Source organism: Chryseobacterium sp. S90 (genome assembly GCF_047444895.1).
Lineage (GTDB): Bacteria > Bacteroidota > Bacteroidia > Flavobacteriales > Weeksellaceae > Chryseobacterium.
The window spans coordinates 1-54,453 of record NZ_JBLGCX010000004.1 but is presented as its reverse complement, the minus strand read 5'-3'; the positions used below and the strand labels follow the sequence as shown (position 1 = coordinate 54,453).

Sequence of the window (54,453 nt, the reverse complement as noted above, 5' to 3'; positions counted from 1 at the left end):
TATAGTTGTGCCGTTAGCTAATTTTGTTCCATAAAATTAAAAACCATAAAAATGAAAACTTCCTTTTTTACTAAGACTTTAAGTTTGCTCTGTGCAGCATTTATTCTAACACTCTGTTTATTAAGCTGCACCCGCTGCTCTGAATCTCCTCAAGAACCCGTTAGTAACAGTTATAAAAAGAAACTGATCAGCTATCGTGAAGGCCGGGTTCTTTTTGATGAATACACCAGAACCAATCATGAAATTCTCATGAAGTACAGAAACGGAGAACCAGACTCCCGGTGGTACTGGTTTTCACTGGAAGACATGGAAGGATATATTAAGTATGTAAAAGAAAATGCAAAAAAACAGAAATTAAAAAATCCGGGAATCAGGATCTATATGGGAAAATATCCTATAAATCATCCTAAAAACAGAATGGCAAAACCGGAATATGCAGGTTATCAGACTATATTTTTAGTTCCTACTGCCCAAAAAAGAGAAAGAACCAATGCAATGTCCAGATCAGCCACCACTGAGGAAAATACAGATGTACCATCCATAGAATCTATGAACATGACCAATCTGGCGCCTCCTCCAAAAACCTTGTCAGGAACAATGCCTTAAAAACACAAAATTATGAACTGGAATATTGAAACAGGGAAACAGATATCGATGATCCTATCCATCATAGTCATGCTTTTAATGGTCATAAAATATAGAAAAACCGGAAAGGAAAATTTATTTTTTATTGTTGGATATCTGTTGTTTTCCCTGATCGATATTTTTTGTTATTTCTACTTCGACCTGACCAGGCTGCCTACGGACATATTTTATGTAATTGGTTTTTTGATGATTGTATTCTTTTTGTACTTATTTTATTATTACCAATTATTATATGTTCCGGTGCTCAAAAAGATACAGACCGTCATTCTGGCTCTTTTTGTCCTTAATATTGCTGTAATGTTTTATACAGAAGATGATCTGCTCCATCATTTTTCTTTTAATATGCTGTATGTAGATATTCTTTTGTTGTTATTTTCAATTATTTTGTTCCTGTACCAAACCTTTAACTCTGATAAAATACTGGAAATCAAAAACTATTTACCATTCTGGATATCAGTGGCTTTACTGATCTTTTTTATTGGAAGTATTCCGATACTCTTTTTCAGAACTACTGTTTCGGAGACTATATATTTCTTCATTTTATTTATGCTGAATCTGATCAGTAACGGTATACTCATCTTAGGTTTAATTTGGAACAAACAGGAGAAAATCAGATAAAACTTCTTAGATATGGAAGAGAATAATTTGGTCATCATCTTTACAATTACCTTATTTATCGTTGTTTTGACAATGATCTTCATCTATGCTGTTTTCATCAAGAAAAAGACAACATTGCTGATAGAACAAAAGGAAAAAGATCTGCGTTTTGAAAAGGAGCTTGCCACTTCTCAGGTAGAAATGAAGGAACAGACCCTGAATTATATCGGGCAGGAATTACATGATGATCTGGGACAAAAACTTTCTGTTGTACGTCTTCGTCAAAATCAGCTGATTACCAAATTAAAAAACAACGAAAAAGAGGACCTGATTGAGCTCAATGAACTGTTGGGAGAATGTATACAGGATATAAGAAACCTGTCTAAAACATTAATTACTGAACAGATCATTCATTTCGGACTGGCAGAATCTGTTGAAAGAGAAGTTCATAGGATCAAAAAACTGAAATTATTAAAAATAGAATTCATTACTCAGAAACAGGACATTGATATTTCCCCAAAACATGGGTTGATTCTCTTCAGAATTATCCAGGAAAGCATCAACAATATTCTAAAACACTCCAAAGCCAAAAATGTTACCATACAAATGGAAGATGACTGTGAAAAATTACACATCAGCATTTCCGATAACGGAAAAGGCTTTGATACAAGCATTATTCAGGATGGCTCAGGATTAAAAAACATGGAACTGAGAGCAAAACTGATTCATGCCGAACTTTCTATACATTCAGAATTAAATAAAGGAACACAAACTCTGATAACCTATCATAAAAATTTATTATGAAAACTATTCCCATAGCGATCGTTGATGATCATACTTTAATTTCCAAAGCCTTGGAAAATATGATCACAGAAAACACTCAATATCGGGTCATTATGAATCATCCCAACGGAGAAGAATTTATTGCAGGTGTGGAAAAAGCTTCTGAATTACCCGCCGTAGTCCTGATGGATGTTAATATGCCTTATAAAAATGGTATAGAAACTACAGAATGGCTTACCGAACATTACCCCGATATCAAAGTCATTGCCCTTACCATGGATGATGATGAAAAAGTTCTTATCAGAATGCTTAAGGCAGGTGCTAAAGGGTATTTACTGAAAGATATGCAGCCTTCTATCCTTTTCCAGGCCATAGAAACTGTATTTGAAAAAGGGAGTTTCTATACTGATTTTGTTGCCCAGAAATTATTGAAAGTAAAAACAGAAGAAATGAAAAACGCTTCTCTTCTTTCTGAACTGAAAGACAGAGAGAAAGAGTTTATAAAGTGGGCTTGCAGTGAACTTACCTATAAAGAGATTGCCGACAAAATGTGCCTGAGTCCGAAAACTATAGATGGCTACAGAGATTCGGTTTTTGTAAAACTGGATATAAAAAACAGAGCAGGTCTGGTACTTTTTGCCTTAAAACATGATCTTTGTTGATTGAATATTCTCATTTTTAATCTTATTTCTTATACTATAAAATAAACATCTTTACATTCTATTTACGTATCCGGCAGCTTTTCAAGCTGCCGGATTTTTCATTCATAACAACCTCACAAACAGACAAAAAGGTGTTTTACCTTTTTCAAAATACGGTTTTCTCCTCTGTTTTCGTCCTGCAGAATAAAGGAATTTTGTCATAAAAAAAAACAGAAAGGCAGAACCCGAAAAGCCGAAACAGAGTAGGGAATATTTTTAAAACTAATACAATGAAAAAAGCACTTATCGTAGGTATTAATGATTATGCACCCATCGGATACGGAGGTCCGGATCTTAATGGCTGTGTAAATGATGCAAGAGATATGGCAAATACATTGGTTATTTGTGGTTTTAGCCCGGCAAAGATTAAAATCCTGACCAATCAGAATGCCACAAGAGCGAATATATTAAACTATCTGAAATCCATGATCAGCACAAGTGTAAAAGGAGATTCTCTTGTTTTTTATTATTCGGGACACGGAACCAGAGTGGCTAATATCGGATCGGATCTGGAACTGGATGGTCTGGACGAAGCTATTTGTCCACATGATTATGCCAATAACGGTGTTATTCGCGATGATGATTTTAAAACAGTTCTCAGCAAACTGAAAGCGGGAGTCAATATGGAAGTGATCTTCGACTGCTGTTATTCCGGAACAGGAACCCGAAAAATGGATCTGGGACTGGAAGCGGATCTTCTCAACGAAACCGCCCGTTATATTCCACCAATGCTGGAAGATGAATTTTACCTGACGTATGCCAGTGAAATGGAAACTTCTAAAAGTTCAAAAAAATCAACTGTTCTTACTAAAGCTCTTGTTCCTGTGGCCGGAATGAATCATACTTTATGGGCTGCAGCTAAAGACAATCAGGTTTCTATGGAAGGGAATATCAGCGGGCAGATACGGGGATATTTCACCTATCATTTCTGCAAAATATTACGTGCAACCAATGGGAATATTGTTAGAAAAACACTTGATAAACAGGTTGCTATTGCATTGGCAGCTATGGGAGCAGCGCAAATCAATCAGACAGAAAGCATCACTGCAGAATTTTCACAAAAAATATTCACTTAATCATATCATTATTAGAGGCGGAATCCGAAAAGCCATTAAAAGAGTAGGAAAACACTAGATTAAAAATAATAATCATGTCAAAAATCGAAAACAACAACCCAATGACAGCAGAAGAAGTTTTAAGACTTAGAACTGTTAAAGCAAAATCAACTGAAAAACCAGAAGCAGTTGAAAAATTATTTAAGCAGGCTCCCGCTATGGAAACCATCAACGGAAGAACTTTTCCGAAAGGGATGAAAACAATAGGAATGCCTATGGATGAAAAAACAGCGGAAATCCGAGCTCTGGAAACTGATCATTTCTATCCTACCCATGCTGATTTTGAATACAATCCAAAACTTGAACCGAAAAGAGACCGTAAACCAAAATTCATTGACAGAGATTCTTTCCTGACGCCGGAAAATGCAAGAACTATTTTTGGAGCAGATCAGAGAAAAGTATATAATTCTACCGCCTATCCATGGAGATGTGTTGGCAGAGTGGAAAGTTCTTTAGGCTCAGGAAGCGGTGTAATGATCGGACCAAGACACCTTCTTACCTGTTCTCACATTGTTGACTGGCAACCTAATAACACTACAGGATGGCTGAAGTTTACACCTATGTATTACAACGGAAGCGCTCCTTACGGAACGGCCTGGGGAACATTGACTTATTACAAATATAAAGTGGCAGGCCCATCTATTGATTCAACAGAGATACAATACGATTATGTAGTGATTGTATTAGACAGACCTATCGGAAACAGCACAGGCTGGTTAGGATCAAAATCATATTCTGATTCATGGGATGGAGGAGCTTACTGGACTCACGCAGGATACCCGGGAGACCTTACAGGGACACAAAGACCAACGTACCAAACAGGTATCGCACTGGATGGAGATTTCTGGAGTGCCGATGACAACGAAAGCATGAGCCATAAAGCAGATATCTGGCCTGGACAAAGCGGAGGTCCTTTTTGGGGATATTGGGACGGCTCTCCGTATGCTGTAGCTACTCAAAGCGCGCATAATCCAAGTGATAATTTTGCAAGTGGCGGCTCAGATTTAGTTAATCTGGTCATCAGAGCGAGAAATGAACATCCTTAATTTATTTTTTTTAGTTTAAATCTATAGCCTGCCTTTTGGGGTGGGCTTTTTTATTTATGATTAAATACGTCTAAAAGGATATGACTAATTCTAATAATTGTTTTTATCCTAAATTTCTTCCAATTTTAAAGCATTTTTAAGTAATCAGCCTTAGTATTCTCAATATTTTAATACATTTGTTTAAAACATACTTCAGATGAATTTCGAACAGATCAACTTACACCTTGAAGCTTATAAAGAACATGATCAGATTCTGGATGCAGCAAAATATCTGATCCATTCTTTTGATCTGGAGCATGAAAACTTTGCAGGGTTTGGCTTCAGAGAAGAACTTTCTCCTACCTCGATGCTTCTTACCGCAGAAGGTGAATTGGGAGGACCGCAAACAGTCATGATCCCACGAAATTTATTTGATTTTGACCTGAACCTTGTCCTTAATATGGTGGCTCATGAAATGCTTCATGTAAGACAGAAAGCCCCTGGGCATGTAATTGAAGACAAAAATGAAAGAGAATTCCAGGCCTATTATGAAATGCTTTTTCATAAAGTCTTTCCACAGATTCCCGAGGTTTCGGATTTCCATAAAAAATTCTTTGGGGGAAAAGCCTTGGAATATTACAGAAGAATGGGTGAAGGTTCAGAACTACAACAAAAATATGCAGAACAGAAAACAGAAGTAGAACATTTAATCAACGAATTACCATGACAATAAAACCAGATATCACCTGGGCTGATTTTGAAAAAATAGATATCAGATGTGGGACTATCCTTTCAGTAAATGATTTTGAAAAGGCCAGAAACCCATCTTATCAGCTGGAAATAGACTTTGGAGATTTAGGAATCAGAAAATCCTCTGCACAAATAACCTCTCTTTATGAAAAAGATGAACTTATCGGAAAGCAGATCTTAGCGGTAGTCAATTTCCCTAAAAAACAGATCGCCAACTTCTTCAGTGAGTGCCTGGTATTGGGATTATATGGTGAAGACAAAAAAGATGTCACTCTTTTAGCCCCTTCATTACCTACAAAAAATGGAATGCAGGTAGGATAGACAGCAAATAAAACACATATGATACAAAACATCCCTTTAGAAAGAGTTTTATTCCTTGATATTGAGACCGTTCCACAGGCAGAATCCTGGGACAACTTATCTGAAACAGAGCAATATCTGTGGGATAAAAAGACCAAATTTCAAAGAAAAGAAGACATCTCCGCAGAAGAGTTTTATGACAGGGCCGGTATTATGGCCGAGTTTGGAAAAATCATCTGTATCTCCATCGGAATGCTTGAAAAGAATGAAACTCTTAAAATAAAAAGCTTTTCCGGGCACGATGAAAAGAAAATGCTTCAGGAATTTGGCGAAATCTTCAACAGTCCAAGGCTTCACAATGTTATTCTCTGTGCTCATAATGGAAAGGAATTTGATTTCCCATGGATTGCCAGACGATATCTTATCAACGGGATCCTTCCGCCGGCTCCGTTTCAGATGTTTGGAAAGAAACCCTGGGAGGTTCCTCACATAGATACGATGGAACTGTGGAAGTTTGGGGATTATAAAAGTTTTGTATCACTGGAATTACTGGCTCATGTCTTTGGAATTCCCACCCCGAAAGATGATATTGACGGCTCAATGGTTTCATCAATTTACTACATAGAAAAAGACTTGCAGAGAATTGTAGACTATTGTGAAAAAGATGTCTTAACTTTGGCAAATATTTTCCGGCGCATGCGTCAGGAAGATTTGTTGAAAAGGAATATCAATCTAGATTAAAAAATGAAATTTACAGACGATCAAATTGCTGACATTGGTGAGGAAATCATTGGTGTACTGAAAACCGTATATGACCCCGAAATTCCGGTAGATATTTACGAATTAGGACTGATTTACGATGTTCAGATCTCCGATGATGCTGACGTAAAAATTATAATGACCCTTACTACTCCCAATTGCCCTGTTGCAGAAACTCTTCCTCAGGAAGTAAAGGATAAAGTGGCTGAAGTAGAACATGTTAATAGTGTAGATTTAGAACTTACCTTCGAACCGAGCTGGAATAAGGACATGATGAGTGAAGAGGCGAAGTTTGAATTAGGAATGCTATAACTCAGGAAATAATGGCAAAGAAAATTGGAGCGATAGTTCTTGCTTTTCTCGGTATTTATATGCTCTATTTAGGAGCTCAGATGAAAGCACAGCCTCCTTTTATCACAGGAATCGGTTTCATCATTATTTCTCTGTTTCACTTGAGTAAAAAATAAGTACAACATAACATGTACCCATAAAAAAGGATGTCTTATCGGACATCCTTTTTTATTTTCTATAACTATAATTCTTTTGCTATTTCTTTTCCTTCTCTCCTGCTCCATTCGCTCCAAGAGCCTACATACAGATCCGGCATCGGGAACCCTGCATAATCCAGCGCTAAGATCGTATGACATGCAGTAACACCTGAACCACAGTGAATGATCAGATGCTCAGGTTTCCCCTCTAATAACTGGCTGTATTTTTCTTTTAAAATTTCCGGACTCAGGAAATTTCCGTTCTCGTCAAGATTTTCAGAAAAAGGAATATTGATTGCTCCCGGAATATGCCCGGCAACAAGATCAATCGGTTCAGATTCACCTTTATAACGATAGGCATCTCTTACATCAACAACAGTTGAAGAATCGTTTTTAAGTTCATTTTCAACAACTTCCAAACTGGGAACTGGAAGAAGCCATCGATCCTTTTTTATTAAAGAAGCTTTATCAAATATCTCTTCTCCTGAAGAAAATTCCAGTTCGTTTTTTTCTGCAGCCTGCATTCCACCATCAAGAACCTGAACTTTTTTTAATCCGAAAGATCTTAACATCCACCAGGCTCTTGCCGCTGCATTTGAAGCATTTTTATCATCATACACAATGATGTGAGAGTTTTCAGCGATTCCAAAACCTGAAAGTGTCTCAGCAAACTTTTCTACGGAAGGAAGCGGATGTCTGCCACCCAAAGCTGCATTCTCTCCTATTTCAGCCAAATCTTTATCCAGATCAATGAATCTTGCTCCTTTAATATGTTTTTCAAAGTAATTCTGCTTTACATCTTTTCCGGTTCTTGCATCAAGAATGACAAGATTTTCTGTCGGAAGGTTTTTTAAATCGGATGGAGAGATAATTGGAGACATTTTGTTGATTTTGGGTTTAAGATTAATATGTTTTGGCTGAAGCCAATTGTATTTTAATATAGTAAAGCGGGCTAAAGCCTGCTCCTATTAATATGTTTTTCTCACATATTTTGAAATTTGAGCAGACCTCTTTTTCTCTGTGAGATTTATTCTTAAAAATGAAAAATATCCTTTGCTTTATTGTAAGAGCTTTCAAAGTTCAGGAGATTCAGCTTATGTTCTGCTTTTTCAACGCTCATAAAATTGATCACCTGTTCAGTTGGCATATTTCCTACAAGATCATCTTTAGCCATAGGGCATCCTCCGATACCTTTGATGGCACTGTCAAATCTTCTGCAACCTTTATCATAAGCCGCTTTTAATTTTGAATAAGAATCTTCATAACGGTTATGAAAGTGTCCTCCGAAGTTAATTTCAGGGTATTTTGAAGGTATTTTTTCAAACAAAAGAGCAATCGTTTCGGGAGTTGCCACTCCGGTAGTATCTGACAATAAAATATCTTTCACTCCGATATCTGAAAATCTCTGTGCCCACTGGTCAACATCTTCCCACTTCCACATTTCACCATATGGATTTCCAAAAGCCATAGAGAAATAGATATTAAGTTGTTTCCCTTCACTTTTTACCAGTTCAAGCATTTTAATGATTTCATCAAAAGCTTCCTCCTGACTTTTATTGGTATTTCTGTGCTGAAAAGTTTCGGAAATAGAAAACGGAAAACCAAGAATATCCACTGACTGGTGTTTCAATGCTTTTTCAGCACCTCTGTAATTGCCGATAATTGCGGAAACTTTAGTTTTGGAGCGTGATTTGTCTATATTTTCGGCTACCTCATCAGAATCAGCCATCTGTGGAATTGCTTTCGGAGAAACAAAACTCAGACAATCCAATACATCAAAGCCAACATCCATCAAGGAGTTGATATAATCTATTTTTTTATCGGTAGGGATAAATTCTCCCCATCCCTGCATGGCATCTCTAGGACATTCGGTAAGAAACATTGTTACTTTTTGATTTTCTCAAATATAATAAAACTAAACTACTTAGTATACTGTACATACAAAGCTAACATTATTTTGATTTTCAAAGTTTTATCTCTGATTAATAATTTCAATAACTGATATTAAATCGCAAATAACGTATTCTCAGCATCAAATTTGCTAACTTTGTTAAAATTTATGATTATCTGATGAGTACAATAGAATTCAACCCATTGTGGAAAGAAAAATTACTGAACCGTTTTCTTAGCTATGTAAAAATATATTCAACCAGCGATGCAGAGAGCGAAACAACACCTTCTACTCCTCGCCAGTGGGATATTGCCAATTACATTACTGAAGAGCTGAAAACCATCGGTCTGGAAAATGTTTCAATTGATGAGCATGGTTATATTATGGGATATGTTCCTTCTAACCTTGAAAATGATGACAGACCTACCATCGGATTTATTTCACACTATGATACTTCACCGGACTTCAGTGGAGAAAATGTAAAGCCTCAGGTTTGGGAAAATTATGACGGAAATGATCTTCTTTTGAACCAGACTACGGGATTCACATTATCCCCTTCAAGATTTGAAAGTTTAAAAAAATATATTGGACAGACGTTAATTACTACTGACGGTAATACGCTTCTTGGTGCTGATGATAAAGCGGGTTGTGCAGAGATTGTAACGGCAGCGGAATACCTTATCGCTCACCCTGAGATCAAACACGGAAGAATTGCTATCGGATTTACTCCGGATGAAGAGATCGGAAGAGGAGCACATAAATTTGATGTAGCTAAATTTGGCGCAGAATGGGCTTACACCATGGACGGTGGAGAAGTTGGAGAATTGGAGTATGAAAACTTTAATGCGGCGGGAGCTGTGGTAAAAATCCACGGATTGAGCGTTCACCCGGGTTATGCTTACGGAAAAATGATCAATGCAGCGCTTTTAGCGGCTGAGTTTGCTCAAATGCTTCCGGCTAACGAAACGCCTTCAACAACAAAAGGTTTTGACGGATTCTACCATTTAATGGATATCACGGCAGATATTTCTGAGGCTAAACTTCAATACATTATCCGTGATCATGATGCAGATAAATTTGAAGCCAGAAAGAAATTCATGGAAGGGAAAATCGCTGAATTCAATCAAAAGCATGGTGAAGGAACTGCTGAAGTGGAGATCAAAGAGCAATACAGAAACATGAAGCAGCAGTTTGAAGGCAAAATGCATATTGTAGATCTTGCCGCAAAAGCAATGACTGAAGCTGGTATTGAACCTAAGATTAAAGCAATCAGAGGTGGAACGGATGGTGCTCAGCTTTCTTATATGGGACTTCCATGCCCGAATATTTTCGCAGGAGGAATCAACTTCCACGGACCATACGAATATGTAGCTCTGGAAAGTATGGAAAAAGCAACTGAAGTAATTATTAATATTGTAAAAGCTTAATAAATCATGAAAAAGGTCTTAGCATCAGCATTCATTTTCACTTTTATTTTCGGCAGTGCCCAGATTTCTGAATTTCAAAGGGCAGATTCACGCTATGAAAGAAAGAAAACGGCTCTGTATAACAAATATCCTAAGCCTAATGATTTAAGAACGAAGAAAGAATGGCTTTTGACAGAAGATAAGATAGCGGCTTACAAAGATGCTTTGGATAAAGCTTCTCTTGAAGATCAGAAAATGATCGCTGCAGATCCTCCGTCAAAAGTAAAAGTCACTAAAGAAGCTGAATATGATAAAGGCAAAGCAGGCTTTCAAAAATTATTATATGAAGCTGTGGAACTTGATTTTTTAAACTTTTCTCCGGATACCTACAAAGCAACAATCACTTTTGTTGTTGATTCTAAAGGAAATGCTCTGGATCCTAATGTAAAAGGAAATAATGAAGATGTAAATGCATTTATTGAAGCGGCTTTTTACCGTATGGAAGATAAAGGCAAGTGGAAACCGGCAGAAGACAAAGGAAAACCAGTCTCGTCAAATGTTTCTGTTCCTTTAACATTGACTTTTAAAAAATAATACACAGAACCCGCTACAGTGATAGCGGGTTTTTCTTTTCTATATTAAAAAAACATCATTGAATTCATTATGTTATTGATACTAATTTAACATTATTCTTTTGTATGTATTAAATAATTCACCTAATTTAGATAAAATTTAAAATCACTGTATATGAAAATGAAATCTAACCACTTCAAAATCAACAGAAATTTTTACTTTACTTTTCTTTTATCTATTTTCTGTTTGTTTCTTTTAACGTCTTGTTCTCAGGATGATCCTGCCGATCTGCCTGCTGAAAAACCCGCAGAGTCTGTTCAAATGAAGACTTTGGGAAATCTGACTTTACAGAAGAATGTTATTATTCTGAATGATGAATCGGTCAATGCAATTTCTACCCATAATGAAGGAGAAATCACATTTAGCCGTATGACCCCGCAAACAGACAGTATTTCGGTAGGAACCGTTATTGTAGGGACTAAAATAGAAGGCGATCAGGTGAACACCATTCTTTCAAAAGTAAGCGCTGTTTCAAAATTGAATAACCAATTTAAAGTGCAAACTTCCAGTGCAAAACTTGAAGAATTTATCTATAGCGGAACACTGAGCGGAGTGTATGATCCATCCGGTAAAGCTCCCGTTAATATTGATGGAAGAATGGTTAATTACATCCCTGTAGAAGGTATGGTCTCTGAGCAAATCAACCAAAAAATACTTTCTATCGAAGCAAAAAATATTCAAAACCAGAAATTAATTACTTTCAACCGTTATAATTTCAATAAAACCTTTTCATTTCCTCTATCTTCAGCAGGTACATCCACTGTAAATGTACAAGGAGGATTTACTCCAAAGATTGATTATAATATCACATTCTCATGGGGACACTTATCCAACTTCTATGTTAACCTCATTATGGATGACATCAAGCTTCAGAGCACTGCGAGTATTGTGGGAAGTCTGGGCTATACGGCAAGTACTACAGACTACCTGAATATTCCTATTGTTCCAATCGTTTTAGGACCTACAGGACTGATTTTAAGTCCTACTCTTTCTGCTGGTCCCTTCCTTGGAGTACAGGCTACAGGAAAAGTACAGGCACAACTTCTGGATCTTGAAGGAAATGCTAACTTTCTTGTAAGTAAAAATCCGGCGATTAATATTAATCTTCAAAAGAAATCAGAACCTGCCATCACCAGTGCAGAAGGAAACTTATCTGCTGAAGCAGGCCTGGAAGCAAAAGGAGCTGTAGGACTGATGTTTATTTCTATTCCTATCGCCAATTCCGGATTAAGAGGAAGAGCTTCTGCCCTTTCATCTTTAGGATTGACATTTGTTCCTGAAAGGAAAGGGGTTATTTCTGTAAAAGGTAAAATCCAGGCTGATATGTTTTATGGTTTTGGAATAGCTCCTCTCAGATATGAAGGCACCATTCCTCTGTTCCAAAAAGAATATATGCTGTACCAAAAGAATTTCAGCTTCTAAAACAGAATATTTTACATCATAAGGAAGCCATTCTTGAAAAAGGCTTCTTTTTGTATATAATCTATATATAATTCATTTACAATCCATTAAGACAATTTTACTATATTTACAAGGATATACAAATTAAACGATAACATTTAATACCAAATTGAACCATGAAAAAAATCAAAAAACTTTTGAGAAAAGACTTATCTACAATTCTGGGCAGCGGAATAGACGGCTGTCATATGGGAGGCAACTCTTATAATTGTCAGGACGACTGCCAGTGTGCCTGGGGATATGCATGCGAAATGTATGAAGACGGAAATCCCGGACAATGTATCGCTGTAGGTGGTGGCGGAAATCCAGGCGGCGGTGGATGTAATCCTCCTTCCATTTGTGAAGAGCAGCCTTATTAATAAACAGAAACCGGGAGTAGTAATACTTCCGGTTTTTTATTTTCATCCGGAAACGGGTCTTGGTCCAAGCATCTCTGCCATTCATCAAATAAAATTTCATACTGCCCTTCATCATTGTTGTTTTGCATCAGATTTTTAACACAATTAATTATGAAGCAGCAATTTTTAGCTCTGAGTTCTCTGTTATTATGCATTTTTTGCACCGTAGAAACAAAAGCACAGCAGACACCGGCTTTTCACATCGGGGTCAAGGGAGGAACAAATTTTACAAAAACATCAACGGCATCTTCTTCCTTGGAAGGGAAATACGGGCTAGGCTATCAGGCAGGAGTAATGACAAGAGTAGATCTCGGAAAGCTATATGTACAGGGAGAAGCTCTGTTCAACAAAAGGAAGACATCATACACCTCCCAAGACGGAAGCTCTTCAAAACTTTCCTGGAACGCTATTGATATTCCTGTAGTAGTAGGATATAAATTCATTAAAACCGATGATTTTAATGTAAGAGCATTTGCCGGGGGTGTTTACAGCTATGCCTTTAATAATAATTTATCTTCTTCCAAGGCTTTGCAGGAAGGTTTTAAAAAGTTCGACAAATCCAATATTGGAATTACAGGGGGGATTGGGGTAGATTATAAAAACTTCACGGTAGATCTTAGATATGAAACAGGTCTTTCCAGTATCAGTAAAGAGTTTAAGTCCAAACCCCACAGTTTTTCCCTCGGAATAGGTTATTTCCTGTTCTAAAAAACTTAAATTATCTTTACCCATTAGAAACTGTTTTCCCTGCAGTTTCTAATTTTTTTATCAAATTATTTCTTATTCCATGACAAAATCTTTTGTTTTTAAAGAATACATATTTACTTTTATTTTCTGGCTTGTATTGGCTATTGTATTGTGGTTTAATTTCCAGAGTACCACAGAAACTTATCTTGCGATGATCCAGGCTGCGATTATTGCAGCATTCTCGTTTACATTTACTCATTTTTTAACCAATAAGCTTCTTCCGAAAGCTCTTCGGGAAAAGAAAATGAAACGGTTTCTGATACAGTTGATAATCGTTATTTTCCTGCTTAGTCTGGTTTTCTCCGTTATATTCACCTATCTTGAAGTGGAGCCTAAAGATCAGCTTCCGGAAAACTTTATAGATCAGTTGCCTTTTTTGTGGAAGGGTTTTTATATGTCTCTGCCTGCCTCATTTCTGATTAATGGAGCAGCATGTGGGGTAAAATTTTATAATGAACACGGAAGAATAGAGCGTGATCATATTCTTCTTCAGCAGGCACATCTGGAAAACCAGCTTAAACTTCTGCAGGATCAGATCAATCCGCATGTGGTATTCAATATCCTGAATCATATCCATATTCTGATGAAAACGGATACCCAGCTTGCTGATTTTTTACTGATGAAATTTTCGGATATTCTGAGGTATCAGCTATATCATTGCAATCAGCCTCTGGTTCATTTAGATAAAGAGATTGAATATCTTCAGAATCTTGTTGAGGTAGAAAAACTGAGATGGGGAAATGAACTGGATGTAAAGGCTTCATGGGAAGTGGATAACAGAAAAGCTTTTATTGCTCCTTTGCTTCTGGTTCCTTTTATCGAAAATGCCTTTAAGTATGTCTGCAGGCTTCCCGGGCATAAAGGGTATGTGAAAATCTCCTGTAAAGAAAAAGACAACCACCTCTATTTCTATGTTGAAAATTCCTATTCTGATATGACAACTTACAAAAAGAAAGACGGAGCGGGCGGAATTGGCCTTCAAAATGTAAAAAAACGTTTAAAGCTGCAATATCCTGACTCCCACGATCTGAAAATTGAAACGAATGATCATATCTTTAAAATAACTTTACTACTAACACTATCTGACCATCATGAGCTCTAATATTCCAAAAATGAAATGCCTGATTATAGATGATGAACCTCTTGCAAGATTCCATCTTAAAGAACTGGCTGGTCAAATTGATTTTTTATCAGTTGAAGGAACCTGTGCCACCGCACTGGAAGCAGATGCCAAAGTAAAGGAAAGCAAAATAGATCTTCTTTTTCTGGATATCAACATGCCCTATCTTACCGGTCTGGAATTTCTGGAACAGCTGGAAAATCCACCTTTATGCATCCTTACCACGGCCTATTCTGAATATGCTTTGGAAGGATTTCGTTTGCAGGTTGTGGATTATCTTTTAAAACCCATTGCTTTTAACCGTTTTTATCAGGCTGTAAACAAGGCCCAGCAACAGTTTATCATCAGTGAAAAATTAAAAAAGAATACGTCTCTTGATGATCCGTTTCTGTATGTAAGGCAGTCTGACTCCTTTATTAAGGTTTCCTGGGTAGATATTCTGTACATTGAAAGTATGCAGAATTACACGAAACTTCATTTTAAAGACAAGTCACTGGTTATTCATCAGACGATGAAAGCGATTGAAGAATCCCTTCCTTCAGATCATTTTTTCAGGATTCACAAATCTTACCTCATCAATATCACCCATATCGATATGATCTCCGGAGGACGGCTTTTCATTAATAAAATTGAGCTTCCTATTTCCCGTACCCGAAAAGAAGAACTGCTTAATCAGGTAGTGTATAAGAAACTGATCAGCAAGTAAATAAATAACTTATCATAAAAAAGGAAGGCGTATAAAATTTTATACGCCTTCCTTTTAGTATTTATGGCAGATTCCAGCGCAGTGATACTGCAGCGTAGAATGTACTTGCAAACCTTGGATCCGCTATTTTTTTGTCTCTGAAAATGCTGCTGATTTTCCTGTCGTTTTCGCTGAAACTTCTCAGTATTGCCGTTCCACCTGTGACACGTAACGTAAGTTTATCATTGATTTTCAATTCAGGTCTGAGTCCTGCAGTGATCTGCTGATACCCCAGCAGCATAGATTTTCCGCCTACATTTCTCTCCGCCGTCATCCCGTTAAGATCTACAACAGCTTTTAAAGCAAATTTGTCTGAAAACAGATACCCGGCTTCCATACCTTGCGGGAAATTGATGTTGAATTTAATTTTTCCGTTGGTTTTCCAGTCAAAATAAATCCATGGTAAAATCATAGGAACTCCAAAAGCCGTGGTAAGCACCGGTCCTCCTCCCAATGAAAGATTAGGATTAAAATGTCTGATAAACAAAATTCCTCCCTGCCCCAGCACATCATCAAAATTAACTCTTTCCAGGTCTGTATACACTCCCACAGATGCATTCAGCATCATACTCCACTTTTTACCTAAAGGTCTCATATGCTGTATTCCCACCTGCGCATTCAGCATCTCATTCGGAAATAACTGGGTTTCGTAATTTTTGTGGGTCATCTTTGCGTAAGATCCGCTCAGCAGCATAGACCACGATCTTACTTTCCCATCAGTATCTTTTTTTACGGATAACGGAATACTCAGGTTAAGATCTATTCTTTTAAAATCACTTTTAGAATTCGTCTTTGTGCTGTCTTCAGGGCGGATATAATTGGAGCCCGGAATATATTCTGTTTTCAGTTCTGCAGAGATTCCGGATTGTGCATTTACCCAATATCCTAGTGGCAATAAACAACATAAAACCGTCGAAAGGGTTCTTTTCATATTTTAAATTTTATGCAAAGAGAACCCTTTGGTTATTTTTCACAAAAATTACTTGATTAAGTGTCCGGATCGTATGACAACAGGATCAAATAAGAGGATTAATTTTTCAGTATACTATTCTGTGTATATGAAAACAGGTATTTAAGCTGTTACTTTTTGAGCTTTAAAAATACGGTACCCAAACCCAACCGCGATTAATGCCATTGCGGAACGCGTTACCACCATCGGGATGATAGAGTCTGCTTCTAAAAGGCCTATCAGTCCTGAAATTAAGAAGGTAACCATCAGCTGCATGAATCCAAGTAAAGCCGCTGCTGTTCCTCTTCCTTCTTTAAATGGAGAAAGTGCATGAGCTGACGTGATAGGAAATAAAATACCGATAGCCAGTAACGACAGATAAAGCATTGCAATTTCCAGGGCTACAGAAACATTTTCAGCAGCAATCAGAATATGAAGGGAACATACCACGAATAATACAATAGTAGCTGTAAATAGCAGTGCTGAATTACTTATTCTTTTGATCAGTTTTGGGGTAATATAAGCCGCCGTTATCAAGGCCAGGGAATTAAAAGCAAATATAAAACTAAATGTACTGCTTGAAAACCCATGGATCTCCATGAATAGAAACGGTGCATTTGAAATGTAAATAATAAGGGATGCAAACGCAATACTTCCCACCATCGTACTGTTGATAAAATCTTTGTTGGAAATGATCATTTTCAGCTGATCTTTTAATCCTTTTTCATTCATCAGTTCTTCGTCAGGAAGATTGATTCTACTATTGGTTTCCGGTACATATTTGTATACCATGAAAAAAGTAATCAGTCCCATGATACATAAAAAGGCAAAAGAACTGTTCCAACCCCAGAATTTAAGGAAAACACTTCCCAGTAACGGAGCCACAATGGGAGCGATACCACTGATCTGAGACTGCTGGGAAAAGATGGTTACCGATTTTTGTTTATCGTAAAGATCAATAATGATCGCTCTGCCAATTACAATGCCCGCACTTCCTCCGAACGCCTGCAAGAAACGCATTGCCCATAACACATAAATATCTGAGGTAAAATAGATGGCCGTAGCACCTATAATAAAAAGTAAAAGCCCGCAATACAACATGGGTTTTCTTCCTTTTTTGTCTGATAAAGGTCCCCATAATAATTGTCCGAAAGCAAATCCGGCAAAGAACACCGAAATGGATATCTGGATATGGCCGATATCGGTATTAAAGATTTTAGCCATACTTGGGAAAGCGGGAAGATAAAGATCTATACTTAGCGACTCCAAGGTGTTGAGCAGTGCCAAAATAAACACTACAATATTCAAATTCTTCTTCATAAATAATATAAGCCTTCACAGGCGGTTTTTCAGCTGCAAAGTTGCTTTAAAAAGCGTCATATTTCAATAAAAGAACTGAAGGAAGTATAGGACAAACTGAAGATTTAAATAAAAAAATAAATGAAAAATATTAATTTAAGCCAATCATTATAGTAAATATTGAGGATTATCTTTTTTCATTATTCTTAAAGCTGTCAGGATTTTGGTTAGTATGTTTCTTGAAAAACCTTGAAAAATATGAAGCATCATTAAAACCGAGTTTAAAAGCAATTTCCTTCACCGTAAGAGCTCCAAAGCTAAGTTCTCTTTTGGCTTCCAGGATAAGACGCTGGGAAATCATTTTTTTGACTGTTGTTCCTCTCAAAAGGCGCACAATATCATTAAGGTGGTGTGTACTTATCTTTAATTGACCAGCGTAGAAACCTGTTTCTCTGTGCACTATATAATGCCTCTCAATAAGCCCCACCAGTTCCTGAATGCGTTGACGGTCATTCAATAAAGGTTCCTGAGGATGAATTTGCTCTCCGATGATGATACAGAATGCTTTCAGATATGTCTTTAAGAGTTCCGTCCTTGATGCAGCTTTATATTCCTGCTCAATCAGTGATATGAGTGTACTGCAGGTTTTTTCATTCTTCGGATTTAAAAAAAAGGGAAGCTCACCTCCTGTAAGTACCGATTCTATATCACAGGCTTCATTAAAAATTTCCCTGCTTATGGCCATTGCATATCCCTCTTCTCCTTCCAGTTTCATGTTGAATGCCTGTCCCGGTGCAATGATACAGATCTGATTATTCTCAAGTTGATAGCTTTCAAAATCCAGTTCTAAACGGCTGTTTTCATACACGCTCCTGAACCAGATGATTTCAAAAAAATTATGCCGGTGAACATCATGAAAATTCTCAGGGCCAGCTGCACTCAAAGTGCTCATCTGAAATTCTTCAGAAGTGAGATGGTGAACCGGGATTTCTTTTTCTGGCGTAAACATTACTTTATTGCAAAATAATCAGTGATAAACAAAAACCACAGCAAAAAAAGTGCTGCGGTTTTCTTACAATATTTAAAATTAAATATAATTTTTCGGTTTTATTGGTTTAAAAAGGCATCCCAACCTTGAGCAGTTAATGCTACCAACTGGTTAGATCCTCTTGCTACCATAAAGTTTCCTTCTTCTTTTTCTACGGCATGTCCTATAATAGTAAAATCCGGGTGATTTTTAATTTTATCAAAATCATCCGGCGAAATCGTGAACAGAAGTTCATAATCTTCACCACCGCTTAAAGCAGTCATTACCGGATTCAAATTCATTTCATCAGCGGTAGAAATCGTAAGATTATCCAATGGTACTTTTTCTTCATACAATCTGAAGCCTACTTTTGACTGATCTGAAAGGTGAAGGATTTCTGAAGCCAGGCCATCTGAAATGTCAATCATAGAAGTTGGTTTTATATCCAGTTCTTCAAGAATTGCCTTCACGTCTGTTCTTGCTTCAGGCTTCAATTGTCTTTCCAGGATATAATCGTAGCCTTCCATTTCCGGCTGCATATTTGGATCTGCAAGATATACAGCATGCTCTCTTTCCAGAATCTGTAACCCCATGTAAGCACCACCCAAATCTCCGGTTACCACAAGAAGATCATTAGGTTTTGCACCACTCCTTTTTACGATATTTTCTTCATTTTCAATTCCTACAGCGGTAATACTCATTACCAGCCCTGAATTGGAGCTTGTGGTATCTCCTCCAATCAGATCAATTTTGTATCTTCCGCAGGCAGCCTGAATTCCGGAATAGATTTCTTCTAAAGCTTCTACCGGAAAACGGTTGGAAACCGCAAGGGAAACCAAGATCTGCGTAGGCGTTGCATTCATTGCTGCAATATCACTAAGGTTTACCACGACAGCTTTATATCCTAAGTGCTTCAACGGCACATACCCCAGATTGAAGTGTACTCCTTCAGCCAGTACGTCTGTTGTAAGAACTACTTTTTTGTTATCAGGATTGATAACTGCTGCATCATCTCCTACCCCAAGTTCCGAAGATTCATTGGATAACGGAAAATGCTCTGTCAAATGCTTAATAAGACCGAATTCTCCTAGTTTTGAAATGGGCGTCAGCTCCTGTGATTTATCTTCAAACATAATTTCTGTTTATAAGTGATCATTGATAAATGAAAGTTGATTATCAAGAACACAGATTTTCATCGTATATCATTGATCAACCATCATTCATCATTTATATATTAATTTCTGCCGGGTCGATATTATGTGGGTGGAAAGGAAATTTTTTGAAATCTTCTTTCGATAATATAACCGTTTCCGGGCTTTTATATTTATTCATTGCTTCCACTACATCATCTGGTGGAGTCGTCATTTTTCTAAGCATCATATCAATCCATACTCCTGTAGCCTCTGCAGTGGCGCAGTGCATGCCATCCGGTGTATAGAATTTGTGTACGAAACGGTAGATAGAAGAATCTTCTGCACATCCGTCTATTTCCACACTTACAATTACAATCTGATCTGCGTAGATTTCTTTGAAGAAAGAATATCTTTCATGCAGGATCACAGGACCAATTCCCCATCTGCTCAGCTGGGTAACCCCCATTTTTTCTTTAGTCATAAAAGCCATTCTGGCTTGCGCACAATATTGTACATATGATGAATTGGCTAAGTGCTTGTTGGCATCAAGATCGCTCCATCGCACTTCAAATTTATGGTAGAAAATCATTTGAAAATCGTTTTTGGGTATTATAAAATAATAATCTTCAAAAATACTCAAATAAGATGGTTTATAAAAATTGTACTTTTGAAAAAATAATCTTCCGCATAGGATTACATATACATGAAACAGATCATTATTATCGGAGGCGGTGCTGCAGGCTTTTTCTGTGTATCCAATCTTGACGAAAAGAAATATACAATTACGATTTTAGAACAGAACTCTGATGTCCTTCAGAAGGTTAAAATTTCCGGAGGCGGACGCTGCAATGTGACTCACGCATGTTTTGATCCAAGAGAACTTGTTCAGTTTTATCCTCGTGGAAACAAGGAACTACTAAGTGTTTTCAGTAAATTTCAGCCTGGAGATACGATGGAGTGGTTTGACCAGCGTAATGTTCCGTTGAAAATTGAAAATGATAACAGAACTTTCCCTGAAAGTAATTCTTCTCAGACGATCATCAATACTTTTCTGAACGAAGCGCAAAAGAAAAATGTTTCTATAAAAACAAAATGTACGGTAAAAGAGATTGAAAAACAGAGTGAAAAATATATCGTAAAAACCAATTCAGGGGATTTTGAGGCGGATTATATCGTATATACCACCGGAAGCTCTCCAAAATCTTTGAAAATGGTTGAAAATCTGGGACATAAGATTGTAGACCTTGTCCCCTCTCTTTTTACTTTCAATATTAAAGATGAATTGCTGAAAGATCTTCCGGGAACAAGCTTTGAAAATGCAGGAATTTCTATTCCTAAACTCAAAACTGAAGAAAGCGGACCTTTACTTATTACGCATTGGGGACTTTCCGGGCCTGCTGTTCTGAAAATTTCTGCATGGGAAGCCATAAGTCTGGCAAAACTTAAATATAACTTTGAAATTGAAGTTAATTTTATCTCCATAGAAATGGACGAAGCGGAGGAATCCTTCCATAATTTTAAACAAAGTAATCCTAAAAAGACCATCGGGCAGTCTAAGATCTTTGATATTACCAACAGGTTCTGGCAGAAAATTTTAGATATTTCAAAAGTTGACCTCAACAAACAGGTGGCTAATATTTCCGGAAAAGAAATGCAGAAAATATTAGAAAATCTTTGCAAAAAGAAGTTCCAGGTGACCGGAAAATCAACTTTTAAAGATGAATTTGTGACAGCTGGAGGTGTTGATTTAAAGGAAATTAACTTCAAAAACATGTCTTCAAAACTCCTCCCTAATTTCTATATCGCCGGAGAAGTTTTGAATATTGACGCCGTGACCGGAGGTTTCAATTTCCAGGCATGCTGGAGTGAGGGATGGCTGATTGCACAGGATCTCAACAGCTTATAAAAAATATTACTTTTACTAAAAACTAAACACATGAAAAAAAATTTCGCCTTCTTTCTTTTATTCTGGTTCTTTTTAGGATACAGTCAGGAAAAAACAATTATTTCTGACTGGACTTCACTTACACAGGCTGTCAATATAGAGAATAAACCTAACTGGAACTTCCGTATAACGGCAAAAATCAGAAAAGATAATGAGGATAATGGTTCCAATTGTGGGTTATGGTGCAGAATAGATAATAAAGATGAGTCTACCAGTTTCTTTGAAAATCAATATTATGGAATCCAGGTAACCCATGAATGGAAAACCTACGAAATAAAAGGAACCATCAATCCATCTGCGAAGACCATGAATATCGGAGCTTTTGCACAAAGCAACGGGGATTTTTATTTTGACGATTTTAAGTTGGAAGTCAATGATGGAAAGTCAAAAAAATGGACTGAAATTCCACTGGAAAACTCAGGTTTTGAAAAAGAGATTGCATCTTCAAATGGGTGGTTTGAAGGAATCCGTTCTCAGAAAATAAAGCACGTAAAACATTTTACCATTGCAACTTCAGATTACAAACCATTCAGTGGCAACAAATCTTTGTTGATCAAAGGTCGTGGTATTATCGGAGCAATGCCGGAGGGAAAATTTATGGATGTTAATGGTATCAAATTATACTATGAAATCTTTGGAGAAGGTGAGCCGGTTCTTATGCTTCATGGCAATGGCCAATCCATCAGTGCCTTTATGAACCAAAAAGATACATTTGCTAAAAAATATAAAGTGATCATTGTCGATTGCCGTGAACGGGGAAGATCTACGTATGACAAAACGAAAGAACTTACTTTTGATATTCAGACAGAGGATCTTAAGCAGTTTTTAGAGAAGCTGAACATCAAAAAAACAAAAATTCTTGGCTGGAGTGACGGAGGAATTCTCGCGCTGTCTATGGCAATGAAATACCCCGAAATGGTAGACAAAATTGCCTGTTCAGGAGCCAATATTTTTCCGGAAGGAGTCAAAGATAATGATTTAAAATCCATGAAGGCAATGCTCGTGAACCTTACTCAAGAGAATAAAGACCATAAAAATGATATCTTTATTGATCTTCTCAATCTGGATTTGAAGTATCCTCAATGGAAGTATGAAGACCTGAATAAAATTCAGTGTCCATCATTGATCATTGCCGGTGATAATGATCTTATAAAAACAGAACATACAGTAAAAATCGCAGAATCTATCCCAAAAGGACAATTAGCTATTATCCCAAATGCAAATCATTATGTTCCCGAAGAAAAACCGGAGTTATTCAATGAGTTAGTGATTGATTTCTTTGAAAATAAATAACCTGAATACGATAATATTAACCATGAAAAAAACACTAGCATTCATTTTGTGTCTTGGGTTTGGGTTCGCCCTCTCACAAACGCAGGAAACCAAAACATCTCCCACAGAAGATCATTCCAGAGATAAGTTTATTCCTGAACAAAGTAAGCAGGCGGAATATCCCGGTGGGCTTTCGGCATTTATGCGGGAGGTATCTCAAAAAATAAATACGAACCGAATAAAAGGAGCCAAAGGAAGAACACGTTCACAAGCAAAATTTTCTGTCAATGCTAAAGGTTATATTGAAACAATTATCGTAACCGGAGACAATGAATCCCTTAATCATGAAGTAGAAAGAGTGATGAAATCTATGAAAACCCAATGGAAACCTGGAGAATATAAGGGGAATACCGTAATGATTTGGTTTAATCTTCCTTTCATTATTAATTTTGAATAATCGGGATGCTGTCAGTCAAAAGAAATATTTCTTCTTTCTTTAAAATCCTTTTAGTTTTAGGATTCGGGTATTTCTTTTGGCTGATGCTGAAAATCACCTTAGAATATATTCCTTTTAATCCTGAAGTCAGTTTCCTGATGATTAAGCAAACGGAAGTAGTAGAAAGGCCTGAATACCTTACATTTTTCTATACTCACGTTTATATAAGCATTTTTGTTCTTCTTTCAGGGTTTCTGGCCATTCTCAGACGGAATTTTGGATTAAAAAACTTCCACCGGAATATGGGGAAAGTGTATATTTTTCTCATTCTGATTTTTGCGGCGCCATCAGGAATTTATATGGGAATCTTTGCCAACGGAGGTATTTTATCAAAGGTGTCGTTTGTCATTTTAGGCTTTTTATGGTGGTTTTCAACTTTTAAAGCATATCAGCTGGCGAGACACAAAAAGTTTAAAGAACACAAGCAATGGATGTGGCGCAGTTTTGCTTTTACACTGTCTGCAATTACCCTCAGAATGTGGAAAGTAATTATTGTATATTTATTTCATCCCAATCCTATGGATGTGTATCAGATCATTGCATGGCTGGGCTGGATTCCCAATATCCTTATTATTGAATATTTAATCACAAAAAAACATATATGAAAATTGTAAATTACACATTGATTTCTTTATTGGCAGTTTCTTTGGCAAGCTGTAAAAAAGAAGGAAAAGCCAATGAATCAGGGAAAGATTCCCTGACCGCAAAGAAAGATTCTGTAGTTATTCCTGAAGTTCACAAAGAATACTACGGAATTTATACCGGTGAGTTTGCCGGGATGGAAAAGATAGTTGACGAGACAGATGGCTCGGAATATGATGTCGATAATTACAAAAGAATTTCTTTAAAGATCAACAGAATTACCAAAGACAGCGTTTACGGACAAAGTATTGTGAATGGCAATCAGCGCCCATTCAGAGGAGTTTTCAATGAGACTTCAACCTCTTTTATACTGGATGAACCCGGCAATGATAAAACAGACGGGAGATTTGAAGTAAAACTGAAAGGAGACAGCCTAACCGGAAAGTGGAACGCCTTTGATAAAACAAGTGTTAAAGCCCCTTCAAAAACACTTAAACTGACTAAAAAAGAGTTTGTTTACAACCCTAATTTTATGTTGAATAAAGATTCTGATCTGGTAGACTGGTCCAATCCTAAGGAGTTTACAGAAAAGTACACGGATGAAGAAACAGGAAAGACAGAAAGCTATAAAACATCTAAAAACCGTATCGCTTCAGAAGCAATTTTCAAACTGAATGCCTCTAAGCAGAAACTGACGGAAAAGGATCTTAAAAACTTAAGAAAACTTGATCTTGAGATCATCAAAAATTCTGTATTTGCAAGACATGGCTATTCTTTCAAAAAAGAAACCTACAGAAATTTCTTTGAACAAACAGACTGGTACATTCCTGTTTCCAGCAATGTAGACAATGATCTTTCTACTATGGAAAAGGAAAATGTTGCTTTATTGAACCGCTTTACCAAGTATGCAGAGGATAAGTATGACAGTTTTGGAAGATAAGTAATAGGTGCCAGGTTGCAGGCGTTAGGGATTAGGAGTTGAGGTTAAGTTTTCACTTTTTGTCATCTTTACGAAAAAATAGAGCAACAGACAGCCTACAGCATAGCAAAGATTATCAATCCAGGAGAAAGAATTTCCGATAACAATATACATCAGGCTTCCAGGACGGAAGCCTAGTTTTTCTGCAATATTGAAATACTGGGCAAACTCTACCAGAAATGAAAAAATCAGAATTCCCAGAATCAATTTCTGGTCATTTACTTTTACAAAACTTTTCACAAAAGTATACAGAAGCATCACCACAATAACATCCCCCAGATAAGCTCTTATGAAGAAAATATGGCTCAGTTTGGTAGCAATCAATACTTCTACAAGAAAAATAAACAGAGTCAGAAGGAGATATTTCAGGCTGAATTGTAATTTCATTTCAAAAGGGAATTAGGCATAAAAAATCGGTATTCAAGGAACACCGATTTTATTTTTAAGAGCAAATATATTATTTCTTTACTTTAATTGTACATCCGATAGCTACCGTTTTTGTCATTTTCACCGGTTCACCTTTTATCAGAGCATTTACGGCATCCTGAGCATAATATTCGGATACATCATTGGGGTTATCGTAATTATTGTCGATAGCACCAATGTATTTCACGATATTCTTCCCGTTTTCTTTCTTCAGTACAAACACGTGAGGTGTCTTCGTAGCCCCATACTGCGGATAAATTTTCTGCCCTTCATCTACCAGATATGGGAAAGTAAATCCTTTCTGCTTTGCTCTTTCAATCATCTGCTGATAGCCGTCTTCCGGCTGTACATTAGGATCATTTGGATTGATTGCAATGACGGGATATCCCTGAGATTTATATTTTTTATCCAGCTCAATAATCCTGTCTTCGTATTTCTTGGCGTAAGGACAATGGTTGCAGGTAAATACTACAATGAAGCCCTTAGCGTTTTTAAAATCACTTAGGGAAACCATTTTCCCATCTATATTTTTAAGTTTAAAATCAGCGGCTTCATCTCCTACTTCATAGCCTTTTGCAGAAATATTCTCTTTCTGGGTTTTGTTTCTATCATGATCAGTCGTCGTAAAGCTCAGCAATCCGAGTCCAACGATGAATGCGGTCATTAAAATTTTCAGGTTTTTCATAATCGATTATTTATTGTAGATTTTCTTTAATTGTTTTTTCAAGGTCTTCCTTGCTCATTTCACCGTCATTGAAGTGAAACTTCACCCCATTTTTATAGAACAGCGTTACTGGAATATTTCCATCCCATTCTTTTTCAAACTTTGGAATCCAGGTATTCATTCTTTTGATGTCATCCAACAGAAGAACTTCAGCAGTAAGATTTTTATTTTTAATGAATTTCAATACTCTTTCTTTATCTGCCAGCCTGTCCAGTGAAACCAAAATCATTTTAAATTTCTGATTATTCCTAAACTCAGCATTCACTTCCATAAAATGAGGAAGTTCTTTTACACATGGGCCACAGGTGGTTGACCAAAAGTTGACAACCAATAATTTATCTTTTTCCTGCTGGATCCGCTTTTCCAGATCGTCATATTTTATCACAGAAACTTCGGTCTGCTGAGCTTTAAAAACCGTACAAAATATAAATACAGCTAGTATCTTTATTAAATTCTTCATATTCAAAATTAATAAATGCATTCTTTCTCAATGAGAATCAACTTGTTAAAATTTGTTAAGAATTCTATTTATTGCACAATATTCTTTCACCAACTGTTGAATTAATAAAAATAAAATGTAAATTAGCTCAGAATCAAAACTAAAAATACCATGAAAATTCAAACACTCAAAAGAGAAAGCTTACCAAAAGCGAATTAAAAGAAATTAATGGTGGAGCACTTCCTCCACGATGCCTGCGAGGGTTCTGCATGATGCCTGACTCCGGTGAAATGACTCCAGGTCTTGTAGGAAAAGATGGTTTCTGCTGTTAATCAAACATTATTACTAAAAACTAATCAAACTAAATTATCATGAAAAAATCAAACGTTCAAAAAAGAAAATTGACAAAAAGTGAATTGAAAGATATTAAAGGAAGCGGAAGATTATGCTTTGATGGATTCTGCCGTATGGGAGAATTTGAAGAATGGCAGCTTGGCGCTGGCGACAAGAATGGGTACTGCTGCTAATATCAGCAAACTTATTAGATAAATAAAAAAGGATTGAGGCAGCCCCTCAATCTTTTTTATTGAACAATGCTTCCTCAAGGGAAAGAAAGGCATTATAAAAAATACAACTTAACAATTTGAATAACAATATTTTGAATCAATAAAAATAAAGTGTAAATTAGCTTTTACCAAATTAAAATTATTATGAAAAATTCAAAGAATCAAAAAAGAAAGCTTAGTAAGAGTGAGCTTAAAGAGATCAGCGGAGGAGCCAACAGACCTATCTGTCCAAGAGTGATAAGCTGTACAGATCCCCACACCGGAGAAGAGCGCTCCGGAGTTCCCGGGATGCAGGATGGATTTTGCTGTTAACCAAGTTTATACCATGTAAACAGGGAAAATATGAAAAATTCAAACCTCAACACAAGAAGACTCACCAAAGCTGAGCTTAAAGAAATCAACGGAAGTGCAGCAGCCTGCGCAGAAGGTCTATGTAAACTAAGAGGAGTAAGTCACTTCCTTATTATCGGCCCAAGAGGTAAAGACGGCTATTGCTGCTAATCAAACTTTTAACATTATTAAAAAAAATGATTGGATTACCCTCCAATCATTTTTTTTATTGAATTCAGCTTCATTAAAGCTTCAATCGGGGTCAATGTATTGATATCTATTTTCGTCAGTTCTTCACGGATATTTTCCAGAACAGGATCATCCAGCTGAAAGAAAGAGAGCTGCATATTTTCCTCTGTCACTCTTTTGATACTCTCAGAAGTACCTCCGGTTCCCTGAGTTCTGCTCGCTTCAAGGGTTTTAAGAATTTCATTTGCTCTGTTAACCACTTTCGCAGGCATTCCCGCCAGTTTTGCCACATGAATACCGAAACTATGCTCACTTCCACCAGGAACCAGTTTTCTCAGGAAAATGATGTTTCCTTTATTTTCCTGGATAGAAACGTGGAAGTTTTTCACCCTTTCAAAATTGACAGTCATTTCATTCAGTTCATGATAATGCGTAGCAAACAAAGTCTTGGATTGTGTAGGATGCTGATGAAGGTATTCTGCAATTGCCCATGCAATAGAAACCCCGTCATAAGTGGATGTTCCACGACCAATTTCGTCCAGCAAAATAAGGCTACGCTCTGAAATATTGTTCAAAATATTCGCTGCCTCGTTCATTTCTACCATGAAAGTTGATTCACCTGCAGAGATATTATCTGTAGCTCCTACCCTTGTAAAGATTTTATCCAACATCCCGATCTCAGCGTGTTTTGCAGGCACAAAACTTCCGATCTGAGCCAACAGGCATACAATAGCCGTCTGACGCAGAATGGCGGATTTACCAGCCATGTTCGGTCCTGTCACCATAATAATCTGCTGGGAATCTTTATCCAGGAAGATATCATTCGGAATATACTTTTCACCCAGCGGAAGTGCATTCTCAATAATCGGGTGTCTGGCTTCTTTTAAATCAATAGCAAACCCATCATTCAAAACAGGTCTTGTATAACTTTCAGCAACAGCCAGTTCAGACAATCCTGCAGCCACATCAAGCTGGGCAATGATATTGGAGTTTCCCTGGATCTGGTCAATATAAACCATCGTTTCCGCACATAAGTTTCTGTACAGCGAATTTTCCAGAACGCCTATTTTTTCTTCGGCACCAAGGATCTGACTTTCGTATTCCTTTAATTCTTCGGTAATATATCTTTCAGCATTCACCAAAGTCTGCTTTCTTACCCAATCATCCGGAACTTTATCTTTATGTGTATTTCGGACTTCAATATAATACCCAAAAACGTTATTAAAATCAATTTTAAGGCTTGTAATACCTGTTCTTTCAATTTCCCGCTGGCACATTTCATCCAGGAATCCACGTCCTTTATTCTGTAGATTTCTCAATCTGTCAAGCTCTTCAGAAACACCTTCTTTAATGATATTTCCTTTGGCAATGCTTACCGGAAGTTCTTCATTAAGATGATTCTGCAGAAACTTAATCAATTCTTCAAGATCAAACAATGGTTCCAGCCACGCCAGCACATCCGCATGAGCATGCAATAATGCTTTGATTTTATGGATATTAATTAAACTTTGGCGAAGATAACCCAGTTCTTTAGGTGAAATTTTTTCTGCCGCCAGTTTTCCCATTAATCGGTCAAGGTCAGAAATCGATTTCAGAAGCTGGCAGATCTCATATTTCAGATGATCATTTTCGTTTAGGAAATCAATCAGAGAAAGTCTTCTCATAATCTCGTCCACTGATTTTAAGGGAAGAATGATTCTTCTTCTCAAAAGCCTTCCTCCCATCGGAGTAGAAGTTTTATCAATGATATCCAGCAGAGATTTTCCCTGTGGATTGCTTGGATAAACAATTTCAAGGTTTCTCAGGGTAAAATTATCCATCAACAGATAATCTTCCTGTGGAATGATCTGAAGCTTTGTAATATGGGCCAGCAGATTATGATGGGTATCTTCTACCAGATACGCAAAAATAGCTCCTGCTGCCGTAATGGCCAGCGGAAGGTTTTCTACACCAAACCCTTTTAATGAATTGGTTTTGAAGTGATTCGTTAATTTTTCGTAGGCAAAATTATATTGGAAAGCCCAATCTTCCAGTTTAAAGGCACTTCTGTTTTTAATCTGCTCCGGAATCTGTATACTTCTCTGGTAAATAATCTCACTGGGATCAAAAGTATTGACAATGTGCAGCAACTTTTCCAGATTTCCTTCACTTACCAGAAACTCTCCTGTAGATATATCCACTAAAGCGATTCCATATTTCTCTTTTTCTTTGTGTAAAGAAAGCAGGAAATTGTTCTTTTTTGAATTTAAAACCTGGTCGTTAAAGGTAACCCCAGGCGTAACCAACTCAGTAACACCCCGTTTCACAATACCCTTCACCATTTTAGGATCTTCCAGCTGATCACAGATCGCTACTCTCATACCTGCCCTTACCAATTTTGGAAGATAAGAATCTACAGAGTGGTGTGGAAATCCGGCAAGCTCTATATGCCCTTCACCATTAGCTCTTTTGGTAAGCACAATACCCAGAATCTGAGAAGTTCTGACAGCATCCTGTCCAAAAGTTTCATAAAAATCCCCAACCCTGAATAATAATAGCGCATCAGGATATTTCGCCTTGATGGTATTGTACTGTGTCATTAATGGGGTTTCTTTCTTCGCTGCTTTTGCCATAGTAAAAAATGAGCCCCAAATTTAGAAAAATAAATTCAGGGTAAGAGAATTGTTTAGGGGTTAATCTTCTATACTTTTCTTTATCAGTAATTAATCGTACTTTTCACCCATCAAATCACATCATTCATGGAATTTCCTGTTTTAGAGACTGAAAGGCTTATTTTACGTCAGCTCACTTTCAATGATACCCAAGACCTGTTCGAGTATTTTTCTCTGGATGAAGTCATGGAATATTATGATCTGGAAACCTTCAAAACAGAAGAGGACTCCCGGCACATTATTCAACATTTTAACAATGAGTTTGAAAAAGGGAAAGGATTCCGATGGGCACTGGAACTGAAATCTGAAAAGAAAGTGATCGGCACCTGTGGTTATCACAACTGGTACAGAGAACATTTCAGAGCTGAAATCGGCTATGAGCTCAATCCAAAATTCTGGCAGCAGTCTTATATGAAAGAAGCTATTCTTCCCATCCTGACTTTCGGATTTGAAACCATGAGGCTTCACCGTGTGGATGCTTTCATAGATCCTTCCAATATTTCTTCCGAAAGGCTGTTAACTTCTTTAAACTTCAGCAAAGAAGGAACGTTGAAAGATTATTTTTTTGAAAAAGGGAAATTCGTAGACGCAACCATCTTCGGGCTGATTAATAAATAAATCCAAAATCTAACGCTAAAATGCAAAACCAATTGATACTGGCTCTTCTTATTTCGGTCCGCAAGGGTGTTTCACTTAGCAATTGGCGACATGTCTTCGCTGAGTGAAACACCCTTGCGAACTTTTATCAGCAATCAACCAAAACTTGCGTCCTTGCGTTAAAATTATCTAAATGGTAATTTTTATCTTTCAGGTCTAAGATGTTTTTCCAAAGCATCTGAACTTTTCTTGTAGGCCCATTTCTGTTTGTAATCTACCCATTTGGCTTTGAAAAGTTTTCGCATAAGTTTATCCGTGTACCTCATAATGAAGACATGATACAGCATACTGGCAAAAACATTGGGTTTATTGGGAAGGGCTCTCAGTGAAAGAGAAAAACCTGGTTCCAGATATCGGTTGAAGTGCCAGAAAGCTCCTGGAATAAAGAGAGCATCGCCATGCTCCATAAAAATTTCGTATCCTTTAGCATATTTCAGTGCTGGAAATTTTTCGTAATCCGGATTCTCGTAGTCGACCTCGTAAACAGTATGAACAGACAAAGGAACTTTATATAAAAATGGAGACTGTTTCTGGTCAAATAACAGGATTCTTTTCTTTCCTTCAAAATGGATATGCATAAAATCGCCCAAATCCACATCATAATGCATTAAAACATGAGCTTCACTGCCCCCGAAGAATAACGTTGGTAATCTTTTAAAGAATTTTATACCCAGATCCGGATAAGTAAAGTTTTTCAGCAGCTCAGGAAGTCTGTCTGTAATGATATAGAAAAAGATACGAAGATCCGAAGGCTTACTTTTTATGGTATCAATATACTCCTTCATTTTCATTTGGGCTACCGGAGCGTCAGAACTTTTGGCAGCATCTGCGGGCTTATTATCATACAACGGAACTTCCTGATCTCCCGCCTTTTCCCGGATGTAAGCCAGATTCCATTTGTCAAAAGCATCCCATCTGCTGGCAAAATTCTTGATTAAAAGAGGTTTTTGCTTTTTAAAATAATTTTTCTGAAAATCTTCTTTACTGATATCATTTACAATATCTACGTTTTCGAGGATCATGTATTTTGTATTTAATGCGAAATAAAAATAGTGTTTTTTTGAAACCTGAGAAAATTAAGATTAAAAGTGATGGAAGTTAAGATTTGTTGTCTGCAAACATCTATATATTGCTCCATAAAAATCTTTTTATGAAAAACCTAGTCCCCTTCTTCGGCTTCAATAACGTCCCTCTTCCAGCTTCAGACTTCCTTGCTTTATTAGCAGAGCTCAGATGAAAAATTTATATTTGTGGTAACAAGTGAATTTATGAGAGTCTACAATACCAAACATTTCCTTAAAATCCTTTTCAGTTTACACAAAAGTGATACACTGAAGATTCTTTTTCCAAGCATGGTTCTTATAGGACTTTATTCCTGGGGAATTCAGTATCTGGAAGTGGAATATCTGCACCTTACTTCAAAATCAGGAATCAGTAATGTGGGAATGATTCACTCTCTGTTAGGTTTTGTACTTTCGCTTTTATTGGTTTTCAGAACCAATACAGCTTATGACAGATGGTGGGAAGGCCGAAAACTTTGGGGAAAATTGGTCAATGACACGAGAAATTTTGCTGTAAAAATCAATACTATTCTTGGTGACAACCGTCAGGATGCTGAACAGATTGCAAGATATTTAAAATATTTCCCTCACTTTTTAGCCAAACATCTTTCCAAAGAATCTACAAGATTGGCGTTGGATGAAGATTATTCTGAAATAGAAAGCTCTTTAAAAAATCATGGTCCCAGCGAAATAGTGATTCTGCTTAGCCATAAATTGAACCAATTAAAAAAAGAAGGGAAGGTTTCAGATGTTGAAATGCTGTACTTAGACACTCAGCTTTCCGGATTTCTGGATGTTTGCGGAGGCTGTGAGAGAATCAAAAACACTCCGATCCCTTATTCATATTCTTCTTTCATCAAAAAATTTATTATCCTGTACGTTTTTGCACTGCCTATTGCGTATGTGATCACTATTGGTCTTTTCATGATTCCGCTTACCGTTTTCGTCTATTATGTTTTAATGAGTCTTGAGCTGATTGCGGAAGAAATTGAAGATCCTTTCAACAATGATGAAAATGATATTCCTATGGAAACTTTAGCGCAGAATATTGAGAAGAATGTGCATCAGATTATGATCAGAAAATAAAAAATCAAGCTTTTAAAGCTTGATTTCTTTGAGTTCGCCGTCCTGTTTTATCTCTACAAACTTGCTTTCTCTGTTGGCTGCAGAATATCCGTAGAAAAACGTACTGTATATTGGTGTTGAATACATATAAGCTCCATACCCGTTATAAGCATCTGAAGTTCCTGTCTGCTGCTGATAACTTGCCGTTGCTGTAAAATTTACGATCGTTTCAAGATAATACTTACCAGGCTTCAGTTTTTCGAATTTAAACCTGCCGTGATCATCCGTTAAAGCTTCCACTCTGTATTTAAAAGCTTCTTCGGACATATACACTGTTGTCTTTTTGTTTTCATACTTCCTTCTCATGTCATAAAATTCCTCGAAATAAGGCGTTACAGGAAAAAGCATGATAACAGTTCCTTTGGGTGCATAATGTTTTTCTCCAAGCAATGGCTTGATGCCCCAATTGTTTTTTTGTTTAGTGGAGGCAACGCCTTCAATGGTAGAATTCCCGAATCCCAGCATGTCTCTGGCTAATTTTTTATCAAAAAAAGCTTGAGGATAATAGGTGTTTTGTGCCTCCAGGTAGATAAATCCCCATATTAATATGAATAAGGTGAATAATTTTTTCATAGTATATTTTTGAGTCAAATATAAGTATTTTACTATTTTTGAAATAAAAATAGCTATGAAGTACATGTTTCTATTGTTTTTTTCCACTTCTGTCATGATGATGGCGCAGAAACCATGTGGATATAAAAACGGATTACAGGAGGGATCCTGCAAAGAATTCTATGACAACGGGCAGGTAAAAAACATGGTAGAATGGGAAAAAGGAAAGCTGGACGGAGATGCTGTTTTTTATTATGACAACGGAAAAATACAGTCTAAAGGAGAATATAAGAAAGGATTCAAAATAAAAGAATGGTCCTATTTTGATAAAAACGGAGTGCTTACTTCTAAAGAGGCCTTCAGAAACGGAGAAAAGAATGTTTATGATAACAGTCTTACGGCTACTTTTTATTCTCCAGCCGGTAAAATAACTGAAGTTTCGAATTATAAATTCAATAAATTACAGGGAGAAAGCAAAACCTTCCATGAAGATGGAAAATCAGTGAAAGACATCGGCCAGTATAACAACGGCCTTGCGACCGGAAAATGGAAAGTATTTTATCCATCAGGAAAGTTACAACGTGAAACTGAGCTTGCCAACGACAAGAGAAACGGCAACAGAGTTCATTACCGTGAAGACGGAAGCATAGAAAAAACAGAGGTCTATCAAGACGGAAAATTAATCTCAACAAAATAATACAATTGGTACAGAAACTAAAACTGGAAGAACTTAACAGAATAGATGTAGAAACATTTAAGAAGGTTGAAAAAATTCCGTTGGTCATCATTTTAGATAATATCAGAAGTATGCACAATGTAGGTGCAGCCTTCAGAACGGCAGATGCCTTTTTAATTGAAAAAATAATCCTTTGCGGGATCACACCGCAGCCACCCCACCGTGAGATTCATAAAGCGGCATTGGGAGCAACAGAAAGTGTTGACTGGTCTCATGAAGCAGAAACCAATACAGCGATTTCTGACCTGAAGAGCAAAGGATACGAAATCATCGGAATTGAGCAGACTACCGGCAGCCAGCTTATTACCGATTTTACGATTGACAGATCGAAAAAATATGCCTTGATCTTAGGAAACGAAGTGGAAGGAATCAGTGATGATGTGCTCCCAAATATTGATGTATTTTTAGAAATTCCACAGCTTGGAACCAAGCATTCTCTTAATGTAAGTGTGTGCGCGGGAATTGTGATGTGGGAATTTGCTAAAGCATTAAAATAAAAAAACTGCATATGTCCTTAGTAGACAGTGCAGTTTGAAATAAATCTAATAAAAAGTAAAAATGAAAGGCGACAAAGGTACTTTATTTTTCTTTACAATCAAATTTTGATGGCATTTTTTTTGTTTCAGCTTAAAAAAAGTAGGGTTTTCAGAAAAAGTTTCATTTAATTTTTTATAAATTAGCACAATGTTTATCAAGGACTATATCTCAAAAGACTTTCCATGTTTTAGCCTGTCTGACTCCATAGAGTCGGCCAGAAATATGTTGGAAGATTTTGGATATTCTCATGTTTTCATCAAAAAATCCCACCACTTCTACGGAGCCCTTGCAATGGATTTTCTGTATGAAGAAGATGGCGGGACTTTGAAGGACCTTGAGCATCAGATTGAGCGGTTTGCCATCCTGGAGGACAGCAATATTATGGATAGTATCCGTCTGTTTTATACCTTCAGCAGCAATGTGATCCCAGTGATTAATAAAAATGAAAAATATCTTGGGTATATTACTTGTGAAGATGTTTTCCAGGATCTTTCCCGTTATCCTTTATTTTCAGAAACAGGTGCCATTCTTACTGTAGAAACTCCTGCCAGAAAATATTCCATGACGGAAATTACCAATATCGTAGAAAGCAACAACTCGAAGTTTTATGGAGGGTTTATAAGCTTTATGTCTGAGGAAGTGGTCCAAATCACCATAAAGATCAGCAATGAAAATCTGGCCTCGATAGACTCAACTTTTGACCGGTATGATTACAGAATTGTTGAAAAATACTATTCTGATGAGAAATCCGATCTGTTTAAAGACCGATTTGGTTTTTTACAAAAATTCATAGAAATATAACATGAAGGCAGCCATATATTCTCAGAAAAAAGATCTTGATACTTTTTTATATTTAAGCAAGTTTATCTCTGAACTTGAAGCCAGAGATGTAAAATCTGTTCTGTACGATGAAATGGCTGAAGCACTTCAGTTCTCAAAAATTTTCGAAACCTTCAACTGTAAGCAGGATCTTCTGGATAAGGAAGTCGATTTGTTTTTCACTTTCGGTGGAGACGGAACCATTGTAAATTCTTTAACATTCATTGAAGATCTTGAAATTCCTGTTGTAGGAGTCAATACCGGAAGACTGGGATTTTTAGCTTTTTTCACGAAAGAAGAAGCCTTTAAGGAACTGGATTCCATCTTAAAAGGAAATGTAAAAACAAGCCGCCGATCGGTAATTGAAGTTGTTTCTCCAAAGCTTGAAGGATCTTTCCCTTATGCCCTGAACGACGTTACCGTTTCCAGAAAAGAAACCACCTCAATGATTACAGTAGATTCTTATATCAATAATGAATTTTTGAATGTATTCTGGGGTGATGGTGTTATCATTTCAACTCCTACAGGTTCTACCGCTTACTCCTTGAGCTGTGGCGGGCCCATCATTTCTCCCAACAACGAAAATTTCGTCATCACTCCAATTGCGCCTCACAATCTGAATGTGAGACCTTTAGTGGTCAATGACAAAGTAGAAATAAAATTCAGGGTGGAAAGTCGTGTCCCTCAATATTCCCTTTCTCTGGACTCCCGACTCATCCATATAGAAACCGATAAGGAAATTATCATCAAAAAGGCTGCATTCCAGCTTCTTCTGGTACAGCCCAACAGTTTGAGTTTCTATGAGACGATCCGTCAGAAGCTACTTTGGGGAAGAGATAAAAGAAATTAGTGATTTCTTAAAAATGATTACCTTTACACGAAATTAAAACACCTAATAAATTTATAATAAAAAGTAAAACATGAGCAGAATTTTTCCGGCAGGAGTTGCCACAGGTCAGTTAGTTACTGATATCTTTCAGTATGCTAAAGAAAACAAGTTTGCATTACCTGCAGTAAACGTAATTGGATCAAGCAACGTAAACGCTGTGATGGAAACTGCAGCGAAATTGAACTCTCCTGTAATTATTCAGTTTTCAAATGGTGGAGCTGCATTCAACGCAGGGAAAGGATTAAACAATGACGGACAAAAGGCTGCCATCTTAGGATCTATCGCTGGTGCAAAACATATCCACACGCTTGCAGAAGCTTACGGAGCAACAGTAATTCTACACACAGACCACTGTGCAAAGAAATTACTTCCTTGGATCGACGGATTGATGGATGCTAACGAAGATTTCTTCAAGCAGACAGGAAAATCTCTTTACTCTTCTCACATGTTAGACCTTTCTGAAGAATCTTTGGAAGAAAACCTTGAGATTTCAGCTCAATATTTCGAAAGAATGGCTAAGCTTCAGATGACTCTTGAAGTAGAAATCGGAGTTACAGGAGGTGAAGAAGATGGTGTTGACAACTCAGATGTTGATAACTCTAAATTATATACTCAGCCTGAAGATATAGCTTACACGTATGAAAAACTAAAAGCTATTTCTGACAACTTTACCATTGCCGCTGCTTTCGGTAACGTACACGGAGTTTACAAGCCAGGAAACGTAGTTCTTACACCGAAGATCCTTGACAATTCTCAGAAATATGTTCAGGAGAAATTCGGAACAGCTGCTAAACCTATCAACTTTGTATTCCACGGAGGTTCAGGATCTACTTTAGAGGAGATCAGAGAGGCTATCGACTACGGAGTGATCAAAATGAATATCGATACTGACCTTCAGTTTGCATATACAGAAGGCGTTAGAGATTATATGGTAAACAATATTGACTATTTAAGAGCTCAAATCGGAAACCCTGAAGGAGAAGAAAAACCTAACAAGAAATTCTATGACCCAAGAGTTTGGGTAAGAAAAGGTGAGGAAACATTCTCTACAAGATTGGTGAAAGCATTTGAAGATTTAAATAACGTAGATACTTTAAAATAAGAACTGTACATTTGTACCGGTGTAAAAAGTATTCATAGGAATGCATTTACATTGGTACATTTTACATTTATACATTAATACAAGCAAAAATGGCATTCGACTGGTTTAAAAGAAAAGCAAAAAACATTACCACTTCTACTGATGAAAAAAAGGACGTTCCCAAAGGCCTTTGGCATCAGACTCCATCCGGAAAAGTTGTGGAACATGATGAACTAAAGAGAAATAACTATGTTTCTCCTGAAGACGGATTTCATGTAAGAATAGGAAGTGCGGAATTTTTTGACATCCTTTTTGACGGTGGTAAATTTACCGAACTGGATGCCAATGTTGAAAGTATTGATATCTTAAACTTCAAAGATACAAAGCCCTATAAAGACCGTCTGAAAGAAGTAAAAGCTAAGACCAAGCTTACTGATTCTATCAGAAATGCTGTAGGAACTGTAAAAGGAACTGAAATGGTAGTTTCTTGTATGGATTTTGCTTTCATCGGTGGATCTTTGGGTTCTGTAATGGGAGAAAAGATCAGAAGAGCAGTAGACTACTGTATCAAGCACAAACTTCCGTATATGATTATCTGTCAGTCCGGAGGTGCAAGAATGCAGGAAGCCACTTACTCTTTGATGCAGCTGGCAAAAGTTCAGGCTAAGTTGGCTCAGCTTTCTGAAGCAGGACTTTTATACATCGCTTATCTTTGCGACCCTACATTCGGTGGAATTACTGCTTCTTTCGCAATGACTGCTGATATCATCATGGCAGAGCCGGGAGCACTAATCGGTTTCGCAGGACCAAGAGTAATCCGTGAAACAATCGGTAGAGACTTACCGGAAGGATTCCAGACATCAGAATTCTTACAGGAAAAAGGATTTGTAGATTTCATCGTAAAAAGAACTGAAATTCAGGATACTGTTGCAAAAACAGTTAATTTATTAGCTGTAAAAGCATAGTATCTGTAACAAAAACAATACAATCTCTCTCTAATTAGGGAGAGATTTTTATTTATGAGGACTTTTAAGATATTTTTCAATACCATCAGAAGTATGAGTTTTAAAAAGATTATACGTCTATTATCACTTATCCTTCCCCATCCTCTTTTTGCCCTGTTGAGCTTTCATGCCACGGTAAAAGCGTTTACTATAGCTCAGAAAAAATTTCCTAAGACAGCTTCCACGAATGGAATTGGAAATGCATTCAGACATGCTCTATGGTGCTGCTTCATCATGATGTACTGCTGTAAAATTTCTTCTCCTAAAAAAGCACTTGATTTTTGCAAAAGAATCACAGACATGCATGAAGAACTATTCCCGAATGAACCTTTGGAAACCAAAATGGATCTCCATAACAACAAAATCGGAATGGATTATTTCATGGAAATTCTGCCCGGAATTCACCGCCAGTTTTTTGAAAAGAGTTTTTTTGTTGATGCACTAATCAAAAAAATGAAGGAAGCCAAGGTTCTGAAAAATCTTGATGATGATTTTGAAGGGCATCTTGTCTATTTGAAAGAATAATTTCTTTATTTAAACGCCACGATTCGCAAAGAAAACATAAAACTTCATGCATATTTTCGTCCGCAGCGGCATTTCATTCAGCAATGTCTCTGTTTCTCTGCTTAGTACTAACGCCTTAGCGAACGAAAAAATAAAACTTCATCGTTAAAAAACTTTGCGTGCATTGCGTTAAATAAACTTTAAGATCAGAAATCATCATTAGTTTTTCTTCACATCAGAATAACAAAAGACTTTAGTTATTTTTGTGGTTTAAAGTATTTTTGATAAGTTTAAACAATTAAATCAATCAGATGGTTCTCAGCAGAATTTGGTCGGCTTTCATTATTATTGCCATTGCCATTGCCAGTATAAAATACGTTTCGTCAGGTCACTACAAAACCATTTTCAATGATATGGTAGTGGGAAAAGGAGGTGATACAGTGAAGATTGCATCACAGCCGATGAACAGCCTCTCTCCTGTTGTAAGAGACAGCCTGATGAAAAAGAATGATTTTGCAGACAGCAGAATTCATTATAAAACAGACTCTTTAAAACAAAATGTAAATGTTTACCGTGTTCAGGAAGCCGATGGAGTGATTGGAACTTCAGAAACTGCGGTGAAGATCTGTCTTGGTCTTATCGGGATTATGACGTTGTTTATGGGATTTATGAGTATTGCAGAAAAAGCAGGGGGAATCAATCTTTTAAGTCGTTTGATCCAGCCATTTTTCTCTAAATTATTTCCTGATATTCCTAAAAACCATCCCGCATTCGGGCATATGTTGATGAATTTCAGTGCCAACCTTCTGGGACTGGATAATGCAGCGACTCCTTTTGGACTAAAAGCTATGGAAAGCCTTCAGACTTTAAACCCAAATAAAGACACGGCGAGCAATTCACAGATCATGTTTCTGTGTCTTCACGCCGGAGGAATGACTTTAATTCCCGTGTCCATTATTGCCATAAGAGCATCAATGGGTTCCAAAACGCCTACAGATATTTTCCTGCCCTGTATGATTGCCACTTTTGCAGCTACTTTGGCGGCAATGATTATTGTTTCTTTATATCAGAAAATCAATATTCTCCGTCCGGTAGTAATAGCTTATGTAGGAGGAATTTCAGCGATTATTGCTTTATTGGTAGTATACCTTGTACAATTGAGTAAAGATGAACTGGATGATTTCAGTAAAGTATTAAGCAATGGTCTTATTCTCTTCATATTCCTTGCTATTGTGCTTGGAGCCGTTTATAAGAAAATCAACGTTTTTGATGCCTTTATTGAAGGTGCAAAAGAAGGATTCACAACCTGTGTCAAGATTATTCCTTATCTGGTTGGGATGCTGATTGCCATTTCCCTGTTACGAACTTCAGGAGTTTTTGATGTGATCATTGACGGAATGAAATGGGTTGCGAATGTCGCGAATATGGATCCAAGATTCGTAGATGGGCTTCCGACAGCTTTAATAAAGCCTTTATCAGGTTCAGGAGCCAGAGGAATGATGGTGGATACAATGTCAACATTCGGAGCAGATAGTTTCCAGGGGAAATTAGCCGCTGTACTTCAGGGAAGCTCAGATACGACATTTTATGTGATCGCGGTTTATTTTGGCGCCGTTGCCATTAAGAATACAAGATATACGGTAATTGCTATGCTCCTGGCCGATTTGGTAGGTGTTATTACTGCAATTGCATTGGCTTATTTATTCTTTGCTTAATAAAAAAGTTGCTGGTTGCTGGTTTCTAGTTTTTTAACCGTGAAAAAAGATATTAATGAGCTACGAAAAACTTGACATTTATAATATTGCTTTTGAATTGTTTATTGAAACACATAAATTATCGCTCAAACTACCCAACTATGAACTATATGAATTAGGAAGCCAATTGAGACGTTCTGCAGATTCTGTTGTTACAAACATTGCAGAAGGTTATGGAAGAAACAATTACAAAGGTGACTTTATTAGATTTCTCACTTATTCTCAGGCAAGTTGTGACGAAACAGTTTGTCACTTGTCAAAAATCGACCGTCTCTATCCGGATTTAAGCTCAGACTTTAAAGAAAAATCAGAACAATACAAACTCTTAGGAGGAAAAATCAATAACTTTATAAAATACGTCCAATTAAGCTGGCGAACCTAATCCAAACCAACAACTAGCAACTAGCAACTAGCAACAAAATACCCTATTATGATTACAGATAAAGAATTTACCCTAAGACTTATTCGCCAATTAACTCAGGCATTAGAAAAACTTATCCTGGATAAACCTGAAGAAAGTTTAATGCAGAAAGAGCTTGATTTTGATACGTTGATGAGAGATATTTTCAAAATGAGCTTCACTGAGGTTGCTTCTAAAACTAAGGAAGAAATGATCGCTATTGTTAACGAAAGACAGGAAAGAGACCACAAGGATTATTATGAAATGCTGGGAAATCTTTTCTACTTCAACAGCAGACATGATCAGAACAAAGATTTTCAGGATAAAGCAAAGACTTTCTATGAGTTGTATCTTCAGACCAGTGGTATTTTTGCACTTCCGATAATAAACAGAATCAACGAATTAAAAAAAGCACTTGAATAAAGTGCTTTTGTATTTTTAGAATGTAATTTTATAAGTTCCTGTAGAAGAAGTACTGGCTTTCTCTGCTTTTACATATTTCTTTACCCAGGCTACTGATGTGGATGATACACAAGGATCTGAAACACCTCCCAATCTTCTTGCAGACACAACATTTCCAGCTTTATCCACTGTGTAAGCAATGGTAATTGATCCGCTTGCTGTACAGCTGTGAGATGGCTGTGCACCACCCCTTCCCATTGTTCCTGGGATGTAGCCTACCAGCTTTCTGTCTATTCCGACTTTGCTATCTCCGTTTCCGTCACCTCCTAAAGGATCTCCAGCGTTTCCTATGCCTTCACCTGTTCCCTGGCTTCCGGCTTTTGTTCCTCTTCCTTTGATCAGGTTTCCAATAGCGGCATTTCCTTTTCCGTCTCCATTCCCTGTTTTTGAGTTGGCTGTAGTAGCTCCGGATTTCTTCGTATTTTTTGAAGCACTTGTACTGGTGGCTTCTTTTTTCTCTGCTTTTTTAGATTCCTCTTTTTTAGGAACTGTTGCTTTTGAATTATTTCCTGTGATGACTTTCTCCTTTGCCTCTACTTTCTTTGGTTCAGGTGCAGGTTCTGGTTTTACAATAGTTTTTGTTTCCGGAACAGGTGTTTCTGCAGGCTCAGGCGTCACTTCTTCTGTAGCTGCTGCAAGACTTCCTGGCTGTTCAGCAGGTTCTTCAATCCCTTTGCCATTTCTATTGTCCCCGAAGTTCACCAGCATGGTAGTAACCACTTCAGGATCTTTATCCAACTCAGGTTTTAGTTTATACAAAAAAACAAAAAGCAAAATAGCAGCCCAGATAAGAACAGAAAGCAGGGCACTCTTTATTCTATCTTTGTTTTCTTCGTTTCTGTTTGCTGTATAGCTTCTCATCTTAACAGGTAATTCTTTCCGGAAATCCAGATTTGTTATTTATCTTTAACGGTTGCAATTGCAATATTAAACTTATGTTTTTCAGCAATTTCCATTACAAAAACAACATCTTTATGCAATGTGTTTTCGTCAGCTCTGATTGTGAATGATTGATTGGTCTGACCAGCCAGTTTATCTACAATACTCTTCTCAAGTTCTCCTTTATTAACAGGATTGTCATCTACAAAAAATGAGCCGTCTGGCTTAATGCTTACTGTCACAGGATTAGGTATATTATCGTCAACAGCTCCGGCTTTCGGCAGGTTCACATCAATAGCACTTTGATTGGCGGCAGAAGATGTGATCATAAAGAAAATCAGCATCAACAGGATAACGTCTGTCATCGCTGCTAAACTGAATTCCGGGTTTGCTTTATTTCTTCTCTGAATTTTCATCGTAAGAAAGATTTATAAAGGTTTGTTGATAAGGTCTAAAAATTCTCCTGACATATTCTGAGCCTTCAGTACAAACTTATCAATCCTTGTCAATAAGATATTGTAACAGAAGTTGGCAGGAATGGCTACTGCCAAACCTACAGCGGTCTGTCCTAATGCCGTATAAATACCCTCTGAAAGTGTTTTCGGAGAGAAAGATCCTGTGGCATGGGATAAATTAAAGAAAGCGATAATCATCCCGATTACTGTACCCAAAAGTCCTAACATCGGTGCAATACTCGGTACTACAGCCAAAAGGTTCAGATTTTTCTCCATATTGGCAACCTCTACCTGAGCCTGAGCCTCCATAGCACTTACGATATCAGAAACAGGACGCCCCAATCTTGAGATTCCTTTTTCTAAAATTCTTCCTTCCGGAGAATTCTGTGTTTTGCAATAATCTGTTGCAGCCTCTATTTTTCCAGCTTTGATAAAGTCTTCAATATTATTCATGAAGTTGGAATCCGTTTTTGAAGTCAGTCTTTTGATAAAGAAAAATCTTTCAAAAAATAGATACAGAGAAAATATTCCCAACAGCAATACCGTGACCATCACTATTTTAGCGAACGCTCCTCCGTGGAACATAATTTTCCAGAATGAGAACTCTAAGTTGTCTGCAGCAACTGCAGGTGTGGCGATTTGTGCAAATAAAATCTGAGAAAGTTCCGTTAACAGCATTAAATGTGAATTTTATTAAATTTTCAACGACAAATGTAGTAGAATATTATGAATTGAACTCTTAAAAATTGCTTAAAAACAACTTAAAATTTGTTATCATTTACCAATAGCAAATTTCTTTCCAAAAATAATTTTGAAAAGAAATTCGGTATTATAAAAGGATGAAGACGATTGTTAATCCTCGTCTACCTCAATATCATCCTGACTAAATTCGCATTTTAATCTAAAAGGAATCGGTGTATCAGATCCGGTATAGAAATCATCAATGGTCCCCTTCCAGATGACCTGAAGCTCTCCTTCCTCATTTTTTTCGAAAAGAAGCTCATTGTCATAGATATAGGCCTCTTCATCGTCGAAAAGGTCTACTTCTGTGTAGGTTTCTTCATCAGAGTCATTGATTGTGATAGTTTTTCCTTCTATTTCCGCTGATTCTATAGGAAAATCAAAAACTTCAAGTGAAAGCTGCGGAAAGTTGTACTGTAGTGAATCATCGTCCACGTGATCCAAACTGTCATCCGTAATAACTTCAACCTCTAAAAAATGTTGTTGGTTACTGTAAACCGCTTTACAATAAGTATTTCTGATATTGTATTTTAGCGTTTCCTCCGGATGGTAAATTTTTAAAATCCCTTTCATTTTTTCTTAAAAAAGAACTGTAATAATATGATTGTTAAACGTTTTAGACAAAGATAAAAAATTGATTCAAAGTTGAAAGGATTTTGAAAATAATTTTTTAAAATCAACTCATACCATAAGTCTGAATATCCCAATAATACTTACTTTTGTTTTCATAAAGATTCTGAAAATGAAAAACATTTTATCAAAAGGGATTCTTGGATTAGGGCTGATGATCGCGCTTGCTTCATGCAAAAAATCGGATTCTCCTCTTACCAAAGTGACTCCCAGCAACCTGGATTCTATTGCTTCCAACTATTATGAGCAATATCTTAAGTTATACCCTTTAGATGCCACTTCTCAAGGAGATACGAGATACAACGACCAGCTACCTATCAATATTGATAAGGATTTTATTTCAGGAGAAGTGGCTTTTTATAATTCTGTACAGAAACAGCTGGAGCATGTAGATTACAAAACTCTTTCTGATGAAGATAAAGTGGTGTATGATGTGCTGGATTATACTTTAAAAGATAAAATTGAGACCTATGCCTATCATCCGGAATATATTCCTTTCACACAATTCGGAGGTCTTCCGCTTACTTTTCCGCTGTATGGAAGCGGACAGGGCAGCCAGCCTTTCAAAACTGAAAAGGATTACAGCGATTGGCTGAAAAGAATGGAAAAATTTCCGGAATGGATGGATGCTGCAACAGATAACTTCCGTGAGGGAATCAACAATAAGGTTGTACTTCCTAAAAAACTGGTTATCAAAATGATTCCCCAGATGAAAGCCGAAGAAATCACAACGTCTGATATGGAAAAGAATATTTTCTACGGACCGATTAAAAATTTCCCGAAAAGTTTCACTCAGGACCAGAAAGATAAATTTTCAACACTTTATAAGGAGACTATCACCAAAAAAATTATTCCGGCTTATACTAAAATGGGAGTGTTTTTAGAAAAAGATTATCTTCCTAAAGCCAGAGATACAGACGGATACAACAGTCTTCCCAACGGTAATGAGATTTACAGCTATTATGTAAAAAGTTGGACAACTACTAAGAAATCTCCTGATGAGATCAATAAAATTGGGTTACAGCAGGTAGCTATGCTCCGTGCAGAAATGGAAAAAGTAAAGCAGCAGGTAGGTTTTACCGGAAGTCTGGAAGAGTTTATCACTTTTGTGAAAACAGATCCAAAGGCAATGCCTTATAAAACCTCTAAGGAAGTTTTAAATGCCTTCAACGGTATTCTGACGAAGATTACTCCGAAATTGAAAACAATGTTTAACGTAACTCCAAAAACAAAGTTTGAAATCAGACAGACGGAAAAATTCAGAGAGGCAAGTGCCAGTGCAGAATATATTCCGGGAACTCCTGACGGAAAAAGAGCGGGTATATTTTATGTTCCTCTTCCTGACCCTACGAAATTCAATGTTACTTCAGGAATGGAGTCTCTTTTCCTTCATGAAGCGATTCCGGGACATCATTATCAGGTTTCTTTACAACAGGAGAATACTAAGCTTCCAAAGTTCATGAGATTCGGATGGTTTGGAGCCTATGGTGAGGGATGGGCACATTATTGTGAAACGCTAGGTCCAGAATTCGGATTGTATACAGATCCTTATCAGAAAATGGGATATCTGAGTGATCAGATGCTGAGAGCTGTACGACTTGTAGTGGATACAGGACTTCATACCGGAAAAATGTCAAGAGAAGAAGCCATTAAATATTTCTTAAGCAATATTTCTTACGATGAAGGATCTGCCACTGCCGAAGTAGAAAGATATATGGCCATGCCGGGACAGGCTTTAGGCTACAAAATAGGTTCTTTAAGAATCCGTGAGCTGAGAGAAAAATTTCAGAAAGAACTTGGAAACAAATTCAATCTGGCAAGCTTCCATGATGAAGTATTAAGCCAGGGGTGTCTTCCTTTGGACGTTCTGAACAGAAAAATGGAGCTTTGGGCTCAAAAACAGAAATAAACTTACATTAATAAAAGGGTACATTGAAAAAAGTACCCTTTTTTATTTACTCTTCTAAATAAACAAAATTGATATGATCACAGAAAGCCTTAGATCTCTTTACAGCAGAGATTTAAACAAACTAAAAACAGAGGTAGAAGCCTATCAAAATGAAGAAAATCTATGGAAAATTGATAAAAACATAGCCAATTCTGCAGGTAATCTGGTTCTTCATTTGGTTGGAAACCTCAACCATTTTATAGGAACGCATCTTGGAAACACAGGATATGTAAGACAACGTGACCTGGAGTTTTCCTTAAAAGATGTTCCAAGAGCCGAACTTATTGAAAAAATAGAGGCAACTACAAAAATGATAGATTTTACTCTTTCTCAATTATCAGAAGACGACCTGAAAAAAGAATATCCTCTGGTTGTTTTTGAAAATAAAATGACTACAGATTACTTTCTGATTCACCTGATTGCTCACCTGGACTATCATTTAGGTCAGGTCAATTACCACAGAAGGTTGTTGGAATATTAAATCATTTCCTTTCTCTTACATTATATGCAACCATGTCAAGGTTCTGAGCCTTGACATGGTTTATTTTAATAAACGCAGCGATAATAAAGTAATTGTTGCGTTTTATTTTTAGTTCGCAAAGGCGCTTCACTTAGCTAGGAAAATATAACCTTTGCTAAACGAAGTACCCTTATGAACTTTTTATCTAATTTTCTCTAAAACCTTGGCGAGCTTAGCGTTAAATTAAAATGTGTTATTTCTCAAACAGCATTTTCGTAATAAAATCCTTCTCCCCTTTCCCTCTTGCCGGAGAATATTCTCTTCCATAGAAAATGATCTGAAGATGAAGTTTATTCCATACTTCTTCTGGGAATAAATTCTTAGCATCACGTTCGGTTTCTACAACATTTTTCCCTGAGGTAAGTTTCCACTGTGTCATCAGACGATGAATATGGGTATCCACAGGAAACGCAGGAAATCCGAAACCCTGGCTCATTACTACTGAAGCCGTTTTGTGTCCTACGCCCGGAAGAGCTTCCAATTCTTCATAAGTCTGGGGAACAATACCGTTATGCCTTTCCAATAGAAGTTCGGCCATTCTCTTCAGGTTTTTGGCTTTTGTATTGGATAATCCTATTTCTTTGATCAGTTCTTTGATTTCAAATTCTTCCAGCTTAGCCATTCTTTGCGGCGTTCCTGCTACTGCAAAAAGATCGGGCGTAACCTGGTTTACTTTTTTATCTGTAGTTTGCGCAGAAAGTGCTACGGCAACCATTAATGTATAGGGATCAGTGTGATCTAACGGAATAGGTGTGGTGGGATATAATTTCTCCAGTTCTATCTGAACGAGCTCAGCTCTTTGTTTTTTTGTCATGTAACCCTTAAATTTGAACAAAATTAAATCATTATGCTGAAAGTTGGAGATAAATTACCTGAATTTGAAGAACTCAATCAGGACGGAGAAACAGTAACCTCATCAAAATTAATTGGAAAAAAACTAGTGGTTTTCTTTTATCCGCAAGCAAATACACCAACCTGCACGGTGGAAGCCTGCAACCTGAGTGATAATTATACTCAGCTTAAAAAAGCGGGATTTCAATTATTGGGAATAAGTGGTGATTCAGTAAAAAAGCAGAAGAATTTCCACAGCAAATTTGCTTTTCCTTATGATCTTATTGCAGATGAAAATCGTAACATCATTGAGAAATTCGGAGTGTGGCAGGAGAAAAAAACGTTTGGAAAAACCTATATGGGAATTGTAAGAACCACTTTTATCTTTGATGAAAATGGCATTTGTACAAGAGTAATTGAAAAAGTGACTTCAAAGACTGCTGCCGAGCAGATTCTGGAGGGATAACTTCTTTTTTCAAACATGGATATCACGAATATTTTCACAAATAACACAGGTTGTATTATTTGTGAAAATATTTTTTTAATTTATTATTCTGTTTCGTAATAGTTTAATTCTTCAGTTTCTCCGGGAAGAGTGACATATTTTTTAAACCTTAGTCCTAACTTTTCGATTAGTTTTTGAGAAGGAACGTTATCTTTTGAAATGATGGCAGATATTTTTGTTAATCCAAAATCATCCATTCCAATAGATTTGACCTTCTGAGCCGCTTCAAAAGCATATCCTTTACCTTCAAACTCTTCCAGCAGAGAATATCCTATATCTACAATATCCAATCCTTCTCTTTCAAAGATTCCTACTGCGCCTACTTTTTCATTTCCGTCTTTAGTCACTAAAAGATAGTTTCCAAATCCAAGTCTTTCAATCTGAGGAGCAAATCTGTTTAGGATATAATTTTCTGCATCTTCAATGCTATTAACATTACGGTTGCCGATATGTTGAATAAATTTTGGTCTGTTATAAAGCTCAAAAACAAAGTCTTTGTCTTCACGGGACATTGGACGAAGTATTAATCGTTCAGTCTCATAAGTGTTATCTGCGCTTGGGTGTTTTTTTAGGCTCATCTTTCTTTGGTTCTTCTTTTTTTTCGATTTTTAAAAGTCTCGGGTTATTAGCACACTTTTTATTGTAAAGCTCTATATAGGTTCCATTGTTCTTCACATTACCTACAGCACCTGTTGATTTATTTACAGTCACCGTATAATGCGTTTTCTGATAAGGACATTCCTTTGAGGTTAGTTTTCCAAGGTCAAGATAATAATTCGATTTGTCTTCATGATAGTTACCTGCAAGGTCTTTGAATTCCTCATCCACCATATATCCTTCAGCAGCCAGCATTACGGCGGCTTCCTGGGCATTATCAATCCTGTCTATGAACTTCTTAAGTCCTTCAATATCGGTAACATAATTAACTTTTCCAGCTTCTGAATAAGCAATATAATAAAAGCTGTCTTCACTGGGAAAAAGATTAAATCCGGAGAACTGAGGGGTATAATCCACCTTACCCGAAATTTTTATTTCTTCACCTTTTCCATAGCTGTTGTATACCAATATCCATGAATCTACCCTATTACTTGGGTTGATCTGCTGTAAAATATTCGGAATGCTTGAAAATTTTTTCTTCTCCTGAGAAAATCCTAAGACTCCCAAAAATAAAAATATAAGAATTGTAAATCGGGTTGCAGCTTTAATCATAATTTAAAAATCAGCAGAAAATATACCAAATTTTACATAAACTTATCCCCTTTCTTAAAATTCTTTAAGTCCAGAACATAATCTTTTATAAGCTGGTCGTTATCCCGCGGGCAGATAAGAAGTGCTTTATCGGTATCTACAACAATGTAGTTTTCAAGGCCGTCAATAATTACCGCCTTGTTATTATTTCTCAGACGGATAATGTTTCCTTTTGAATTATAGGAAAGTAAGTGCTTTAGTTTTACAGCATTTCCGTCTTTATCTTTTTCTGTATTTTCGTAAACAGAGGTCCATGTTCCCAGATCGCTCCATCCTAAATCTGATGGAATCACATATACATTCTTTGCTTTTTCCAAAATCCCGTTATCAATAGAGATTTTCTGAACTTTTGGATAAATAGTTTCAATACAGCTGTTTTCCTTTTCCGAATTGTACTCGCAAGCCATAAAATGCTGCATCATCTCAGGAAGATAAAGGTCAAAAGCATGGTGAATACTTTTTACATTCCAAATAAAAATACCGGCATTCCAAAGGAAATCACCACTTTCCAAGAAGCTTTGGGCAATTTCAAGGATAGGCTTTTCTGTGAATGTTTTCACTTTAAAATAGTCAGAACCCTTCTTTTCTACAAATTGAATGTAACCGTAGCCCGTATCAGGCCTTGTTGGAGTAATCCCTAATGTTACCAGATAATCATGTTTTGAAGCTACCTCAAATGCCAGCTCCACTTTTTCCAAAAATACATCCTCTTTCAGGATCAGGTGATCCGCCGGAAGCACAATCATTGTTGCATCCGGATTAATCTCAGCAATCTTGTTGGCCATGTATAGGTTACATGCAGCCGTATTTTTCATAAGCGGTTCTCCCACAATGTTTTCTTCAGGAATCTCCGGAAGCTGCTGATGGGAAAGAGCCACATACTCTTTATTCGTAATCACGAATATTTGCTCTTTAGGAATTACCTTGCTGATTCTGTCATAGGTCTGCTGAATCATAGTACGCCCGGTACCTAAAATATCCTGAAACTGTTTTGGAAATTTCTGCGTGCTCATCGGCCAGAACCGGCTCCCGATTCCTCCCGCCATTATAACGCAGTATCTATCTGATTTTAACATTCTTAACTACATTTTTCTACCCTAGCTAATGGCTTGAAAGAATACTTCCTTCCAGTAGCCAGGTTCTTACAAAGATAGTTTTTTTTAACCAGACCTTCTAATAAATACTTTTCGTTGCGGTATATAAAAAACTCCCCCTTCTGAAGTTCCTCGATAAAATGAAGAGTATCATCTTGTTTCTCAGTATGAAAATACCTTACCAGATCAGGGCTCGCCATAAAGTTTGCTTTGGGTGATTTTGAAAACTTTATGATGATGGGTTTTAACTCGTCATCATAAATTTCAAGGCTTTCAAGGAGCATATTTCTGAAAGTTTCTTTCCATTCGTTGCCATGAGGAGATATTTTTCGTCCATATTTTTCAAACGCAATCAGGTGCGCAAGCTCATGGGTCAGTACAAAGAAAAAAAGTTGCGGGGTAAGCGTAGAGTTTACCGTTATTTCATGGGAATTGTCCGGAAGCTTTCTGTAATCTCCCAGTTTTGAATTCCTGTTTCTAGTAACCTTTATATGTATATAGTAATCTGAAAACCAGATTCTTAAATATTTAAGAGTATTTTTTTTAGGTAAATATTTTTCTAATGATTGAATTGGCATTTTACAAACTTAATGGAATTCCTGCATAGAAATTCAATAGTTTAAGACTAAAAAGATAATTATATTTTGCCTGCGCTACTGATCCCTGTGCATTTGCATAATTATTTCTCGCCACATTGACGTCATAGATGGTTGTTCTTCCTGCTGCATAACTTTTGTCAGCAAAATCAAGAGCCAGTTTCGAACTTTTCTCTGCTTCTAATGCTGACAGGTAGGTTTCATAATTAGCGTCAGCATCAAACTGAGCTTTCTGTACGTTTTGTCTTACGGTCTGTTTCTGTTGTTCCAAGGAATTCTTGGCTAAACTTTCATTTATTTTAGACTGTTCTACCTGAAGTTTTGTTTTCCCCTTATTGAAGATAGGAATATTAAGTGATAACCCTACATTTTGTCCAAACTGATCTTTATATTGTTCAAAAAAAGTTCCCTGCACAACACCTGGCACAGGATCAAACTGCCTGTTATAGAAAGTGATAAGCCCTGCACTGCCTGTTAGCGTTGGCCAGAATGCTGTTCTGCTTACCTCAGTTTGTGCTTCGGCAGATCTTATTCTGCTTTCAGCTGCTTTGATCTGCGGTTGTATCTCATAAGCCGTTGTAAGCACTTCATCTGCAGTAGTAAGTTGTAAATCAAGTTTTTCCGGAATATTCACATCTTCCACATCAAAACCCTTATAATCTGAAAGCTGTAAAAGCTGAACGATGGCAAACAAAGCACGACCAACATTTACTTCTGCAGTTTTAAGATTTTGTTTTTCTCTTGCCAGTGCAGCTTCAGCCTCCGCCAGAACCGTCTGGGCTGTTGTTCCAACCTGAGTGGTGATTTTAGCTCTGTCAAACTGTTTCTGAGCATTATCTACGGCACTCTGAGAGATTTTAACAATCTCTTTATTCAACAAAGTAGTCAGATATTGTTGAGCAATCTGAAGAGAGATATCATTTTTAATGGTTTCAATGTCATATTGACTGGCTTCTACATCAAACTGGGCCTTTCTTACATTTTTCTCTAATCTCCCATTATTATAGAGCAAAATCTCAGCACCTAGACTAATATTGTTATTGAATCTATCGTTTCTAAAACTTCCGGCTCCTAATGACCCTTGCCCGAAACTCACCCCATTCGTCATACTTCCCGATACAGAAGGCAAGTATTCTTTTTGGGCGGCTTTAAGATTGTATTCCTGGTTTTGTTTGTTATACTGATTTTGGATAACCTGAAGATTATGCTCCACTGCATAGCTTACACATTCTTTTAAGGACCATTTCTTCTGAGCACTTAAACCCAGATAACCTAATCCAAAAACGATGATCCAAACTTTTTTCATATTATGTAGATGTTTATTTGTTTTTAATGGACATATGGAATCGTGTCATCTTCATCAGTATTGTAAATGCAAATCACAGCGACTTCATATTAAGATTTTTCAATATTAGACGAATTAAATATAAAAAAGTTACAGATTGAAAAATTATATTTTTTTTTAAGAAAACTTTTGGGAATTTTGTAGCATGACAAATGAACAATATCAGGAAGCTATTGACTGGCTTTTCGTGCAGATGCCCAACTATCAGATAGATGGACAGAAGGCTTATAAACCCGGGCTTGACAATATTACAAAGCTTTGTGCTTTCTTTGGAAATCCTCAGGATAAAATAAAATGTATCCATATCGGCGGGACCAACGGAAAAGGCTCTTCAAGCAATATGCTGGCATCCGTTCTTCAGGAGGCTGGTTATAAAACCGGATTGTACAATTCTCCGCACCTGATAGACTTCACAGAGCGTATTAAAGTCAATGGCAAAAACTGTAATAAAGAATTTGTCTTTGAGTTTATTCAAAAACTAAGAACACTTCCGGAAGATATCCGACCTTCTTTCTTTGAATTTACCACAATTATGGCTTTTGAATATTTTTATCAGCAACAGGTAGATTTTGCCATTATCGAAGTAGGATTGGGAGGAAGACTGGATTCAACAAATATTATTACACCCCTGATCTCTGCTATTACGAATGTTCAGCTGGATCATCAGAATATTTTGGGAGATACCATTGAAGAGATTGCAGCCGAGAAAGCAGGAATTGTTAAAAGTAATATCCCTGTTATTTCCGGTGACGAGAATGAAGCAGTCAAAAATATCATCCGAGAGAAAGCGATTAAAGAAAATGCACCGTTTATAGATGCCACTCTTATTCATACAAATCTTGAATCTGATTTGAAAGGAAATTATCAGAAGAAAAATATCAGTGTCGTATTGGCTGCAGTAGAGGAATTGAGAAAACTGAAAGTGCATATTTCCGACAAAGATCTTGAAAATGGTCTGCTACATGTTCATCAGAATACAGGATTTATTGGCCGTTGGTTTGAGTTTTCACAAAATCCACTTACGATTTGTGATACGGGACACAATCAGGCAGGTTTGGAGTATGTTTTTTCACAATTAAACTCAATTGACAGACACAAGCATGTCATTTTGGGGTTTGTGAATGACAAAAAAATAGATGATGTGATGAAATTACTTCCTGAAAATTCTGAGTTCTATTTTGCAAAACCATCCATCAACAGGGGAAGACATCCGGAAGATTATGAAAATCTTCTTCAGGAGGCGAAAATTTTTTATAAAATTTTTGATTCCGTACAGGAAGCGTATCTTACTGCAAAAGAACGATGTACAAATGAAGAAATGATTTTTATTGGCGGAAGCAACTTTGTAGTGGGAGATTTTTTAGAAAAAAATTTGGAGATTAAAGAATAAGTCGTATATTTGCACCACTCTAAACAAGAGAACAAGTCTAGAGGGTTCTTAGCTCAGTTGGTTCAGAGCATCTGGTTTACACCCAGAGGGTCGGGGGTTCGAATCCCTCAGGACCCACA

Annotated in this window: 66 protein-coding genes and 1 tRNA gene; 43 read left to right on the top strand and 24 right to left on the bottom strand. The window is 36.9% G+C overall.

The window, feature by feature from the left end; all coding sequences use genetic code 11:
- The first annotated feature begins 51 nt into the window (after positions 1-51).
- From ACLMCG_RS12375 to ACLMCG_RS12325, 11 genes are all read left to right on the top strand, one after another.
- Positions 52-606: a hypothetical protein gene (locus ACLMCG_RS12375; RefSeq protein WP_413959770.1), complete on the top strand. Its 555-nt coding sequence runs from the start codon at positions 52-54 to the stop codon at positions 604-606.
- A gap of 12 nt (positions 607-618) precedes the next feature.
- Complete coding sequence (locus ACLMCG_RS12370) at positions 619-1,263, top strand: hypothetical protein (protein ID WP_413959769.1); 645 nt, start codon at positions 619-621, stop codon at positions 1,261-1,263.
- 12 nt (positions 1,264-1,275) lie between these two features.
- Positions 1,276-2,046: a sensor histidine kinase gene (locus tag ACLMCG_RS12365; protein WP_413959768.1), complete on the top strand. Its 771-nt coding sequence runs from the start codon at positions 1,276-1,278 to the stop codon at positions 2,044-2,046.
- Complete coding sequence (locus tag ACLMCG_RS12360) at positions 2,043-2,687, top strand: response regulator transcription factor (RefSeq protein WP_142717386.1); 645 nt, start codon at positions 2,043-2,045, stop codon at positions 2,685-2,687. The genes ACLMCG_RS12365 and ACLMCG_RS12360 overlap by 4 nt, the downstream gene beginning before the upstream one ends.
- Positions 2,688-2,956: 269 nt before the next feature.
- Positions 2,957-3,802, top strand: coding sequence for a caspase family protein (locus ACLMCG_RS12355; protein WP_277693703.1), 846 nt, complete (start codon positions 2,957-2,959; stop codon positions 3,800-3,802).
- 74 nt (positions 3,803-3,876) lie between these two features.
- A complete protein-coding gene (locus ACLMCG_RS12350) occupies positions 3,877-4,887 on the top strand; it encodes a trypsin-like serine peptidase (protein WP_223598274.1) in 1,011 nt (336 codons plus the stop codon).
- 196 nt (positions 4,888-5,083) lie between these two features.
- Positions 5,084-5,593, top strand: coding sequence for a hypothetical protein (locus ACLMCG_RS12345; RefSeq protein WP_413959767.1), 510 nt, complete (start codon positions 5,084-5,086; stop codon positions 5,591-5,593).
- On the top strand, positions 5,590-5,937 hold the full coding sequence (locus ACLMCG_RS12340) for a tRNA-binding protein (RefSeq protein ID WP_223598263.1): 348 nt from the start codon (positions 5,590-5,592) through the stop codon (positions 5,935-5,937). Before ACLMCG_RS12345 ends, ACLMCG_RS12340 begins: the two co-directional genes overlap by 4 nt.
- A gap of 18 nt (positions 5,938-5,955) precedes the next feature.
- Positions 5,956-6,657, top strand: a complete 702-nt coding sequence (locus tag ACLMCG_RS12335; protein ID WP_413959766.1) for a 3'-5' exonuclease — start codon at positions 5,956-5,958, stop codon at positions 6,655-6,657.
- 3 nt (positions 6,658-6,660) lie between these two features.
- Complete coding sequence (locus ACLMCG_RS12330) at positions 6,661-6,987, top strand: SUF system Fe-S cluster assembly protein (RefSeq protein WP_047422116.1); 327 nt, start codon at positions 6,661-6,663, stop codon at positions 6,985-6,987.
- A gap of 11 nt (positions 6,988-6,998) precedes the next feature.
- Positions 6,999-7,142, top strand: a complete 144-nt coding sequence (locus ACLMCG_RS12325) for a hypothetical protein (RefSeq protein WP_167498823.1) — start codon at positions 6,999-7,001, stop codon at positions 7,140-7,142.
- 65 nt (positions 7,143-7,207) lie between these two features.
- Here the strand turns inward: ACLMCG_RS12325 and ACLMCG_RS12320 are convergent, their stop codons facing one another.
- Both ACLMCG_RS12320 and ACLMCG_RS12315 read right to left on the bottom strand, forming a co-directional pair.
- Positions 7,208-8,044, bottom strand: a complete 837-nt coding sequence (locus tag ACLMCG_RS12320) for a sulfurtransferase (RefSeq protein ID WP_413959765.1) — start codon at positions 8,042-8,044, stop codon at positions 7,208-7,210.
- 152 nt (positions 8,045-8,196) lie between these two features.
- Positions 8,197-9,045: a hydroxymethylglutaryl-CoA lyase gene (locus ACLMCG_RS12315; protein ID WP_047422114.1), complete on the bottom strand. Its 849-nt coding sequence runs from the start codon at positions 9,043-9,045 to the stop codon at positions 8,197-8,199.
- A gap of 188 nt (positions 9,046-9,233) precedes the next feature.
- On the opposite strand from ACLMCG_RS12315, the gene pepT reads away from it, so the two are divergent.
- From pepT to ACLMCG_RS12295, 4 genes are all read left to right on the top strand, one after another.
- A complete protein-coding gene (gene pepT, locus ACLMCG_RS12310) occupies positions 9,234-10,481 on the top strand; it encodes a peptidase T (RefSeq protein WP_149387469.1) in 1,248 nt (415 codons plus the stop codon).
- Positions 10,482-10,487: 6 nt separating this feature from the next.
- Positions 10,488-11,054: a hypothetical protein gene (locus ACLMCG_RS12305; protein ID WP_413959764.1), complete on the top strand. Its 567-nt coding sequence runs from the start codon at positions 10,488-10,490 to the stop codon at positions 11,052-11,054.
- 153 nt (positions 11,055-11,207) lie between these two features.
- Positions 11,208-12,515, top strand: a complete 1,308-nt coding sequence (locus ACLMCG_RS12300) for a hypothetical protein (RefSeq protein ID WP_413959763.1) — start codon at positions 11,208-11,210, stop codon at positions 12,513-12,515.
- A 155-nt stretch (positions 12,516-12,670) separates the two neighbouring features.
- Positions 12,671-12,913: a hypothetical protein gene (locus tag ACLMCG_RS12295; RefSeq protein WP_142717405.1), complete on the top strand. Its 243-nt coding sequence runs from the start codon at positions 12,671-12,673 to the stop codon at positions 12,911-12,913.
- Here ACLMCG_RS12295 and ACLMCG_RS12290 read toward each other — a convergent pair.
- Complete coding sequence (locus ACLMCG_RS12290; protein WP_413959762.1) at positions 12,910-13,041, bottom strand: hypothetical protein; 132 nt, start codon at positions 13,039-13,041, stop codon at positions 12,910-12,912. The genes ACLMCG_RS12295 and ACLMCG_RS12290 overlap by 4 nt on opposite strands.
- A 22-nt stretch (positions 13,042-13,063) precedes the next feature.
- Between ACLMCG_RS12290 and ACLMCG_RS12285 the strand changes: the two genes are divergently transcribed.
- From ACLMCG_RS12285 to ACLMCG_RS12275, 3 genes are all read left to right on the top strand, one after another.
- Complete coding sequence (locus ACLMCG_RS12285; protein ID WP_142717406.1) at positions 13,064-13,660, top strand: porin family protein; 597 nt, start codon at positions 13,064-13,066, stop codon at positions 13,658-13,660.
- Between the two features lie 79 nt (positions 13,661-13,739).
- Positions 13,740-14,801, top strand: a complete 1,062-nt coding sequence (locus ACLMCG_RS12280; protein ID WP_413959761.1) for a sensor histidine kinase — start codon at positions 13,740-13,742, stop codon at positions 14,799-14,801.
- A complete protein-coding gene (locus tag ACLMCG_RS12275) occupies positions 14,791-15,525 on the top strand; it encodes a LytR/AlgR family response regulator transcription factor (protein WP_413959760.1) in 735 nt (244 codons plus the stop codon). The genes ACLMCG_RS12280 and ACLMCG_RS12275 overlap by 11 nt, the downstream gene beginning before the upstream one ends.
- A gap of 61 nt (positions 15,526-15,586) precedes the next feature.
- Here ACLMCG_RS12275 and ACLMCG_RS12270 read toward each other — a convergent pair whose 3' ends face one another.
- From ACLMCG_RS12270 to ACLMCG_RS12250, 5 genes are all read right to left on the bottom strand, one after another.
- The gene (locus ACLMCG_RS12270) at positions 15,587-16,495 is read right to left on the bottom strand and encodes a DUF6268 family outer membrane beta-barrel protein (protein WP_223598253.1); all 909 of its coding nucleotides are present in this window, start codon (positions 16,493-16,495) and stop codon (positions 15,587-15,589) included.
- A 141-nt stretch (positions 16,496-16,636) separates the two neighbouring features.
- A complete protein-coding gene (locus tag ACLMCG_RS12265; protein WP_413959759.1) occupies positions 16,637-17,833 on the bottom strand; it encodes a multidrug effflux MFS transporter in 1,197 nt (398 codons plus the stop codon).
- Positions 17,834-17,999: 166 nt separating this feature from the next.
- Positions 18,000-18,821, bottom strand: coding sequence for a helix-turn-helix domain-containing protein (locus ACLMCG_RS12260; RefSeq protein WP_413959758.1), 822 nt, complete (start codon positions 18,819-18,821; stop codon positions 18,000-18,002).
- 98 nt (positions 18,822-18,919) lie between these two features.
- A complete protein-coding gene (gene thiL, locus ACLMCG_RS12255; protein ID WP_413959757.1) occupies positions 18,920-19,972 on the bottom strand; it encodes a thiamine-phosphate kinase in 1,053 nt (350 codons plus the stop codon).
- Positions 19,973-20,066: 94 nt separating this feature from the next.
- Positions 20,067-20,561, bottom strand: coding sequence for an acyl-CoA thioesterase (locus ACLMCG_RS12250; RefSeq protein WP_413959756.1), 495 nt, complete (start codon positions 20,559-20,561; stop codon positions 20,067-20,069).
- Positions 20,562-20,675: 114 nt separating this feature from the next.
- Here ACLMCG_RS12250 and ACLMCG_RS12245 point away from each other — a divergent pair, with 114 nt between their 5' ends.
- Genes ACLMCG_RS12245 through ACLMCG_RS12225 form a run of 5 tightly spaced genes read left to right on the top strand, consistent with a single transcriptional unit; the run spans position 20,676 to position 25,207 of the window.
- Positions 20,676-21,878, top strand: coding sequence for an NAD(P)/FAD-dependent oxidoreductase (locus tag ACLMCG_RS12245; protein WP_413959755.1), 1,203 nt, complete (start codon positions 20,676-20,678; stop codon positions 21,876-21,878).
- A gap of 30 nt (positions 21,879-21,908) precedes the next feature.
- Entirely contained in the window at positions 21,909-23,210 is a 1,302-nt protein-coding gene (locus ACLMCG_RS12240; protein ID WP_413959754.1) for an alpha/beta fold hydrolase, read from the top strand.
- A 22-nt stretch (positions 23,211-23,232) separates the two neighbouring features.
- Entirely contained in the window at positions 23,233-23,646 is a 414-nt protein-coding gene (locus tag ACLMCG_RS12235; protein ID WP_413959753.1) for a hypothetical protein, read from the top strand.
- Positions 23,647-23,651: 5 nt separating this feature from the next.
- Positions 23,652-24,290, top strand: a complete 639-nt coding sequence (locus ACLMCG_RS12230) for a DUF2306 domain-containing protein (protein ID WP_413959752.1) — start codon at positions 23,652-23,654, stop codon at positions 24,288-24,290.
- On the top strand, positions 24,287-25,207 hold the full coding sequence (locus tag ACLMCG_RS12225) for a YARHG domain-containing protein (protein ID WP_413959751.1): 921 nt from the start codon (positions 24,287-24,289) through the stop codon (positions 25,205-25,207). The genes ACLMCG_RS12230 and ACLMCG_RS12225 overlap by 4 nt, the downstream gene beginning before the upstream one ends.
- A gap of 24 nt (positions 25,208-25,231) precedes the next feature.
- Here ACLMCG_RS12225 and ACLMCG_RS12220 read toward each other — a convergent pair whose 3' ends face one another.
- From ACLMCG_RS12220 to ACLMCG_RS12210, 3 genes are all read right to left on the bottom strand, one after another.
- Positions 25,232-25,633, bottom strand: coding sequence for a DUF2809 domain-containing protein (locus tag ACLMCG_RS12220; RefSeq protein ID WP_413959750.1), 402 nt, complete (start codon positions 25,631-25,633; stop codon positions 25,232-25,234).
- Between the two features lie 70 nt (positions 25,634-25,703).
- Positions 25,704-26,357 (bottom strand): thioredoxin family protein, encoded by a 654-nt coding sequence (locus ACLMCG_RS12215; protein ID WP_413959749.1) that lies wholly within the window; start codon positions 26,355-26,357, stop codon positions 25,704-25,706.
- A gap of 10 nt (positions 26,358-26,367) precedes the next feature.
- Positions 26,368-26,856 carry a TlpA family protein disulfide reductase gene (locus tag ACLMCG_RS12210; protein ID WP_413959748.1) on the bottom strand — a complete coding sequence of 163 codons (489 nt, stop codon included), beginning with the start codon at positions 26,854-26,856 and terminating at the stop codon, positions 26,368-26,370.
- Between the two features lie 350 nt (positions 26,857-27,206).
- On the opposite strand from ACLMCG_RS12210, the gene ACLMCG_RS12205 reads away from it, so the two are divergent.
- From ACLMCG_RS12205 to ACLMCG_RS12195, 3 genes are all read left to right on the top strand, one after another.
- Positions 27,207-27,362: a hypothetical protein gene (locus ACLMCG_RS12205; protein WP_223598240.1), complete on the top strand. Its 156-nt coding sequence runs from the start codon at positions 27,207-27,209 to the stop codon at positions 27,360-27,362.
- Positions 27,363-27,545: 183 nt separating this feature from the next.
- Positions 27,546-27,713: a hypothetical protein gene (locus ACLMCG_RS12200; protein ID WP_413959747.1), complete on the top strand. Its 168-nt coding sequence runs from the start codon at positions 27,546-27,548 to the stop codon at positions 27,711-27,713.
- A gap of 30 nt (positions 27,714-27,743) precedes the next feature.
- Entirely contained in the window at positions 27,744-27,902 is a 159-nt protein-coding gene (locus tag ACLMCG_RS12195; protein ID WP_413959746.1) for a hypothetical protein, read from the top strand.
- Positions 27,903-27,937: 35 nt separating this feature from the next.
- Here the strand turns inward: ACLMCG_RS12195 and mutS are convergent, their stop codons facing one another.
- Complete coding sequence (gene mutS / locus ACLMCG_RS12190; protein ID WP_413959745.1) at positions 27,938-30,532, bottom strand: DNA mismatch repair protein MutS; 2,595 nt, start codon at positions 30,530-30,532, stop codon at positions 27,938-27,940.
- A 126-nt stretch (positions 30,533-30,658) separates the two neighbouring features.
- On the opposite strand from mutS, the gene ACLMCG_RS12185 reads away from it, so the two are divergent.
- A complete protein-coding gene (locus ACLMCG_RS12185; protein WP_413959744.1) occupies positions 30,659-31,189 on the top strand; it encodes a GNAT family N-acetyltransferase in 531 nt (176 codons plus the stop codon).
- Positions 31,190-31,371: 182 nt separating this feature from the next.
- On the opposite strand, the gene ACLMCG_RS12180 is transcribed toward ACLMCG_RS12185, so the two are convergent.
- On the bottom strand, positions 31,372-32,250 hold the full coding sequence (locus ACLMCG_RS12180; protein WP_413959743.1) for a cupin-like domain-containing protein: 879 nt from the start codon (positions 32,248-32,250) through the stop codon (positions 31,372-31,374).
- Between the two features lie 228 nt (positions 32,251-32,478).
- Between ACLMCG_RS12180 and ACLMCG_RS12175 the strand changes: the two genes are divergently transcribed.
- Entirely contained in the window at positions 32,479-33,375 is an 897-nt protein-coding gene (locus tag ACLMCG_RS12175; protein WP_413959742.1) for a bestrophin family protein, read from the top strand.
- A gap of 12 nt (positions 33,376-33,387) precedes the next feature.
- Here ACLMCG_RS12175 and ACLMCG_RS12170 read toward each other — a convergent pair whose 3' ends face one another.
- Positions 33,388-33,987, bottom strand: coding sequence for a hypothetical protein (locus tag ACLMCG_RS12170; RefSeq protein ID WP_223598233.1), 600 nt, complete (start codon positions 33,985-33,987; stop codon positions 33,388-33,390).
- 55 nt (positions 33,988-34,042) lie between these two features.
- On the opposite strand from ACLMCG_RS12170, the gene ACLMCG_RS12165 reads away from it, so the two are divergent.
- The 10 genes from ACLMCG_RS12165 to ACLMCG_RS12120 all read left to right on the top strand — a co-directional run bounded on the left by ACLMCG_RS12165 (position 34,043) and on the right by ACLMCG_RS12120 (position 42,113).
- Positions 34,043-34,663 carry a toxin-antitoxin system YwqK family antitoxin gene (locus ACLMCG_RS12165; RefSeq protein ID WP_413959741.1) on the top strand — a complete coding sequence of 207 codons (621 nt, stop codon included), beginning with the start codon at positions 34,043-34,045 and terminating at the stop codon, positions 34,661-34,663.
- Positions 34,664-34,668: 5 nt separating this feature from the next.
- Positions 34,669-35,199: an RNA methyltransferase gene (locus ACLMCG_RS12160; RefSeq protein WP_223598231.1), complete on the top strand. Its 531-nt coding sequence runs from the start codon at positions 34,669-34,671 to the stop codon at positions 35,197-35,199.
- Positions 35,200-35,386: 187 nt separating this feature from the next.
- Positions 35,387-36,040, top strand: coding sequence for a CBS domain-containing protein (locus tag ACLMCG_RS12155; RefSeq protein ID WP_047375984.1), 654 nt, complete (start codon positions 35,387-35,389; stop codon positions 36,038-36,040).
- 1 nt (position 36,041) lies between these two features.
- On the top strand, positions 36,042-36,908 hold the full coding sequence (locus ACLMCG_RS12150; RefSeq protein ID WP_223598230.1) for an NAD kinase: 867 nt from the start codon (positions 36,042-36,044) through the stop codon (positions 36,906-36,908).
- A gap of 70 nt (positions 36,909-36,978) precedes the next feature.
- The gene (fbaA, locus tag ACLMCG_RS12145; protein ID WP_105682972.1) at positions 36,979-38,049 is read left to right on the top strand and encodes a class II fructose-bisphosphate aldolase; all 1,071 of its coding nucleotides are present in this window, start codon (positions 36,979-36,981) and stop codon (positions 38,047-38,049) included.
- An 89-nt stretch (positions 38,050-38,138) separates the two neighbouring features.
- Positions 38,139-38,993, top strand: a complete 855-nt coding sequence (gene accD / locus ACLMCG_RS12140) for an acetyl-CoA carboxylase, carboxyltransferase subunit beta (protein WP_047095043.1) — start codon at positions 38,139-38,141, stop codon at positions 38,991-38,993.
- A 54-nt stretch (positions 38,994-39,047) separates the two neighbouring features.
- Positions 39,048-39,557 (top strand): DUF6973 domain-containing protein, encoded by a 510-nt coding sequence (locus ACLMCG_RS12135; RefSeq protein ID WP_413959740.1) that lies wholly within the window; start codon positions 39,048-39,050, stop codon positions 39,555-39,557.
- Between the two features lie 290 nt (positions 39,558-39,847).
- Positions 39,848-41,251 carry a nucleoside recognition domain-containing protein gene (locus ACLMCG_RS12130; RefSeq protein ID WP_413959739.1) on the top strand — a complete coding sequence of 468 codons (1,404 nt, stop codon included), beginning with the start codon at positions 39,848-39,850 and terminating at the stop codon, positions 41,249-41,251.
- 55 nt (positions 41,252-41,306) lie between these two features.
- A complete protein-coding gene (locus tag ACLMCG_RS12125) occupies positions 41,307-41,672 on the top strand; it encodes a four helix bundle protein (RefSeq protein WP_413959738.1) in 366 nt (121 codons plus the stop codon).
- 48 nt (positions 41,673-41,720) lie between these two features.
- Positions 41,721-42,113, top strand: coding sequence for a hypothetical protein (locus tag ACLMCG_RS12120; RefSeq protein WP_062672909.1), 393 nt, complete (start codon positions 41,721-41,723; stop codon positions 42,111-42,113).
- Positions 42,114-42,128: 15 nt separating this feature from the next.
- Here the strand turns inward: ACLMCG_RS12120 and ACLMCG_RS12115 are convergent, their stop codons facing one another.
- From ACLMCG_RS12115 to ACLMCG_RS12100, 4 genes are all read right to left on the bottom strand, one after another.
- A complete protein-coding gene (locus ACLMCG_RS12115) occupies positions 42,129-43,013 on the bottom strand; it encodes a ferric siderophore ABC transporter substrate-binding protein (RefSeq protein WP_413959737.1) in 885 nt (294 codons plus the stop codon).
- Positions 43,014-43,048: 35 nt separating this feature from the next.
- Positions 43,049-43,447 (bottom strand): ExbD/TolR family protein, encoded by a 399-nt coding sequence (locus ACLMCG_RS12110; protein WP_213277581.1) that lies wholly within the window; start codon positions 43,445-43,447, stop codon positions 43,049-43,051.
- Positions 43,448-43,459: 12 nt separating this feature from the next.
- The gene (locus ACLMCG_RS12105; protein ID WP_047422081.1) at positions 43,460-44,164 is read right to left on the bottom strand and encodes a MotA/TolQ/ExbB proton channel family protein; all 705 of its coding nucleotides are present in this window, start codon (positions 44,162-44,164) and stop codon (positions 43,460-43,462) included.
- 174 nt (positions 44,165-44,338) lie between these two features.
- Positions 44,339-44,800: a hypothetical protein gene (locus ACLMCG_RS12100; RefSeq protein ID WP_149834216.1), complete on the bottom strand. Its 462-nt coding sequence runs from the start codon at positions 44,798-44,800 to the stop codon at positions 44,339-44,341.
- A 169-nt stretch (positions 44,801-44,969) separates the two neighbouring features.
- On the opposite strand from ACLMCG_RS12100, the gene ACLMCG_RS12095 reads away from it, so the two are divergent.
- Both ACLMCG_RS12095 and ACLMCG_RS12090 read left to right on the top strand, forming a co-directional pair.
- Positions 44,970-46,766, top strand: a complete 1,797-nt coding sequence (locus ACLMCG_RS12095) for a DUF885 domain-containing protein (protein WP_413959736.1) — start codon at positions 44,970-44,972, stop codon at positions 46,764-46,766.
- Between the two features lie 73 nt (positions 46,767-46,839).
- Positions 46,840-47,286, top strand: a complete 447-nt coding sequence (locus tag ACLMCG_RS12090) for a DinB family protein (RefSeq protein ID WP_413959735.1) — start codon at positions 46,840-46,842, stop codon at positions 47,284-47,286.
- Between the two features lie 232 nt (positions 47,287-47,518).
- Here the strand turns inward: ACLMCG_RS12090 and ACLMCG_RS12085 are convergent, their stop codons facing one another.
- Complete coding sequence (locus ACLMCG_RS12085) at positions 47,519-48,139, bottom strand: endonuclease III domain-containing protein (RefSeq protein ID WP_413959734.1); 621 nt, start codon at positions 48,137-48,139, stop codon at positions 47,519-47,521.
- Positions 48,140-48,172: 33 nt separating this feature from the next.
- On the opposite strand from ACLMCG_RS12085, the gene bcp reads away from it, so the two are divergent.
- Positions 48,173-48,622: a thioredoxin-dependent thiol peroxidase gene (bcp, locus tag ACLMCG_RS12080; protein ID WP_309434390.1), complete on the top strand. Its 450-nt coding sequence runs from the start codon at positions 48,173-48,175 to the stop codon at positions 48,620-48,622.
- A gap of 83 nt (positions 48,623-48,705) precedes the next feature.
- On the opposite strand, the gene ACLMCG_RS12075 is transcribed toward bcp, so the two are convergent.
- From ACLMCG_RS12075 to ACLMCG_RS12055, 5 genes are read right to left on the bottom strand one after another with little or no spacing between them, the layout of a single operon-like run.
- Entirely contained in the window at positions 48,706-49,239 is a 534-nt protein-coding gene (locus ACLMCG_RS12075; protein ID WP_413959733.1) for a GNAT family N-acetyltransferase, read from the bottom strand.
- The gene (locus ACLMCG_RS12070) at positions 49,208-49,870 is read right to left on the bottom strand and encodes a hypothetical protein (protein WP_413959732.1); all 663 of its coding nucleotides are present in this window, start codon (positions 49,868-49,870) and stop codon (positions 49,208-49,210) included. The genes ACLMCG_RS12075 and ACLMCG_RS12070 overlap by 32 nt, the downstream gene beginning before the upstream one ends.
- 32 nt (positions 49,871-49,902) lie before the next feature.
- The gene (locus ACLMCG_RS12065) at positions 49,903-50,985 is read right to left on the bottom strand and encodes a mannose-1-phosphate guanylyltransferase (protein WP_228408576.1); all 1,083 of its coding nucleotides are present in this window, start codon (positions 50,983-50,985) and stop codon (positions 49,903-49,905) included.
- Between the two features lie 2 nt (positions 50,986-50,987).
- Positions 50,988-51,581 carry a SprT-like domain-containing protein gene (locus ACLMCG_RS12060; protein WP_223598217.1) on the bottom strand — a complete coding sequence of 198 codons (594 nt, stop codon included), beginning with the start codon at positions 51,579-51,581 and terminating at the stop codon, positions 50,988-50,990.
- Position 51,582: 1 nt separating this feature from the next.
- Complete coding sequence (locus ACLMCG_RS12055) at positions 51,583-52,905, bottom strand: TolC family protein (protein ID WP_413959731.1); 1,323 nt, start codon at positions 52,903-52,905, stop codon at positions 51,583-51,585.
- Between the two features lie 184 nt (positions 52,906-53,089).
- Between ACLMCG_RS12055 and ACLMCG_RS12050 the strand changes: the two genes are divergently transcribed.
- Positions 53,090-54,334, top strand: coding sequence for a bifunctional folylpolyglutamate synthase/dihydrofolate synthase (locus tag ACLMCG_RS12050; RefSeq protein WP_413959730.1), 1,245 nt, complete (start codon positions 53,090-53,092; stop codon positions 54,332-54,334).
- A gap of 42 nt (positions 54,335-54,376) precedes the next feature.
- A tRNA-Val gene (locus ACLMCG_RS12045) sits at positions 54,377-54,451 on the top strand.
- Positions 54,452-54,453: the final 2 nt, after the last annotated feature.

Excerpts from the sequence above, each read along its gene's own strand:
- ACLMCG_RS12205 (WP_223598240.1), top strand. The coding sequence starts at position 27,207 with ATGAAAAAATCAAACGTTCAAAAAAGAAAATTGACAAAAAGTGAATTG.
- bcp (WP_309434390.1), top strand. The coding sequence starts at position 48,173 with ATGCTGAAAGTTGGAGATAAATTACCTGAATTTGAAGAACTCAATCAG.
- ACLMCG_RS12095 (WP_413959736.1), top strand. The coding sequence starts at position 44,970 with ATGAAAAACATTTTATCAAAAGGGATTCTTGGATTAGGGCTGATGATC.
- ACLMCG_RS12130 (WP_413959739.1), top strand. The coding sequence starts at position 39,848 with ATGGTTCTCAGCAGAATTTGGTCGGCTTTCATTATTATTGCCATTGCC.
- ACLMCG_RS12050 (WP_413959730.1), top strand. The coding sequence starts at position 53,090 with ATGACAAATGAACAATATCAGGAAGCTATTGACTGGCTTTTCGTGCAG.
- mutS (WP_413959745.1), bottom strand. The coding sequence starts at position 30,532 with ATGGCAAAAGCAGCGAAGAAAGAAACCCCATTAATGACACAGTACAAT.
- ACLMCG_RS12295 (WP_142717405.1), top strand. The coding sequence starts at position 12,671 with ATGAAAAAAATCAAAAAACTTTTGAGAAAAGACTTATCTACAATTCTG.
- ACLMCG_RS12065 (WP_228408576.1), bottom strand. The coding sequence starts at position 50,985 with ATGTTAAAATCAGATAGATACTGCGTTATAATGGCGGGAGGAATCGGG.
- ACLMCG_RS12090 (WP_413959735.1), top strand. The coding sequence starts at position 46,840 with ATGATCACAGAAAGCCTTAGATCTCTTTACAGCAGAGATTTAAACAAA.
- ACLMCG_RS12215 (WP_413959749.1), bottom strand. The coding sequence starts at position 26,357 with ATGAAAAACCTGAAAATTTTAATGACCGCATTCATCGTTGGACTCGGA.
- ACLMCG_RS12315 (WP_047422114.1), bottom strand. The coding sequence starts at position 9,045 with ATGTTTCTTACCGAATGTCCTAGAGATGCCATGCAGGGATGGGGAGAA.
- ACLMCG_RS12230 (WP_413959752.1), top strand. The coding sequence starts at position 23,652 with ATGCTGTCAGTCAAAAGAAATATTTCTTCTTTCTTTAAAATCCTTTTA.
- ACLMCG_RS12375 (WP_413959770.1), top strand. The coding sequence starts at position 52 with ATGAAAACTTCCTTTTTTACTAAGACTTTAAGTTTGCTCTGTGCAGCA.
- ACLMCG_RS12345 (WP_413959767.1), top strand. The coding sequence starts at position 5,084 with ATGAATTTCGAACAGATCAACTTACACCTTGAAGCTTATAAAGAACAT.
- ACLMCG_RS12325 (WP_167498823.1), top strand. The coding sequence starts at position 6,999 with ATGGCAAAGAAAATTGGAGCGATAGTTCTTGCTTTTCTCGGTATTTAT.
- ACLMCG_RS12330 (WP_047422116.1), top strand. The coding sequence starts at position 6,661 with ATGAAATTTACAGACGATCAAATTGCTGACATTGGTGAGGAAATCATT.
- ACLMCG_RS12115 (WP_413959737.1), bottom strand. The coding sequence starts at position 43,013 with ATGAGAAGCTATACAGCAAACAGAAACGAAGAAAACAAAGATAGAATA.
- ACLMCG_RS12350 (WP_223598274.1), top strand. The coding sequence starts at position 3,877 with ATGTCAAAAATCGAAAACAACAACCCAATGACAGCAGAAGAAGTTTTA.
- ACLMCG_RS12200 (WP_413959747.1), top strand. The coding sequence starts at position 27,546 with ATGAAAAATTCAAAGAATCAAAAAAGAAAGCTTAGTAAGAGTGAGCTT.
- ACLMCG_RS12220 (WP_413959750.1), bottom strand. The coding sequence starts at position 25,633 with ATGAAATTACAATTCAGCCTGAAATATCTCCTTCTGACTCTGTTTATT.
- ACLMCG_RS12150 (WP_223598230.1), top strand. The coding sequence starts at position 36,042 with ATGAAGGCAGCCATATATTCTCAGAAAAAAGATCTTGATACTTTTTTA.
- ACLMCG_RS12275 (WP_413959760.1), top strand. The coding sequence starts at position 14,791 with ATGAGCTCTAATATTCCAAAAATGAAATGCCTGATTATAGATGATGAA.
- ACLMCG_RS12235 (WP_413959753.1), top strand. The coding sequence starts at position 23,233 with ATGAAAAAAACACTAGCATTCATTTTGTGTCTTGGGTTTGGGTTCGCC.
- ACLMCG_RS12085 (WP_413959734.1), bottom strand. The coding sequence starts at position 48,139 with ATGACAAAAAAACAAAGAGCTGAGCTCGTTCAGATAGAACTGGAGAAA.
- ACLMCG_RS12290 (WP_413959762.1), bottom strand. The coding sequence starts at position 13,041 with ATGCAAAACAACAATGATGAAGGGCAGTATGAAATTTTATTTGATGAA.
- thiL (WP_413959757.1), bottom strand. The coding sequence starts at position 19,972 with ATGTTTGAAGATAAATCACAGGAGCTGACGCCCATTTCAAAACTAGGA.
- ACLMCG_RS12260 (WP_413959758.1), bottom strand. The coding sequence starts at position 18,821 with ATGTTTACGCCAGAAAAAGAAATCCCGGTTCACCATCTCACTTCTGAA.
- accD (WP_047095043.1), top strand. The coding sequence starts at position 38,139 with ATGGCATTCGACTGGTTTAAAAGAAAAGCAAAAAACATTACCACTTCT.
- ACLMCG_RS12340 (WP_223598263.1), top strand. The coding sequence starts at position 5,590 with ATGACAATAAAACCAGATATCACCTGGGCTGATTTTGAAAAAATAGAT.
- ACLMCG_RS12170 (WP_223598233.1), bottom strand. The coding sequence starts at position 33,987 with ATGAAAAAATTATTCACCTTATTCATATTAATATGGGGATTTATCTAC.
- ACLMCG_RS12240 (WP_413959754.1), top strand. The coding sequence starts at position 21,909 with ATGAAAAAAAATTTCGCCTTCTTTCTTTTATTCTGGTTCTTTTTAGGA.
- ACLMCG_RS12210 (WP_413959748.1), bottom strand. The coding sequence starts at position 26,856 with ATGAAGAATTTAATAAAGATACTAGCTGTATTTATATTTTGTACGGTT.
- ACLMCG_RS12060 (WP_223598217.1), bottom strand. The coding sequence starts at position 51,581 with ATGCCAATTCAATCATTAGAAAAATATTTACCTAAAAAAAATACTCTT.
- ACLMCG_RS12070 (WP_413959732.1), bottom strand. The coding sequence starts at position 49,870 with ATGATTAAAGCTGCAACCCGATTTACAATTCTTATATTTTTATTTTTG.
- ACLMCG_RS12180 (WP_413959743.1), bottom strand. The coding sequence starts at position 32,250 with ATGATCCTCGAAAACGTAGATATTGTAAATGATATCAGTAAAGAAGAT.
- ACLMCG_RS12335 (WP_413959766.1), top strand. The coding sequence starts at position 5,956 with ATGATACAAAACATCCCTTTAGAAAGAGTTTTATTCCTTGATATTGAG.
- ACLMCG_RS12185 (WP_413959744.1), top strand. The coding sequence starts at position 30,659 with ATGGAATTTCCTGTTTTAGAGACTGAAAGGCTTATTTTACGTCAGCTC.
- ACLMCG_RS12370 (WP_413959769.1), top strand. The coding sequence starts at position 619 with ATGAACTGGAATATTGAAACAGGGAAACAGATATCGATGATCCTATCC.
- ACLMCG_RS12105 (WP_047422081.1), bottom strand. The coding sequence starts at position 44,164 with ATGCTGTTAACGGAACTTTCTCAGATTTTATTTGCACAAATCGCCACA.
- ACLMCG_RS12075 (WP_413959733.1), bottom strand. The coding sequence starts at position 49,239 with ATGAGCCTAAAAAAACACCCAAGCGCAGATAACACTTATGAGACTGAA.
- ACLMCG_RS12270 (WP_223598253.1), bottom strand. The coding sequence starts at position 16,495 with ATGAAAAGAACCCTTTCGACGGTTTTATGTTGTTTATTGCCACTAGGA.
- ACLMCG_RS12250 (WP_413959756.1), bottom strand. The coding sequence starts at position 20,561 with ATGATTTTCTACCATAAATTTGAAGTGCGATGGAGCGATCTTGATGCC.
- ACLMCG_RS12225 (WP_413959751.1), top strand. The coding sequence starts at position 24,287 with ATGAAAATTGTAAATTACACATTGATTTCTTTATTGGCAGTTTCTTTG.
- ACLMCG_RS12265 (WP_413959759.1), bottom strand. The coding sequence starts at position 17,833 with ATGAAGAAGAATTTGAATATTGTAGTGTTTATTTTGGCACTGCTCAAC.
- fbaA (WP_105682972.1), top strand. The coding sequence starts at position 36,979 with ATGAGCAGAATTTTTCCGGCAGGAGTTGCCACAGGTCAGTTAGTTACT.
- ACLMCG_RS12165 (WP_413959741.1), top strand. The coding sequence starts at position 34,043 with ATGAAGTACATGTTTCTATTGTTTTTTTCCACTTCTGTCATGATGATG.
- ACLMCG_RS12155 (WP_047375984.1), top strand. The coding sequence starts at position 35,387 with ATGTTTATCAAGGACTATATCTCAAAAGACTTTCCATGTTTTAGCCTG.
- ACLMCG_RS12320 (WP_413959765.1), bottom strand. The coding sequence starts at position 8,044 with ATGTCTCCAATTATCTCTCCATCCGATTTAAAAAACCTTCCGACAGAA.
- ACLMCG_RS12125 (WP_413959738.1), top strand. The coding sequence starts at position 41,307 with ATGAGCTACGAAAAACTTGACATTTATAATATTGCTTTTGAATTGTTT.
- ACLMCG_RS12355 (WP_277693703.1), top strand. The coding sequence starts at position 2,957 with ATGAAAAAAGCACTTATCGTAGGTATTAATGATTATGCACCCATCGGA.
- ACLMCG_RS12110 (WP_213277581.1), bottom strand. The coding sequence starts at position 43,447 with ATGAAAATTCAGAGAAGAAATAAAGCAAACCCGGAATTCAGTTTAGCA.
- ACLMCG_RS12135 (WP_413959740.1), top strand. The coding sequence starts at position 39,048 with ATGAGGACTTTTAAGATATTTTTCAATACCATCAGAAGTATGAGTTTT.
- ACLMCG_RS12055 (WP_413959731.1), bottom strand. The coding sequence starts at position 52,905 with ATGAAAAAAGTTTGGATCATCGTTTTTGGATTAGGTTATCTGGGTTTA.
- ACLMCG_RS12300 (WP_413959763.1), top strand. The coding sequence starts at position 11,208 with ATGAAAATGAAATCTAACCACTTCAAAATCAACAGAAATTTTTACTTT.
- ACLMCG_RS12120 (WP_062672909.1), top strand. The coding sequence starts at position 41,721 with ATGATTACAGATAAAGAATTTACCCTAAGACTTATTCGCCAATTAACT.
- ACLMCG_RS12100 (WP_149834216.1), bottom strand. The coding sequence starts at position 44,800 with ATGAAAGGGATTTTAAAAATTTACCATCCGGAGGAAACGCTAAAATAC.
- ACLMCG_RS12285 (WP_142717406.1), top strand. The coding sequence starts at position 13,064 with ATGAAGCAGCAATTTTTAGCTCTGAGTTCTCTGTTATTATGCATTTTT.
- ACLMCG_RS12360 (WP_142717386.1), top strand. The coding sequence starts at position 2,043 with ATGAAAACTATTCCCATAGCGATCGTTGATGATCATACTTTAATTTCC.
- ACLMCG_RS12305 (WP_413959764.1), top strand. The coding sequence starts at position 10,488 with ATGAAAAAGGTCTTAGCATCAGCATTCATTTTCACTTTTATTTTCGGC.
- ACLMCG_RS12280 (WP_413959761.1), top strand. The coding sequence starts at position 13,740 with ATGACAAAATCTTTTGTTTTTAAAGAATACATATTTACTTTTATTTTC.
- ACLMCG_RS12365 (WP_413959768.1), top strand. The coding sequence starts at position 1,276 with ATGGAAGAGAATAATTTGGTCATCATCTTTACAATTACCTTATTTATC.
- ACLMCG_RS12245 (WP_413959755.1), top strand. The coding sequence starts at position 20,676 with ATGAAACAGATCATTATTATCGGAGGCGGTGCTGCAGGCTTTTTCTGT.
- pepT (WP_149387469.1), top strand. The coding sequence starts at position 9,234 with ATGAGTACAATAGAATTCAACCCATTGTGGAAAGAAAAATTACTGAAC.
- ACLMCG_RS12195 (WP_413959746.1), top strand. The coding sequence starts at position 27,744 with ATGAAAAATTCAAACCTCAACACAAGAAGACTCACCAAAGCTGAGCTT.